The following is a 57,671-nucleotide window of genomic DNA, read 5'->3' on the forward strand; positions in this document are numbered from 1 at the left end:
ATAATAATGGCAAAATTATAATCAAACAACTGATAATCATACTTACTAAACATTTGACAAAACAAATGGTATAAAGATGATAATTTAAAGTCAGAAGATAATGATCGGTCTTTAGTTGTTTTTCATATATTAACACATTTAAACTGATGATGATAATAAAAGGAACGATCAGATATTTGATCAAATGATTATAAACATCATAAATAAACAAAGCACCATTATGATCATCAGGATCTAATTGATATTTTAAATGATAATTACGATAATCGATATTGGTTTGATAATCATAATCAAGATCACTAGGACATCCTTGATTTAAAAGATCAATTTGGTTATATGCCTGATATATTTCAACATAATTATCACTATTAACAATATCTAAATACAAATTTTTAGCTTCCTGTGATAATTGTTGCTCATAAACAACTTGTAAGGCTAATTGTTGCTGCTTTATTACATAATTACGGGGTGATAGATAATCAACAATCAATGCCACCATTAAAATTATCATCATTATGATTAACATCACTAGATAAAGATAATTTTCTTTAGTTTTTATTAATTCAAATTTAATCAATTCTTTCATATTTTAAAATACCGCCATCGACCAACAATCACCGAAACTATTATCAATAATAAACAATATGATCCATAACCAAACCAGCCATCCCCATAAGTAACAAGTGCATGACCATTATCAAAAACCAATGGAATAATATGACTATAAAATAAATAATCCAACTGATAAAAATAAACCACTGGAACTAAAGCAATAACAAAACTAATAGTAACTGAAATCCATCTATCTTTAAATAAGCTTACTAGCAATAGTGAAATCAATGTATATACTCCAATATTTAACATGGTCCCTAAAGTAACTAAAATCAAATACTGCCAAAAACTAATCAAGATATGAGGCTGTTCAAAAATAAAGAGATGATTAGTCACGATTGGATAATTTAAATCACCATTACCACCTAAATAAAGACCAATAATAAAACTGAAAATAACGATCAAAAAAATAATAAAATTATTTGCTGCAAATGAAGCTATTACTTTACCAGCTATTATTTGCTTTTTTTCATATGGCAAAGTCATTAAATAATTGTAAGTTGCCGGTTTGATATGCAAGATTGAATTACTAACTAATAGTGTTATTATTGGTAAGATAAACACTAAAACCTTAGAAAACGTCAGATAACAGCTGCTAACACTATTGACACTACTTAAATAATCATAAGTATAATCTACCATATTCAATGTTTTTATCTGATGATCTAAAAGATATTGATTAAAATCAATTTGATTTAAAACATACTGTTTAGTTTCGATAATAAGATTAGACTGATAGTAATATCTATCTAAACTTAATTTATTCATTAAATACTCATCACTATCGTCATTATCAATTGCTTCAGCAATATTCATACTTATTTGCTTAACCAACTCATCACTTTGAGGATAGTTTCGATAAAAATCACTAACTATCTTCCTGGTAACCAAATCAGTTTGATAATAGATATTATTTATCATAAAAAAATTAACGAAACATCCAAACAAAATCAAACCGATAATAATTCGTCTTTGCTGGTAAATAAAAAATCTAATCAATCTTAACATCATTTATCACCTGATTGTATATTTCTTCTAGATTTAGATTATGATCATTTAAAAACTCACCAACGATTTTACCCTCTTTAATCAATAAAAAACGATCTGCCAAAGTCTCTAATTCCTTTAATAAATGGCTGGAAATCAAAATTGCTCGCCCCTGCTTTTTTTCAAATAAAAGTTGTTTTCTAAACTTCATGACATGATCAAAATCTAATCCATTAGTAGGTTCATCAAGTAAATATAATAATGGTTGATTCATAAAACAAATAGCCAATGCTAATTCTTGTTTCATCCCAATAGATAAATGAGAAATTTTACTAGTAAGATCATAATCAAGATAATCATAAGCAATTTTATAACTATTTTGGTCCAAAGAACGTAGTCGGGCATTTATTTCGATCATTTTAGAAGCAGTAAATTTAGGATAAAGCGAAGGACCCTCAATCAACACGCTCATGTTGGCTAAACATTCTTTTCGATTATTTGTTATATCTAGGTTACAGACAGCTATATTACCACTATCAATTGAAACTAGCTGACAAATTGATTTCATCAAAGTACTTTTACCACTACCATTAGGACCTAACAGACCGACTATTTCATGATCATTTATCGTAAAGCTTATATTATTTAAAACCGATTTATTATGATAACTTTTTGATAAGTTATTAACTTTTAGTATCTCCATAATTATCCCTCGTATCATATTCAATTTTATAGATTTTAATTATTTTTAATCATTATTTCATAAAGAGGAAATCGATAATAAAATCTATTAATTTAATGTATATTTATATACATACCTTCTTCTAATATATCCTTTTAGAGTATCTTCTAAAGTACTTACAACGCTTTCTTCTATTGTGTAACTATAGGTTCTATTAAAAGTAATCGTTTTATAAACAAAATTTTCATCATAAAGTTTTACATAGGGACTTTTATTATAAACTGTTTCATAACTGCTGATAACTTGTTCAATATATCCTTTAGGTTCAATTACAATATCAGATTTAGCGTATATTTTTGATGTTGGCAAAATAGTACAAACTAAGTATTATTAAAACTAAAGCAAACTTTTTTCATTTTTAATTTCACCTTTTAAACTACTGAAATTATCGTTTCCCCTTTTACGTTTCCCCTTTTAATTTTTAAATAAATACTAGCAGCCACCCTTTATTTCTAAAACAATTATAACAAATGTACTTTATTTTGTAAAGTACATTAAAAACTTGTATTATGTAGCTGTTTTTGTTATGATGTCTTAGAGGTGATTACATGAAAGAAGATCAATATACTGATTTAAATACTATCGAAAGTTATATTGAAGATGCAAATTATAGTATTAGAAAAAAACCAATTACTAATATCTATCATGCAGTTATGATTTGGTCGCTATTTATCTTTATTGGACAAATTACGGATTTTTTGATTACTTTATATCGTAATCATTACTGGCTTTATCCAAGTTTAACATATACGATTATTCAAGATGGTTTATGGATCGTAATAAATATCATTGCTGCTACGAGCTATTTTATTTATCTTCGGAAAAAGGACATTTCGCTTCGAGAACGGCATTTTCTTGCTTACTGGTCGCTAATAGTAATCTTAATTGCTTTAGTTAATATTGTTCCTTTATTTATCGGTTATGTTAATCCTCAATTCATCATTGATAACTCGAGCCATATTCCCTATAATTGGCTGATTTATACATTGGGGATTTTAATTATTTGTATCTATCGTCAAAATAAATTGTTATTATTTAGTGTAATTGTTAACTTAATTTTAATTGGATTTGTAGCTGGTATTTTGATTATAACTTATCTAGGAAATTATCGTTATTTAACTACTTTTTACTTTTCAAACATTTTTGAAATAGTTTGTAGCTATTATCTTTGGGGTTTATATATCTTGGCTTTTATGATTATAATATACTGGAGTGGTAAAAATATATCAGAGTTTTAATGATATTCCTTCAATTTTTGAATCAAAGTTAAGAATCCAGCTTTTATCCTACTTACATGTTGCTCCATTTACTTTTTCTAAACTGAAAAAAATGTGTAATTATTCTGATGGAAAAATAGTTGGTCAACTAAACGTCTTAATTAAAGAAGGATATATAACGCAAAAGAAAGAAATAGTCAATAATAAACCTCAAAGTACCTACACCATCAGTGAATTTGGCAATCAACAATTTATTGATTATATTGAATTTATAAAAAAATTAAAGTAGAATCCTTTAAAGCATTAAAAACAGCAACTTAAAAACAAGAGATTTCAAAATGATCATAAATAGATCATTATAGAAATCTCTTTTTAATCGATAATCAAAACATCAGATTTTTATTACGTTTACTCTACTAAATAATCATCTAATTTAAAAATAAAGAAAGACCTTGAATAAAGGTCTATTCTTTAGTCGAATCACGTTTAATAAACATATGTTGAACCGCAATTTCTTTAGATTCAATTTTTTCATCTTGTAGAAATTTTGTAAGTAAGCGAACTGCAAGCGCTCCCATGTCGTAGACAGGAACATTTAATGACGATAATGTTGGTTTACACATGATAGAATAACTAGTATTCAACATCCCAACAACTTCCATTTCATCAGGGATCTTAATTCCATTTTCTTGAGCAGCATTAATTACTGCTACCCCATCTTTATCATAACCACAGAAAACCAGATCATGTTTATGGGTTTTAAAATATTCGATAAAATTTGGATAAGTGTTTTCATAATGACTTGAACTAGTCAAAATTTGATCTGTAGTAAATTCTTTATTGTATTTTTTATATGTTTCCTTGATTCCTTCAATAATCTCATCACTTTTAATTAAGTTTTGTTTTGGCAAAATATAAATGATGTCATCCTTTCCGGCAGCTAGATACCGATCAACAATTTCTTCGGCTGCCTTTTTAACATCAATATAAATAGATCCGATATTTTTACCAGATATTTTTTTACCAATAACTACAATCGGTAAACCATATTTTTTTATCGATTCAATTGTTTCATCTAGGTTATCATTATTAAAAAGAACCACACCATCTACTCGAGATTTTACTAATCTTTCCGTTACATCAGCAACAGTATTTTCATCACCGATATCATCAGTAGTATACATATTAATATTGTAATCTAGATGTCGTCCGGTATCACCTATTCCACCAATCATATCTTTAACATGCGCAAATAATGATTGTGGAAAAACAATTGCAATTGTGGTTGTTTTGCTTGTTGCCAGTCCTCTAGCAATATCATTAGGTTTGAAATCCAAGCGTTCAATTACATCCAAGACTTTTTGTTTTGTTTTTTCTCGAACAACATTAGATCCATTAATTACCCGAGAAACGGTTGCAAGAGAAACACCAGCTTCTCTTGCAACATCGTAAATCGTTACTTTTTTCATTAGTCTTTTAAATCTTCAATGATAACATCGATTTCATCTTCAATGTCATCCATCGCTTCATCAAATTCATCTAATACATCAACATCTTCGTCTTGAATCTTCGTCTTGATTTCTTTTAATTTAGTGGTTACATCATTACCTACTTTAGCAACAGATTCTTTTAAATTTGCATATTCTTCACTAGATTTAACTGAAGCAGCTAATTCTTCTAATTTATTTTTTACTTCATTAACTTTATTTCCAGCATTTTGTTTAAATTCATCTGCATCAAATTCATCAATAGCTAATTTGATATCATCAATAGTTTTATTAATTAAAGCCTGAATATCTTCTTTAGTGACATTTTGAGCTTTATCATAAATATCTTTAGATTTTTCTTTAATATCCTTTCTTAACTCACTACCTTTTTTTGGAGCAACTAACATCCCAATTACAGCTCCAATACCAATTCCTGCAACTAATTTTCCTAATTTCATTTTTTAAATCACCTTTCTAAAATAATTTTCTAAAGAATCTAATAATCATGCCTAATGGACTAAATTTTGGACGCTCTGGATCAAAGAAACTAGCAATAGTTTCTACCGGTACATTTAATAAATCAAGCTTATAATTAATGTCATCCATAACTTTTTCAGCTTTATTTATCGTACTTTGAGCCATTTCAACTGTATCACCAACCTGCTTAACAGTTGTCGCAGAACGCAATAATAAAATACCAAGCGTAACTAATGCAAATGCCCCGGCTAAAATCAAAACACAATAACATATATCGATTGCAGTCATAGCATTACCTCAACTTTCTACCACCAATTATACCACAATTCTATATACTTACATAGATTTTTTTATGGTAATAACTTTTTCTTCTAATTTATAAATATCCTTACTAGACATGAATAAGAACACAACATCATCATATTGTGCTAAATCTTTTGCTGCAGCTTCATCTTCACCAATAACTTTTGCTCTTGGTAAATTTTTGGCAATGTCATAGATATCAATATCGATACCTTCTTCCTTAACAGCATTTTCTGGGAATGGACAAAAATAAGGATAATCGGCTAAATCCATTGCCTGAGCAAATTCTACAGCAAAACGAGCACCACGAGAATAACGATCAGGTTTAAAAACTGCTACGATCTTTTTACCGGGATAACGTATACGAGTAGCTTCGATAACATATTTAATTGCGGTTGGATGATGTGCATAATCATCAACATAAATATTATTACCAACTTCAGTTACCGTATAACGTCTTTTAGTTCCTTCAAAAGTTGCCAGTTTTTCTTGCATAAATTCACTCGTCATTCCTTCTAGATACCCTAGGGTAATAATTCCAAGTGAATTATATAACATATGCATACCATAGTATGGTAAATTAAAATGACCGAATAATTCTTGATGAATATAAACATCAAATGATAAACCGTCATGATTTTCGATTACATTTACTGCTCTAACATCATTATTGTCATTTAACCCAAATCTCATAACTCTTTTTTTAAAATTAATTTTCTTAATATTTGGATCATCACCCCAGACAATCACAGTATCTTTTACCTGATTAGCGAATTTTTCAAATGATTCAATATAACGTTCCAAATTTCCAAAATAATCAACATGATCTAATTCAATATTGTTGATAATTGCATATTCAGGATAATAATGTAAAAAATGATCTTGGAATTCACAAGATTCGGCAATAAAATATTTACTGTCTTTAGTAGCATAGCCAGTTCCATCACCAATTAAACATGTTGTTTTAGCAAAATCCTTAAATAGATGATAAGCCATTCCTGTAGTTGTCGTTTTTCCATGAGTACCAGCAATACTAATAGAAATAAAGTTCTCCATGAATTTTCCTAAAAATTCAAAATAACGATAACATGTTACGTTAGGATTAGCCAATGCAGCTTTAACTTCAACATTATCTTCACCAAAAGCGTTACCAATAATAACGGTATAACCATCTTTAATATTATTAGCATCAAATGAGTAAATTGGAATATTTCGTTTCTTCAATTCATCTTCAATAAAAATATATTTGTCAATATCACTACCACAAACGTCATTTCCTAATTCGTGTAGAATTTCAGCTAAAGGAGCCATCCCTGATCCTTTAATCCCTATAAAATAATACATATATTGTCACCTCACCACTTCATTTTAGCATAATTTAGATTAAAAGTATTGTTTGTAATTAAATTTTAATACTTTTTATGATATTAAAATGATTAAAAGCAATATGCTTTTAATCATTAATAACTACTAGATCCTTAGAGTAACTATTTAAAACTTTACAACCATCCTTGGTAACCAAAACCAAATCTTCGATTCTTACTCCAAATTTACCTGGAAGATAAACTCCTGGTTCAATTGAAAAAGTCATTCCTTCTTTAACTTCTAAATCAAAATTGACTGAGACATCACCATATTCATGAACATCTTTACCAATAAAATGACCTAATCGATGGTTAAATTCTTTGCCATAACCGGCAGCTGTGATAATATCACGAGCTGTTTTATCAATATCGCATAATCTAACCCCTGGTTTGATTATCGCTTCGGCTGCTTCATTAGCTTGACGTACTAAATTATAAACTTTTTTAGCTTCATCACTGACTTCCTGATAAAAAACAGTACGAGTCATATCAGAGCAATATCCTTGATAACGACATCCCATATCGATGATAACACTATCACCTGGTTTTAAAGAACTGTCATCATTTTCATGATGAGGATTAGCTCCATTGGCTCCAAAAGCAACAATAGCATCAAAACTATTTCCTTCCCCACCAAATTGTTTATAAATTTCTTCTAAATGATCAGCAATTTGTTTTTCGGTCAGACCAGTACCAACTAGTTTAATAACTTCATTCATTGCTAAATCGTTGATTTTACTAGCTTCGATCATTAATTTTTGTTCAGTTTCATCTTTGACCATTCGAACATAATCGACACATTTAGAACCATTAACGAATTTTACTACTGGTAATTTGTCCATCAAACTTAATAAGAAATTAGCGCTCCAATGTTTATCAACCCCGACTTTTTTAGCATCACTAATATATTTAGCCAAAAGCTCGGTTGCATCATCAGTGTCGCTATGCCAAGTGATATCAATTCCTAAATCATCAGCAACGAAAAATAATTTATTGAAAAAAAGCTGATGGTTACCTTGACTAGATAAAACTAAAACATACATTCTTTCACCAGGATGATTAACATAATCAATTAAATAATCGATTGAAGAAGGTTCACTGATAATCAAATAGTCTAAACCTTCTTTTTGCATATTAGCGACAACATTAGCAATTCTTTGCTTATTCATCTTTAATTACCTCGATTCCTAATTCTTCTAACTGTTCATTATCAACTTTGCTTGGTGCTTTCGACATTGGACATACTGCACTAGCATTTTTAGGGAAAGCAATTACTTCACGAATATTTTCACTACCAGTTAAGATCATTGCTAGTCGATCCAATCCTAGGGCAAAACCACCATGAGGAGGCGTACCATATTGGAAAGCTTCAACAAACCAACCAAATTGACTGTCGATTCTTTCTTGGGTAAATCCTAAAGCTTTAAAGGCACGTTCTTGTAAATCTTGTTCATAGATTCTTTGAGAACCACCACCTAATTCAAACCCATTTAAAACAATATCATAAGCATCAGCTAAACAATGAGCTGGATCAGTATCGATTTTATCAATATCACTTTCTTTTGGTCTAGTAAATGGATGATGAACGGCATAATAACGATTAGTTTCTTCATCAAATTCAAACATTGGGAAATCAACGACCCATAAATAAGCAAATTCATTAGGATCATATAATTTCAATTCTTTTCCTAAATGATTACGTAAAGCAGCTAAAGAACTACAAACAACGTCATATTTAGCATCACTGACAAATAATAATAAATCGTCATTTTCAGCCTGCATTTTTTCTATTAAACGACTCATTTGTTCTTCATTAAAGAATTTAGCAATTGGTCCTTCAGCTTTATCATTTTTAATCTTTAACCAGGCCAATCCTTTTGCCTGATATGTTTTAACAATATCCGTTAATTTATCAATTGCTTTACGTGAAAAGTTATTTGCCTGACCTTTAACATTAATCCCTTTAACATGACCATTAGCTTCTAAAGCATTTTTAAAAACCATAAAATCAACATCTTTAACTGTTTCATTTAAATTAACTAATTCCAAACCAAATCGAATATCTGGTTTATCAATTCCATAGGTTTCCATTGCCTCATGCCAAGTCATTCGTGGAAGTGGTAATGTTAAATCGATATTTTTAACATCTTTCATTACTTTAGCTATCATCTGTTCCCCTAAAGTAATAATTTCATCAGTAGTCATAAAACTCATTTCTACGTCAACTTGCGTAAATTCAGGCTGACGGTCTAATCGTAAATCTTCATCTCTAAAACAGCGAGCAATTTGATAATATCTTTCAAAACCAGCAACCATCAATAATTGTTTAAATAATTGTGGTGATTGTGGCAAAGCATAGAAAGATCCATTATGAACTCTTGATGGTACTAAAAAATCTCTTGCTCCTTCAGGAGTCGAACGATTCAAATATGGTGTTTCAATATCAATAAAATCATGACTATCTAAAAAATTACGAATACTTTGAGTGATTTTATGACGTGTCATAATTTTTTGCTGCATAACTGGTCTTCTTAAATCTAAATAACGGTATTGCATTCTAGCATCGTCACTGGCATCAGTTTCATCAGTTGTATAAATTGGAGTAACCTTTGCTGTATTAATGATATCAATATGAGTAACTTCAATTTCAATTTCACCAGTAGGAAGATTAGGATTTTTAGAACTTCTTTCAATAACCTTACCTACAACATGTAAAACATATTCATTTTTGATTTCACGAGAAAGTTCTTCCATACTTTCGTTTAATACAATTTGAGTAATTCCATAACGATCACGTAAATCAATAAAAACTAAGGCTCCTAAGTTTCTTTTCTTAGCTACCCAACCTTTTAATTCAACTGTTTTTCCAACATCACTAATTCTTAATTCACCATTATTGTGAGTTCTATTCATGACTATGTCCCTCCATATGTTCTTCAATATATGCAACAATATTTTCAATTGGTACTACATCCTGTGTTTTTGAATGAGTACATTTAATATTTACAACTTCTTGTTCAACTTCTTTATCACCAATGATCATTGCAAAATGGCTATTTAAACGATCGACGGTTTTAAATTGAGCCTTCAATGACCGATCTTGATAATCCATGTCAACACTAAAACCATTAGCTCTTAACATTGTAGTAATTTGCATGGCTAATTCTTTAGCTGCCACTCCTAGTGGCATAACATAGACATCTAGACCATCATCTTCTTGTAATTGATCATCCATAGCAATTAATAGTCTTTCCATTCCAAAAGCAAATCCAACACCTGGTGCTTCAGGTCCACCCAATTCTTGAACCAAACCATTATAGCGGCCACCACCACCAACAGTTGAACCAGCTCCTAAACGAGGATCATCAGAAATAACTTCAAAAACAGTATGACAATAATAATCTAGACCTCTAACTAAATTTGGATCAACAACATATTCAATTTCTAATTCATCTAATAAATTACAAACTGTTTCAAAATGAGCTTTAGCTTTATCACTTAGAAAATCAATTGTTTTAGGGGCAGATGCCATTGCCGGATGTTCATGATCGACTTTACAATCTAAAATTCTTAATGGGTTAGCTTCATAACGATTTCTACAATCACTACATAAATCATTTAAATATGGTTTGAAATGAGCTTTCAAAGCTTCACGATAAGCATCATGACTTTCATTATCACCCAATGTATTAATATGCAGTTTTACTCCTTTTAATCCTAATGCTTTAACTAAAGTAACTGCCATTGTCATACACTCAACATCTAAATATGGCGATTCATAACCTATCATTTCCACCCCAAATTGATGGAATTGCCGTTGCCGACCATTTTGCGGTCTTTCATAACGAAACATTGGTCCAATATAATATAATTTACTTATTTTATCAGGATTAGCATACATTTTATGTTCCACATATGCTCGAGCCACTCCAGCTGTTCCTTCAGGACGTAAGGTAATTGAACGTCCTTTTTTATCAGCAAAAGTATACATTTCTTTAGTAACAATATCAGTGGTATCACCAACTGAACGACAGAATAAATCAGTATGTTCAAAAATTGGTGTTCTTACTTCTTTAACATTATAATTAGCACAAATTGTTCTAATCAATTGTTCTAATGTTTGCCACTTTAAACTATCCTGTGGCAAAATATCTACTGTACCTCTCGGTGCTTTATAATTCATCTTCTTTCCTCCTTAAAAATAAAAAACGTCCTTAAAATAAGGACGTCATTATCAACGCGGTACCACCTTAATTCGTGTAACAAACACGCACTCTAGTCTTAACGCAACTAACGTTTACTCCTACTACCTTTCAAAGTAACTCCTCCCAAGTGTCCCATAATCTTCTTTTAAATACTTTCACCAGCCGTATTTTCTCTAAATAAAAGAAGTGATTATTTAATCTTGTTCTTTGGATTAAAATGATTATATATAAATTTTTTATAAAATGCAACACCAACTAGTGAATAACTCGCTTAATTTCATAAATTCCCTGAATTCGATCAATATTATCAATCGCCTGTTGTAATCTAGGGGCATCTTCAACTGAAATCGTCAGCCGAATTACCGCCTTCATATCCACAATACTAGCATTTATTTTTAATATATTAATTTTCATTTGTCCTAATGCCGTCACGACATCATTTAACAAATTAGGTCGATCTAAGCCAGTAATTTCCAAATCAGCCTGGAACCTCATCGTTGTTATTGAAGCAAAATCCCAATAAACATCAATCAATCTGGCTTTGATTCCTGGCTGTTGAATATTTGGACAATCTTTTCGATGCACTTTAATTCCCTGTCCTTGAGAAACAAAGCCAATAATATCATCTCCAGGAATCGGATTACAGCATTTAGATAACTGAATCTTTAAACCATCGACTCCTTTAACTACAACACCAGAACTGCTATGCGATGATTGCATTCTTTCGTTGACTTGATTGTTTCGTTGCAGCATTTTAGAAATACTGTCAAAAAATCCGGATTTTTTAGGAACTACTCGATCTAAAACATTCATGACTGGTAAACTTTTTTTACCAATAAAATATAAAATATCATCAAAATTACGAGCGCCAAATGATCCTAAGAATGTCTTATAAGTTTCACTATCTAGATATTTCTTTTCATCTAGACCCCGTTTTTTAATTTCATCACGAAGTATCTTACGACCATCTTCAATAACATCTTTTTTAGTTTCAGCTTCTCTTTTAGCAATAAATTGTCTGATTTTATTGCGGGCACCAGCTGTCCGCACAAATTTCAACCAGTCTTCGCTAGGACCTGGTGATTGTTTATTAGTTTTAATTTCAACCACATCACCAGTTTTTAATTTGGTATCAATTGGAACCATCACATTATTTACTAAAGCCCCAACTGCTTTATGACCGACCTCCGTATGAATTCGATAAGCAAAATCGATTGGTGTTGCTCCATTTGGCAATTCAACGATCTTACCTTGTGGGGTCAAAACATAAACATTAGCTTCAAAAATATCATGCTTTAATGAATCATAGTATTCTTTAGCATCACCATCTTTAATATCGTCACTCAATGAAATAAATTCACGAAGCCATTGTAACTTCTCTCCAATTTCCTGTTGTTCCTTTTTAGAAGAATAACCCCGTCCTTCTTTATAACGCCAGTGAGCAGCAACTCCCAATTCAGCTAATTCATCCATTTCTTCAGTTCTGATCTGGATTTCAAATGTATTACCATCTTCACCAATAACTGAAGTGTGCAATGATTGATACATATTAGGTTTTGGCATAGCAATATAATCTTTAAACCGGCCAGGAATTGGACGATATTGATCATGGATCAATCCTAAAATACTATAGCAATCCATCTTATCTTTCGTAATGATTCTTAAAGCATATAAATCATATAATTCATCAAATCTTTTTTTCTTGACAAACATCTTTTTATAAATACTATAGATTGATTTTACCCGTCCTAAGATTCGATACTGATAATTATTCTCTTTCAAGATTTTTTCAACCGAAGCCATCATTTTAGCAACTGATTCTTTTCGTTCTTCCTGTTTACTAGCTAACAATTTGGAAATTTCATCATAAGCAATGGGATCTAAATAATATAAGCTTAAATCCTCAAGTTCAGTTTTAATATCATTGATCCCAAGACGATGAGCAATCGGTGTATAAACCTCTAATGTCTCACGTGAGATTTTCTTTTGTTTTGTTGGGGACATATACTGTAAAGTCCGCATGTTATGCAAACGATCAGCAAATTTAATTAAAATAACCCGAATATCTTTAGCCATGGCAATGTAAATCTTACGATGATTTTCAGCATAGACATCAGCCTCATCTTTAAATGGCATCTTACCAATTTTAGTAACCCCTTCTACTAAACTGGTAATTTCTTCTCCAAAAAGAGATACCATTTCGTCATGTCCGACACCACAATCTTCCATGACATCATGCAGTAGACCGGCAGCAATCGTCATTGGTCCCGTTTGTAATGTTGCAAGAATATAAGCCACCCAGATCAAATGATTAGTGTACGGTTCACCACTTTTACGTTTTTGATCTGCATGTTTTTCCATAATATAATCATAAGCCCGATTGATTAGATCGATGTCTTCCTGTTTAGTAATATACGTTTTACATACCTCAAATACATCATCAATAGTTACAGTGTCCCCAGCACCTTTATATTCTGCCATTTAATTCACCCCCTATTATTAAAAAAGAGAGTATCTCTCTTTTTAATACTTCAACATTGATAAAACATTATAACCTTCTAACTTTTTACGACCTTCTAATGCTTCCAATTCAATTAAAAAGCCGATTCCAACTACCTTTCCTTGTAGCCTTTCAATTAGTTTGATAGTAGCCTCAACCGTTCCACCAGTTGCCAGTAAATCATCAATAATGATAACATTTTGTCCTGGTTTGATACTATCGGCATGAATGAATACTTCATTTGTTCCATATTCTAAATCATATTCTTCACTGATAGTTTCTCGTGGTAATTTACCGGGTTTTCTAACCGGTACAAAACCAGCATTTAGACTATATGCAACGGGGCAGCCAAATAAAAATCCCCGTGCTTCAGGACCAGCAACTATATCAACATTTAAGTCCTTAGCCCAGACTACAAAACGATCAATTGCTTCTTTATAAGCATCTTTATCTTGCAATAAAGGTGTAACATCACGAAATAAAACACCTGGTTCTGGAAAGTCCTGAATATCAGCAATGTATTTTGATAAATCCATTTTCATTCCTCCATAATTATCTTTTATGATATATCAATTATATCACTTTTACTTGACAATGAAAACATTTATGTTCTATCGCCGGTTTGTTATAATTTAAAGAAATGATATCTAAAAATATTTTTATTTAAAAAAGATATCTACGATCACTGATCATAGATATCTTCAATAATGAAATTAACTGATTCAACTTGATTAAAAACATTAATACTAAATTTGCCAACAGCTCTGATTGTTGTAACATCTTTGAGTTTATCATATAATTCACCACGATTAAAAAACAAAGCCTGACCGCGTGTTCCTGGCAAATCCAAATCAAATCTTATATGTTTTCCATTAGATAATGGAATAACTCTTCTAACTGGTAAATTGGCAACAAAGAAAGACATTTCTTCATTTTCCTTACCTAATGGTTCTAATAATTGTAATTGTTTAACACTATTAAGATTTATTTCCTTACTAGTTACCGCTAATGCAACCTTTGGTGGTTCCTGGTAATTTTCTAGTAAAGTTTGTAAGTAGTCATCAAGCATCTTTTTTAATATTTCAAGATTATCAGGTACAACACTAAAACCTCCAGCCATTTCATGACCACCATAGTTTTCTAAAGTACCGGAAACTTGTTCAAAAATTTGATTTAAAGGAGCTCCGGCAATTCCACGAGCACTTCCTTTATATAATTTTTTTTCATCATCATAAGTCATTACAAAACTAGGTCGATTAAATTGATGCGTATATTTTCCAGCCACCAGACCAATCAACCCCTCATGAATATTATTTTGATAACTAAATAAATAAGGAGCACTTTCATCATAATTATCTAACACCTGTTTATATTGTTGGGTGGTCAGATTTTGCCGTTTAGTATTAATAATTTCAGCTTTTTGACTTAATAGTGTCAAAAACTCGATCGGAGCGTCCTGACGAAAATATTTTACCAAATGATTAGGGCTAACTATTTCACTTAATCGTCCAAATGAATTAATCTTTGGAGCAATCACATAACTAATTTTAGTAACATCATAAGTCGGATTATTTCCTAATAATAATTCTAATTGAGGATATTTATTTTGTTTCATAAACAATAAAGCTCGTTTTACTAAAGCTCGGTTTTCATCTAATAGTGGCATCATATCAGAGATAGTTGTAATAGCAGCTAAACAAAATAAATATTGATCATGTTTGTTTAACAAAGCACTAGCAAGTTTATAGGCAACAAATCCGCCTGATATTTCTTTAAAAGGATAATCAGGTGAAATTTTAGTATGAATAATTGAAAAAGCATCCGGCAATTCTTCATCATAGTCATGATGATCAGTAACAATTACATCCACACCTAATTCATTAGCCCGCTCGATTGCTTCATATGCCTTAATTCCATTATCAACAGTAATTATCAAACTATAGCCTCGGCTAGCAATTTGTTCAACTCGATTGGTATTCAAACCATAACCATCACTGTGGCGATTTGGAATATGGAAACCAACTTCGATTCCCAATTGTCTAAAAGCATCAACTAAAATAGCGGTAGCTAAAATTCCATCGCAATCATAATCACCATAAATACAGATTTTTTCTTTATTTTCAATTGCCTCATTAATTCTTTCAAGTGTTATTTCCGCTTCAGAAAACAAAGAAAAATCATGATAAATTAACCGATTAGATAACATTTTTTCCACATCTTGATGCGAATATTGCTTATAAGCAAATATTTTAGCTAACAAAGAATTTATTTGATATTCCTGCATATAAATAGTGTAGTCCAAATCATCAATTATTTGCCAATTCATAGAAACTCCTTTCAAAAAAAATAGTTGCCTGGCAACTATTTGGAAATAAAATCAGAAAAATCATTTATTGTCAAATGAGATGCTTCTTTAACTACTTGTAAACTTAAATAGTCAAATAGCTCTGAGATGTTTAAATTCATAATATCATCAATAATTTCACACATTGGAACTGAATCACGTTGTTTCCATTTACATTCAAACAGATATTCTTTGATCTGTTTTTCTGAAATGTTATGAACATCATGTTGTTTGAGTTCCCGGGCTTTTAATTTAATTAAAAAATTCAGGTCTTTTTTATTGAATTTAAAATCTTTACCCATTTTCATTATCAGCCCTCCCGTTTTTAAAAGTCACTCGTATATTATATGACAAATTTCAACTAAAAGGAAGTGCTTTATGAAAAGAAAACTAATAAATTCTTTTATTATTCTTTCAGCCAGCTCTGCAATCGCCAAAATCTTTAGTATTGCCAATCGTATGATTCTAGCCCGTCAGCTAAGTAATGAAGCTATGGCTCTTTATTTTTTAGTAATGCCCACCGTTTCTTTATGCATTACATTAGGACAGCTAGGAATCCCTTCTGCTGTTTTTCGTTTAATTGCTAATCCGAAATATAATAATAAAAAAATCATCATTTCAGCTTTGACAATTAGTCTTTTTGCCTGTTTGATCGTAATGAGCACGCTATTGTTTTCTAGTCGATTTATCAGTCATAGCTTACTAAAAAATGATGAAGCGTTTTATCCGCTGTTATCTTTAATTCTATTTATTCCTTTGGTTGGTATTAGTGGCATTATTAAAAATTATTTTTTAGCCAAACAAAACGTTTTTTTAGTTGCTAAAGCCGGATTTATTGAAGAGGCCAGTCGCTTAACTTTTAGTTTTTTGATGATTAATTATTTTTCCTCATTGACCGATACTTATTTAGTCACTATTGCCATGCTTTCAATGTCGATTGGTGAAATGGCTTCAATTATGTATTTATTAACGCGAATCAATAAACGTCAAATATTAACTTTATCTAAAGATGAAATTTATCAACATCTCCAGATCAGGGATATGTTAGATATTGCTATGCCTTTAACTGGTTCAAGATTATATCAGTGTTTAATTAGTTTTTTAGAACCCATTGTATTAGTTTATGTTCTTACCAAAGTGGGATTAGACCAGGCAACTATTCATAATCAATATGCGATTATCAGTGGCTATGTTATTTCTCTTTTAGTTACGCCTACTTTTTTTAATAATGTTATTTATCGATTGATCTTGCCAATTATTACTAATGATGTTGTTTATCATCATATTAAAGCTGCCCGTTATCATTTATTAATGGCTTCAATTGGCAGTGTTTTAATTAGTGTTCCTTTTACATTAATGTTTTATTTTTTTCCAGAAGTTTGTTTACAATTTTTATATAATACTAGCGAGGGTGCTAACTATCTACAATATATGGCTATTCCTTTTACAATTTATTATTTAGGAACCCCTCTTAGTGCACTATTACAAGCATTGAATAAAAATAAAATAATGTTTATTATTAGTATCGTTCAATGTTCTATCGAATTAATCTTAGTTGTTTTTCTAAGTCCTTATTTAAACGCTTTTAGCATTGCCGTCAGTACGCTGATTGGAATTATTTTTTCAATTGTTGCTTCAATGATAGTCTGCTTCAAATACTTATTTATCACTAATAAATAATGCATATATTTGGCAAGATTAGGAAATCTTGGTATAATTTAAACGTTAGTCGAGGTGAGAAAATGAATAATGATGAACTATTAAAAGAACTGGAAGAATATTTTAACCAGCATAATCAAAATATTCCCGATTCCTTTAAACAATTAATTAATGAAGGAATTAATACTTACAAACAAGATGGTACTAAATTAAATCTGGTTGCCAAACCAAAATATTCAAACTTTGGAAACTTTTTAGGATATGATATTAATTTAGCTGTAATCAATAATTTTATAACTGATTTAAAGCCTGATGAATTTATTTTAGCAGAAATTTATGACTGGCAGTCTTTCTTTGACCAGCCAGCTAAATTGATTAGTGAATTGGTTACAAAATACTACCCTGATCAAGATAATAACCAAATGCAGACTATTACCGATCAATTAGTTGAATGGGCGCAAAATAAAAATTATTATGATGAATATGCCTACACTTTAATGTGTAAACGAATCAATGATAACTTAGATTTTCGTTTAGCTCGCAATTTTGAACGAAGTGATGAAATTAATTCATTGAAATTACGCTATAATAATCAAGTAGTGATGAATTTTGGCGTTTATTTTGATCTAGAATAATAAAAGCACTCAACCGAGTGCTTTTTCTTGTTGGTGAAGCCAATTTGAAAATAATTGTAAACCAGCTTTTATATCTTCAGTTTTATTAGCAAAGCCAAAACGTAGATGATATTCCTGATCAAAACAAGCACCAGGTACAAAAAAAACACCGGTATCTTGCTGTAATTTAACACATAATTCTTTTGATTTTATTGGTAAATGATAATGTAAAAAAGCTATCGTTCCCGCTTCAGGAATTACACAATCAACTAATGGTTCCTTTTTTAACCATTCAATTAAAATTTGTCGATTAGCACTAATCATTGCATTGCTGCGTTTAATGATCTGGTCATAGTTTTTTAATACAATAGAACCAAGATAATCGCTTATATAACCAGTCGAAATAATATGATAATCGCGACGATCATTGATTAAATCTATAATTTTCTTATCTGCTTTGATCCATCCTAATCGCAAACCAGCAAATGAAGTTACTTTAGAAAGTGAAGCAGTACTAATTCCTAGTGAATATAAATCACTGATTGATACTTCATCATGCCCTAAGCCCTGATAAACTTCATCACAAAAAATATAAATATTTTGTTTTTTGGCTATGGCTATTAATTTTTCTAAAAATTCTTTCGAATATTTAGTACTGGTTGGATTATTCGGATTTACTAAACAGATCATTTTAGTATTTTCATTAATTGCCTGTTTAAATTCCTCTAAATCAGGCAACCAACTATTTTCTTCTTTTAAAGGAATCAAAGTTGTGCTAACGCCTAAAGATTCGGGAAAGGAATAAAATTGCTGATAGGTTGGAACAACTGTAATTAAATGATCACCTGGTTTCAATAAACTAATTGAAACCAATTCATTGGCATTGATACAACCTTGTGCAATTGCAATATTATCTTCATTTCCAGTTTGGTATAACTTGCAAATCTGTTTTTTTAATTCTAAACTTCCCGTTATCGGTCCATAATCTAGTTTAGTTGTTAAAAGATTGTGCATTACTTCTTCTTGATTTCCATTTATTTCTAATAAATCCGCAATGCTCATTGATGCCACACAGGTTTCAGCTAGATTATAACGATATTCTTTTTCATGTTCTGTCATCCACAATTCAACATCAAATAAATCAATCTTCACTAGTACATCACCTTACCTAAAAAGTCAATTGCTCGCTTAGTTTTTGGATGAGCAAAGAACTCTTTAGATGGAGCCTCTTCTATAATTTTACCTTCTTCTAAAAATACTACTCGATCCCCTACATTTCTAGCAAAGCCCATCTCATGAGTTACAACGACCATCGTCATTCCTTCTTGAGCTAGTTCTTGCATTACTTCTAAAACCTCAATAACCATTTCTGGATCTAAGGCACTAGTAGGTTCATCAAATAACATTACTTCAGGATTCATACATAATGACCGAGCAATGGCAACTCTTTGTTTTTGACCACCAGATAATTTATTAGGGTATTCATCTTGTTTATCTAATAAACCAACTCGATCTAAGTATTTTTGCGCAATTTCGATTGCTTCTTTTTCATCGCGTTTTAAAACATTAGTTTGAGCCATCGTTAAGTTTTCTAATACAGTTTTATGTGGAAACAAATTAAAATGTTGAAAAACAAAGCCCATTTTTCTTAGTAATTGATTATAATTAGGATTTGATTCAGTATATTCTTGACCATCAATATAAATTTTTCCTAATTCTGGTTTTTCAAGTCCGATGATACATCTTAGTACCGTACTTTTTCCAGAACCAGAAGGACCAATTAAAGAAACAATTTCTCCCTTTTTGATTTCCAATGATACGTCATCAACAGCAACCAAATCATTAAATTTTTTAGTTATATGTTCTACTTTAATCACTGACAGCCAACTTCCTTTCTACATAACGTCCTAAATATGAAATACTAATAGTCATTACTAAATACATTACCGCTGCTAAACAGTATGGTGACATCGCATCAAAATATTGTGTTCCTAAAACCTGAGCTGAACGTAATAATTCTACAGCACCAATACAGCTGATTAATGATGAATCTTTAATTAAAGTAATAAATTCAGAAATCATTGGTGGTACAATTCTTTTAAAAGCTTGTGGTAAAATAACTAACTGCATTGTTTGTCTTTTAGTAAACCCTAGTGTTTGACAAGCTTCCCATTGACCTTTATCAACACCGTTGATTCCACTTCTAATTAATTCGGTTGAATAAGCACCACTATTAATACTCATGGCAATAACCCCAATAACATAAGTATTAATTCTTAAAACATCACCTGTAAAAGCCGTGTAAATTGATGGAACCACTGAAAATAATAACAAAATCTGTAATAACATCGGCGTTCCTCGAATAATTTCAACATAAACATTACCAATAATTCTTAAAATACGATATTTTGACCGTTTGGCAGTAGCGCCTAAAATACCAAATATAATTCCGATAAAAAGGGACAGGGCCGCTATAATTAGCGAAACCACTGCTCCTTGTAATAAATAGATTAAATTTTCTGGGGTAAATACTTTTTCAAATGCAACAAACATTATTGTCTCCCCTTATTAATTAATTTTCTAATGGCAATAAACCATATTCATCGCATAATTGAGTATAATCATCAGAAGCTAAGAATTTTGCAATACATTTATTAACCTTTTCAATTAAATCAGTATTTCCTTGTTTAGCAATGATATAGTTTTCTTCATCCATTAATGATTGATCAATGTAAACAAAGTTACCACTATCAACATAATTTTTAGCTACAGCTAAATCAACGATAACAGCATCATATTGATGAGCTGCTAAGCCAGTAAACATATCTTGTACATCAGTCATACTAACAACAGTAGCCCCTTCAATTTGATTAGCGGCAATTTCACCAGTTGCTCCAGATTGAGCCGCAACAGTTTTTCCAACTAAATCATCAACTGTAGTGATTGTTGTATCGCTAGGCATAACGGCAACTTGAGCAGTAGCTGTATATGGATCAGACCATTCTACCTGGCGTTCTTCACTATAGGTAAAACCAGAGATACCTAAATCAATTTGATCACCTTGTAATTGAGTAACAATGTTATCAAAATCCATTTGTTTAAATTCTAAGTTATAAGTAACTCCTTCATCTTCAGTTAAATATTGTTCAAATAATTCAACCATATCAGCATCAAAACCAACAATATTATTATTGGTATCTAATGATTCATATGGTGGATAATCAGGTGAAATCCCGATTGTTAAAGTAACCGAATCATCTGATGAATCATCAGAACTTCCGCCACAACCGACCATGGTAAAAGCTACAGCGACAATTAATAAAGTTTTTAATAATTTTTTCATTTTCTTTTCCTCCCTAAAAATTAAAAACGTCTCTTAGCCTATAGCCAAGAGACGAATAATTCAATTCCGCGGTACCACTCTTTTTGATATATAACTATATCCACTCAAGTCTTTAAAGCAGACATACTGACTATCCTACTCTAGTTCAAATAGTCCCCTCAAAAGTGCGGTTCATCTAATCAATTTACTAACCTTCCACCAACGTTAGCTCGCTATAATAATTAATTAAACTACTCTCTTTGTCACCGGGTTTTAAATATATTATCATTATAAAAAAATATTTTCCATTGTCAATACTTTTTTATGATTTACCATTGAGAAAATTATCTTTAATACTAGTAATTTGTTCACTTAACATTCTAAGTGGCTCATTATAAGTTTCTAATTCTTCAATTACCTCATCTAACATCTGGTTAGTATTTTCAATCATCCTACTTTTATTTTTAATAAATTTATTGTCCTTTCTTTTTTGTTCCTCGCTCTTTAAAAGAAAGTAACAACCTAATATTAATAAAACAAAAATTCCCAAGATCATTAAAATCCATTTTATCAATTCCATACCATCACCTTCTATTTATAGTATAGCATATTTTAATCAATCCAACCAAAATGTTTACAAGCAAAAGCAATTCCATCATCCTGATTAGATTTAGTTATAAATGTAGCAACTTCTTTAACTTCATCAATTGCATTACCCATAGCAATTGAAATTGGTGCCTGCTTCATCATGGAAATATCATTTATGCCATCGCCAAATACAACTATGTCATCTGGATTACCGTTATTGATGGCTACCATTTTTAAAATACCCCGATATTTTTCAATTGGTTCAACAATTAACTGATCACCATGATAGCGCATATATCCTAATTTATGAATACTTTTTAACTTGGCTTCATCTTCTTTAGTTGCCATGATAAAGATCTTAAAAATTTTAGTGACCTGATGAAAATCAAGACTTTCATCGATAACTAATTCACCAGGAACATGATATTTAGCCATCAAATCATTGCAGCTATATAAATTAGGATTATCACCTAAAGATACAGCAAATGGAAAATTGTTTTCCAGACACTCATCTATAATTTCTAAACATATATCACGATTTAGTGGCTCAATTCCCAGTAGTTTCCCGTTAAGTACTAAACCATTACCACCATCGCAAACTAAATTATCAATTTTAGATGTTTTACTAAATTCCATTGCCATCCAGTGAGCTCTTCCAGTTGCAATAGCGACAAAATGACCATTGGCCCTTAATTTATCTAACGTTTCATATGTTGATGGTAGAATAATACCACCAGGATTAGCGTTAGTTAATGTGCCATCAATATCAAAGAAAAAAAATTTACCCATAAATACCACCTCTACATAATTATACGGATTTTCATTAAATAAAAAAGCAAAAAATTTACTTATAACACTATAATTTTAAATTAAACAAAAATAATCCCCATCAAGAGGATCATTTATTGAACTGCATTTGATAAAAGCTGGCATATTGGCCGTTTTTAGCTAATAATTCTTCATGAGTGCCTTCTTCTTCAATTCCATTAGGTGAAAGAACACAAATTCTTTTAGCGTTTTTAATCGTTGATAAACGATGAGCAATGACCAAGGTCGTTCGATTTTTAGCTAGTAATTCCAGTGATTGTTGAACTATATATTCACTTTCATTATCTAAGGCACTGGTTGCTTCATCAAAAATTAAAATTGGCGGATTTTTTAAGAAAACCCGTGCAATACTTAATCGCTGTTTTTGACCGCCTGAAAGTTTGACACCACGTTGACCACAATCAGTATCATAGCCATCAGGTAAACTCATGATAAATTCATGAGCATTAGCTTTTTTAGCGGCTTCAATAACTTCTTCATCGCTGGCATCATTACGTCCATAGCGAATATTATCCATGATCGTTCCAGCGAATAAATAAACATCTTGTTGTACTATCCCGATATTATCACGAAGAGAGCTTAATTTAATCTTCTTAATATCCTGACCATCTACCAAGATTCTACCAGCAGTTACTTCATAAAATCGCGGTAATAAAGAACAAATAGTCGTTTTACCAGCTCCAGAAGAACCAACTAGAGCAATATATTCACCGGGGTCAATCGTTAGATTAATATCTTTTAAAACATAGTCACTTTTTTCATTATAACGAAAATCAACATGTTGATATTCAATTTTTCCTTGAACATCAGTTAAGATCTTAGCATCTTTACTGTCAGTAATATCAGGCTCTATTTCCATGATTTCCATAAAACGTTCAAATCCAGTAATTCCATCCTGGAACTGTTCAGTAAAATTAATTAGTTTTTTAACGGGCTCGATCAAATTATTAACATACAATAAAAAAGCAATTAAATCTGGTGTTGTCAATGTCTCACCAGCAATAAATAATGAACCAAAGAAAACAGCAACTACTGTAATCAAACTAGTAAAAGCAGTTAAACCAGCATGAAATTTTCCCATATAGAAATAACTATTGCGTTTGCTGTCGACATATCGAGTATTTTCATGATGAAATTTGTTTATTTCATAGTCTTCATTACTAAAACTTTTAACTACCCTTATCCCTGATAAATTATCTTCAACTCGAGCATTAATATCGCCTACTCGTTGTTTATTTTTTTTATAAGCTTTCTTCATTTTACGATTATAATAGACTATAAATATTCCCATTACTGGAATAAATAAGAAAATAATTATCGTCAATTTTAAATTAATTGTCGCTAAAATGATAAAAGCACCAATAAATTTAATTAAAGAAATTACGATATCTTCAGGACCGTGATGATACAGCTCAGTTAATGAAAACAAATCATTCGTTAATCTAGACATTAACTGTCCCGTTTTTTGCTCATCATAAAAACTAAATGAAAGTTTTTGATAATGCTGAAACAGCTCATTTCGTAAATCACGTTCCATATAGGTTCCCATTACATGCCCTTGATAAGCAATAAAATAGTTACATAAGTACTCCAAAATTACTAAGACAACCATAAATATACCTAATTGATAGATAATTGAGATTTCAAAATCAGTTTCTAAAATCGTTCCAGTAATATATCTAGTAATCATCGGAAAAACTAAGCTAATACCAGCAGCTACCATTGCACAAAACATATCAGCTAGAAATAACTTCCAATAAGGTCGATAATATGATAAAAACTTTTTTACTCGCTTTGACATTTTTTCACCCTCCCTTTTTAAAATGATAGAGATATCATATCATAATTTGACTTAATGTGTAAATTGTTAAGATTATGTAAAATTTAGTAATGGTTAATTTACAAATTTCTAAGGTTTATATATGATAATTTTATAGGAGTGAGAAAATATGACATTAGCAAACATCAACTGGCCGACAATATTAGCTGGCTTAGGTCTGTTCTTATTTGGAATCAAATATATGGGAGACGGTTTGAAAAGCTATTCGGGTGATAAATTAAAACGTATAATTGAAAAATGTACATCTTCCCATCTTAAAGGAATTTTAATCGGTGCTTTCATTACCTGTTTGATCCAATCAAGTTCCGGAACTACTGCTCTTGCAATTGGACTGATTCGTTCCGGCTTAATGACATTTAATCAATCAATGGGAATAATTATGGGAGCCAATATTGGAACCGTTATTACTTCTGTTTTTGTTGGATTAAATATCTCTCAATATTCTGTTTATTTCATCATTTTTGGAGCTATTTTCTTATTATTTTCTAAAAATAAAAAAACAAATTATCTAGGACAAGTTATTTTAGGATTTGGTTGTCTTTTCTATGGTTTAGATGTAATGAGTGAAAATTTATCTAATATTGCTCAAGTTCCAGAATTTATTCAAATCGCTAATTATTTATCACAGAATCCTCTTTTAGCTTTAATTGGTGGTGTAGTTTTAACAGCAACCATTCAATCTTCATCAGCGATGATTGCTATCGTTCAACAGATGTACGCTATTAAAGCAATCAATATATCAGTTGCTTTACCATTTTTATTTGGAAGTAATATCGGGACTACCATTACTGCTATTCTAGCATCAATTGGTGGCACGATTGATGCTAAACGAGCTGCTTTTTTCCATGTTTTATTTAACATAACTGGTGCCATAATCTTTATGTTTTTACTAACCCCATTTACTTATTTTATTGAACAGTTAGCTATTAGCTTTAATATTTCTGCTTCATTACAGCTTTCAATCGCTCATTTATTATTTAACATTATTACTACAGTTATTGTTTATCCATTAATTCCCGTTGTATTTAAATTAGTAAATAAACTGATTACTAGTAAAAAACCAGCTCTTCAAATAAATTTAAGCGAATTAGATAGTAATGTCGTAAATCTATTTCCTAGTCATGCTTTAGCTATATCAAAAAATAAAACAATTGAAATGGCCAATATTACATTAGAAACAATTAAAAGTATTAAAAGTTATTTTCAATCAAAAAATATGGAAATCAAAGAAAATGTTTATGAATTAGAAGAAATGATCAATACTTTCGATCAAAAAATTACTGACTATTTAATCCTGATCAATCATGAAACATTAAACGATCAAGAAAGTAACGAATACATAATCAATATGAAAACTGTCAAAGACTTTGAAAGAATTGGTGATTTATGCATCAATATTCTCAAATACTTTGAAGCTATTTATGATGAAAAAGAAGATTTTTCGCATGAAGCAAGAATTGATCTTGAAACAATGATCAATTTAGATATTGATATGTTAGAACATGCCATTTTTGCTTATCAGCAAGCAGACTATGATACTATCAACTATGTTAATGAAAAAGAAACAACATTAGATTATTTTAATAAAAAAGCTAAATTGCGTCATATCAAACGGGTTGGTAGTGGTCATGAATCCAGCCCACTGGTCAATTCTACTTATGTCGATATTTTAGCTAATTTAGAAAGAATCGGTGATCACTGTCAGAATATTGCTCAGGCCAATTATTTAGATGACCTGGCTTAAACAATAATTTTTATCTTTATAATTAATTCAATAAATGGTATTCTATTAGTATAAATTTTTAAGGAGTTATGAAATGAAATTATTGTTAACGAATTATGATCCCAGTGAATATAAAGTATTTGAACAACGTTTAAATGAACTTTCAAGCAAGGGATATAACAGCGATAATATTGATCGATTTACTTTTTTTAAACAAGATAACCAGCATTACTATTATCAAACCGACATCTTTGTTCCCGATAAAAGCAAACAGGAAAATAATCATGCTTTACGTAATAAGTGGTTAATGGGCTATATGGATCGTGGATTTGAATACATTGGTAAATCAGGAAAAATCTATGTTTTCCGAAGTGAAAAAAAGATTAAATATCAAGGAACTAGTAAATATTTATTAGGATTATACTTTAAAAGAAATCGAACCTGGGCAAATGTCATATGGCTTTTTATCGCTATTGTATTAACGTATTTTTTAGTACCTAATGTTTTTATTAATTTAGATCCAAATGAATTTATTTCTAATGGTTCTACGATTTTACACTTTGCCCCATTATTACTATGTATTAGTTTATTATGTCGTTTCTTTTACCACAATCTTGAAACTGAAAAGATCAAAAATCAGCTGACTAAAAATAAAAGTTATTCTAGTCGTCTAAATAAAAATAATATTTTTATTGTTAATAACTGGTTATTTATTATTGCCCTTATTTTGATCATTGCTGGTTTTGGTCTGGACTATTTTGAACGAAAAAATATTCCAGTTAGCGATGATGTAATTTCACTTGAAACTTTGGGATATTCCGGTAATCAGGAAGAATATGATAGTTGTGTTATCAGCCATAGCTTTTTAATTGAAGAATCACTTGGCTATGTTGAAAGTAACGGTGAACAATTTATTAGAGTTAATTACTATACTTACAGCTCTAATGATAAAGCTAAAAATGGTTTAGAGCATTATCTTCAAGCTAATAATTATGATAAGTCTAAAGCTATTAATAGTGATAATAATGTTAGTGGTTATCTATTCAACAACAGCACCGACGAAAATTATAATTGCATCGGCTTTGTCAAAGATAAACAGCTGATCATTATTCAATCAAATATAGATTTACAAGCAAACAATTTATATCAACAAATTTGTTTAAACGCATAAAAACAAGGCGATTGCCTTGTTTTTATAATTTAGTCAATAATTTAACGATTTCATCGATTTTTTGATCAGCATCATGTTCATTGATAGCATTTTTTACACAATGATTCAAATGATTAGATAAGACTTCATTATTAGCATTTTTGATTAAAGATTGAATTGCTAATAATTGATTAGCAATATCAATACAATAACGATCTTCTTCAATCATCTTGATGACTGCATCAATTTGACCACGCGCTGTTTTCAAACGTAAAATTACTTTTTCATTAGACATTTTTAATTCCTACCACTTTATAACCGGCTTTTTCTACAGCACTTGTTAAAACAGCATCTTCTTGAATAGTTTCAACTGTTGCCATGTTATTTTCTAAGTCAACAACAGCAGTAGTTTCTGGTAATCCATTTAAGGCATCAGAAACATGTTTTTGACAATGTTGGCACATCATTCCTTCAATTTTAATTTCTTTTTTCATCTTTACATTCTCCTTTAAATAATATGGTTTAAATCTTTTTAATCTTAGGGCATTACTTACAACACAGACTGATGATAGCGACATACATAAAGATCCAAACATCGCATCAAGTCGAATTCCAAAAGCATGATAGAAAATCCCTGCAGCAATTGGGATTCCAATTACATTATAAATAAAGGCCCAGAATAAGTTTTCTTTAATATTTCTAATTGTTCGTTTTGATAATTCGATTGATGATACAATATCACGAAGATCATCTTTCATTAAAATAACATCCGCTGCATCAATAGCAATATCATTACCTTTACCAATAGCTACTCCAACATCACTACGAACCAAAGCTGGAGCATCATTGATTCCATCCCCTACCATTAAAACATGATTTCCTTCATCTTGCAATTTTTTGATCACATTTTCTTTATCTTCGGGTAAAACTTCAGCAATAACTTGATCTAATCCCAGCTTTTGATTAATCGCATTTGCTGTAGCTTTTAAATCACCTGTCAACATCACAGTTTTAATTTTCATTTCCTTTAAACGTTTAATAGCTTGACGACTTGTGTCTTTAATGTCATCGAAAATGCTTACTAAACCAACTAACTGATTACCTCGAGCCAAAAAGACCAGCGTTTTTCCTTGGTTTAAATACTCATCGATATATTTTGAATAATGACTGAAATCTAAATTAGCTTCATTGATCATTCTTAAATTACCAACAATATAATCCTGACCGTCAATATTTCCTTGAATTCCTAAACCACTTAACGATTTAAATTCAGTTGTCTCTTTCAATTCCAATTGCATTTCAGTTGCTTTTTGGATAAAAGCATCAGCTAAAATATGACTTGAACCTTTTTCTAAAGAAGCAATTATTTTAATTACTTCCTGATCACTTAAACAATCACTATAAATATCACTTACTTGAACTAATCCTTTAGTTAATGTACCAGTTTTATCAAATACAACAACATCAACGCTATTTTCATTTTCTAATACTTCAGCACTTTTAATCAAAATTCCATTATTAGCTCCAACCCCTGTTGCAACCATGATAGCCACCGGTGTCGCCAAGCCTAGTGCACAAGGACAAGAAATAACTAATACGGCAATAGCGCTGGTTATAGCAAAATTCATTCCCATACCAGCTAATAACCAACCAACAAAAGTAATTACTGAAATTAAAATAACTCCAGGAACAAAGTATTTAACAACTTTATCGATCATTCTCGTCATTGGTGCTTTTGAGCTAGAAGCTTCTTCAACTAGCTCGATGATTTTGGCTAAAGTACTATCTTCTACTGTTTTAGTAACCTTATAAACAAATGAACCCTGCAGGTTATTTGTCCCACCAATTACTAAACTGTCAACCTCTTTTTCTACCGGCAAGCTTTCACCAGTAATCATTGATTCATCAATCGAACTAAATCCCTGAATAATTTTTCCATCAACTGGTACTGTTTCATTAGCTTTAACCAAAACCTGATCATCAATCTGCAATTCAGATATTTTAACGACCTCTTCTTGACCATCAACGATTCTAGTAGCAACATCAGGTGCCAGCTCTAATAATTTACTGATAGCATCAGTTGTTTTCTTTTTAGATTTAGCTTCCAAATATTTTCCAAAACTTATTAGAGTGACGATCATCCCCGCTGATTCAAAATAAACATTATGAACCAAATGCATTGCATCTAAATGTCCTGTCAATGATAAGACTAATGAATAAACACTATATACAATTGATGCTCCAGCACCTAAAGCAATCAATGAATCCATAGTAGGATCTAAATGAAATAAATTTTTAAATCCATTAATATAATAATTACGTTTAATAATAACAATCGGGATTAAAAATAGTACCTGTAATGCAATGTTTACATAAGGATTTTCTTTAACTATAGATGGAATAGGATAATTAAACATTGATGACATTGAAACATACATCAATAAAGCCAAGGCGATAAAACAATAAATGAGCTGCTTTTTTAAAGCACCTAAATCATCATTATCAATCAAAGTTTCATCAAAGCTACTGGCCTGATATCCTCCATCATTGACTGCCTTAATGATCATAGCATCATTTACTTTATTTTCATCAAATTCAACTGTCATTGAGTTAGTCAATAAGCTTACTTCGACTTTATCAACTCCTGGCAATTTCGCCACACTATTATAAACATGATTTTCACAAGCTGAACAAGTCATCCCTTTTACACTATATTTTTGTTTCATATTGCCTCCTTAACCCCTCCTAGGGGGGTATGGTTTTAGTATAACCATAATTATCTATTTTTACAAGTAATATGCTCATTTAAACAAAAAACTATTGCCAGTAAGCAATAGTTAATAAAATTTGGTAATATCAGTAACTGTTTTTCTTTTAGGTTTTTCTGGTTTAATATCTGGATAGCCAACAGCAATAACTGAAACAATAATTTCATTTTCATCGATATCTAATAACTTTCGGATTTTATCAGCATCACGAATTCCCATGACCAACGTTCCTAGTCCTAACTCTGTTGCCTTTAATAACAAATTCTCATTAGCAAGACCTAAATCATAAATCCCCCAGCCATTTTCTAATTCATTATTAGCAGCGCCATCGCGATTATAACCTGAACGATTTTTTATAAAACTAGTAATGATCAATACTGGAGCATCCAGACTATTTTGGTAATTAAACTCTGGTAAACACTCTTGTTTAACTTTAGTTAGCAAATCAGCTGACATTACTACATGGTATCTGGCAGTTTGGCTGTTTTTCCATGATGGAGCCAAAATGGCTGCATCAATAATAGTAGTTATCATTTCTTTGGAAACTTCTTGCTTTTTATATTTACGAATACTTCTTCTTTGGTTAATTACATCCATACATCTATCTCCTTAATCATTTATTTGATTTCCTTTGACTTCTATTATACCAGATTTCAGCAATACAATAAACTTATCTGTTAACTGAGAATCAAATTGTAAACCACGATTTCGTTTTAATTCTTTAATAGCATATTCTAGCAAGTGAGCTTCTTTATAACTGCTTTTTAAAGCTATCAGATCAAAAAAATCATTCTACCACCAACAGGAATATTTCCACCAGCGATGCAATATGAATAGCTACGACCATCATAGCATTCATGATGAGTCAATACTATCAAAATAACATAATCAAGTGATGACAAATGTCGAATTATATTTACTGAAGCTGCAACTGCGATTGTATTATTTTAAATTCTTCTTCATTTAACTTAATTGTCTTTTTCAAAATGGATAAAAGTATAATGACCTTTTACATCAATTGCTGCAGTTAAAGCATAAATTATTGGTGAATATTAATTTTAATATTTTTTACCTAATAGTGACTTTGATCACTAAACAATTTACTCTTCCATTAAACAATTTTGAATTTGAACAAGCTCATCGATAAATAAATCTAAAAAGCTAGAATATTGAGTTCATACTTTTTTACCTCATAGTTTCATCTTTTCTTCTAGTCTCATAAGTGCACCTTTTTAATGTTTGATGCATTTTTTAGCTTTTAAATTGATCATAGTCACTAAAACTTCTGTAGAAAGATTATGCGATTTTCATTATTACATAACCTATATTCAATTCATTAAAAAAACATCCAAAGTACCCCAAAATATTGACGTAAAACCTATATTCCCTCTTTAACACAATTTTGATACAGTGTAAGATCTTTATAAGCTGGATTAAAATCTAAAGCAAAAATAATGGATAGATCAAATAAATTATCATACTTATTTAATTAATTTAATGTGTTACATTGCGATTAACTAAAAAATCTTAACAACTTAAAGTTGTTAAGATTTTTTGATTATTTATTTAATTCAATCATCAAATCACAAATTTTATTAGAAAATTCAACTGGATTGTCAATTGAGAAACCTTCAATTAATAAAGCTTGATCATAAAGGATACTAGCATAATCTTTAATTTTATCAGGATTATTTTCATAAACTTTCTTCATAGCATTGAAAATATCATGATTTGGATTGATTTCCAAAATTCTTCCAGCTTTAACCCCAGGATTATCTGGCATTTGATTTAAGACTTTTTCCATCTCAAAAGATACACCTTCACTAGATACTAAGCAAACTGGATGTGTCTTTAATCTAGCTGATACTTTAACATCAACAACTTGATCACCTAAAGCATCTTTAATTGCGGAAAGCATGTCTTTATTTTCTTCACTAGTTTTTTCTAATTCTTTCTTTTCTTCTTCACTGTCAATGTCTAAATCACCTTGAGCAACACTCTTGAATGGTTTTTCTTTATAATCACGCATCATTTGGATACAGAATTCATCAACATTATCAGTTAAATATAGAACATCATAACCTTTATCTTTAACTACTTCAACTTGTGGTAATGTAGCAATCTTGTCTAATGTTTCACCGCTGGCATAATAGATATCTTTTTGACCTTCAGGCATACTTTCTACATATTCAGTTAAAGTAATATATTTTTCTTGTTTACTTGAATAATACAACAATAAATCTTGTAATTTTTCTTTTAACATTCCATAGCTATTATAGATACCAAATTTTAACTGTAAACCAAAATTATCAAAGAATTCTAGATATTTATCCCGATCATTTTTCAACATTTTTTCTAATTCTGATTGAATTTTCTTTTCAATTTTATCAGCGATTACTTTTAATTGACGATCGTGTTGTAACATTTCACGAGAAATGTTTAATGATAAGTCTTCAGAATCAACTAATCCCTTAACAAATCTAAAATGTTCAGGTACTAATTCACTTGCTTTATCCATGATGAAAACACCACGAGAATATAATTGAAGACCTTTTTCATAATCATTTGAATAATAATTCATTGGTGGTTTTGATGGAATAAACAATAACGCATCATATGAAACAGTTCCTTCAACACGAGAATGAATCACTTTTAATGGATTATTAAAATCATTGAATTTATCTTTATAAAATTCATTATATTCTTCATCAGTAATTTCATTTTTATTTCGTTTCCATAATGGAACCATTGAATTCAATGTTTTATTTTCTACAACATCTTCATATTCATCACTATCTTCTTTTTTCTTTGATGTTGTTACATCCATAGTGATTGGATAATGAACATAATCAGAATATTTTTTAACCAAATGTTCAATTTCATATTGGTCTAAATAAGTATCATAGTTATCATCATCAGTATTATCTTTTAAATATAATTTAATGGTAGTACCATAATCACTAACATCAGTTTCAAAAATTTCATAGCCATCTGTTACTTCAGAAACCCAAGTATATCCTTGGTCAGTACCATATTTTTTAGAAATTACTTCAACTTTTTTAGCTACCATGAAAGCTGCATAGAAACCAACACCAAATTGACCAATGATATCAATATCATCACTATCAATTTCATTTTTAAAATCAAAAGAACCACTATTGGCAATTGTTCCTAAATGAGTTTCTAATTCTTCTTTATCCATCCCAATTCCATGGTCTTTAACAGTCAATACCCGATTTTCTTTATCAATCGCTAATTCGATTTTCAAATCATCACGATTAATTGAAGAAATATTTTCAGTAAGAGCCTTATAATATAACTTATCACTTGCATCACTTGCATTAGAAATCAACTCTCTTAAAAAGATTTCTTTATGGGTATAAATTGAATTAATCATTAAATCTAATAAACGTTTAGATTCAGCTTTAAATTGTTTTTTCTCTGCCATTTTTACATCTCCATTCTTTAGCACTCACTATCCATTTGTGCTAAAACTATTCTAATACATCTGTTTAGCACTGTCAAGTAAAAAGTGCTAAATCATTAAACGTTAGCACTTAAATTAATCCCAGTTTCAAAAATTCATCATAAACACCATCTTGTTCAACACTTAAACAAATTGCATCAGCAATTTTCTTTAATTCTACACTACCATTTTCCATAACAATGCCCAAGGCGACTGTATCAATCATTTCATAATCGTTCATACTATCACCAAAAGCAATCGTATCTTGCATATCCATATTTAAATACTTTACAACATATCTGATCCCAGTACCTTTATTATCAGTTTTTGAAATAATTTCGCCATTTAAATTTTCATTACCGAGATCATGTAAAATAAAATTAACATCATTTTCTAACTCGCTTTTAGCAGTTAATAGATCTGCTTTCTTTTGAGCAACAAAAGAAATTTTATGAACACCTAATCCATCATATTCATTTAAATCTAAAGCATTAAATTTTTCATTATGTTCTGCAATTAAACGTTCCATTTCGGAATTAGTAACTTCTTTGTTATCAAGTGAAGCAAATAATTTAATCATATCTTCAGACATGTATGTAACATTAGTACATTCATAATTAAAAAGAATGTGATTTTGATTAAATACCTGAGTAACTTTATTTACTAGCTTTTCACTAAAAAAGCTTTGATGAATTACTTTTCCTGCTACCTCAACATAACTGCCAGCACTAGCTATAATCCCATCAAAAGTAACTTGATTTAATTCATCACGAGTTGCTGCTTTATTTCTTCCAGTACAAATAAAAACCTTATGCCCATTTTTTCTTGCTTTAGTAATTGCTTCTTTAACTTTAGTTGATATTGATTGATGGTGCGCTACAATAGTTCCATCAATATCTAAAAAAATTGCCTTGCTATTCATACTATTCCCCCATATATCATCTTTTTTATATACTCTTAAAAACGTGGAAAGCTATAACTTTCCACGCATTTGATATAATCGCTTTTTACGTTGTTTAAAACAAACATACGTGCAGCCGCTACAATGACCACCACAGCTAGTTTTTTCATTAATATGATTTGAATAAATTTTTTTTAAAGCAATAATAACCGCTGCAAAAATAATAATTATAATTATGATATTTGCTAAATTATTAATTATCCAGTCCATTACTATCACCCCTCAATAATAGTAATATAGCACAAGATAGTTTTATTAGTCAATCAGTTAACCATTATTAGCCAGGACTACCTGATAACCAGCATTCTCGATAGCTTGATAAATAACTTGCATATCTATTGGTCGATCATATAAAATAGTTGCTTCTTCATGAGCTAAATCAACTTTAGCACTAGCTCCTTCGATTGAATTGATTGCATTAGTTACATTATTAACACAGTGTTGACAATGCATACCACTAATTTTAACCGTTATCTTACCAATAACTGGTGATGAAAGTTTCTTTTCTTTACTAATTGTTGAATCATGTCCACCACCACAACAAGGACTCTCTCCTTTAAAATGTTTTAAAGTACCCTTGATTGCAAAAATGATAATAACAACAACTATGATTAAGATTATTGCATCAACCATTTTGATCCCTTCTTTCCTGAAATTTTAAATCACGTCGTTTATTTATTATTTTTTTAATTTTTAAACACCCTAAATAAATACACATACCAATAATATAAACAAGAATCACCAAGGCAAACATTATAAACATTGACTCTGTTGATTGGCCCATTGCTTAGATCTCCTTTCCCTTATTTTTATCAGCAAAATACTGTTCTTTTAAATTTTCAAAATTATTGCAACCACTACAACCAGCACAGATACCATTACAACCATCCGCACCAGCACTTTTTTTCTTTTTATATTGCTGGTAAATTATATAAATACAATAAGCAAATATTAAAGTTAAAAAAATAATATCTACCATAATTTTAACCTCCCTTTAACAAAAACTGGATACCATGGGTATCCAGTTTTATTGACTAAGAATTAACCTGTACTGAACGTCTTGAATAGACTTTTTGATTTTTATAAGGATCAGGTCTAAATAATAAGAATAGTATAACTAATGCTACAACAAATGCAATTGCTGTCCAGATTCCAAATGTACCATACATGATGAATGATCCAATCTGATAGATACATAAACATACCAGATATGCAAAGACATTTTGGAAAATAATTGCAAACCAGAACCATTTTCTAGATTGCATCTGTTGTGCCATTGTTGCAATCGCTGCTAAACATGGAGAATCTAATAAGTTAAAGACTAAGAATGAAAATGCAGCTAAACCAGTTGGGAACCAAGCAGCTACCCCTTGAGCAACATTAACAGCATCTTCAACATCACCACTAACATTAGCTAAGACACCCATTGTTGAAACGATAGCCTCTTTTGCAGAAAATCCTGAAAGTGCAGCTGCAACTGCCTGCCAATTTCCAAATCCTAATGGAGCAAAAATTGGAGCAACGAATCCACCAATAACCGCTAACAGACTATCACTACTATTTTCAACCATTCCAAAACTTCCATCAACAAATCCATAAGCTCCTAAGAACCACATTACAACACAAGCTAAGAATAAGATTGTTCCAGCTTTAACGATAAATCCTTTTAATCTTTCCCATACATGTAATAAAACAGTTTTGACTGAAGGAATATGATATTGTGGTAATTCCATAACGAAAGGAGCTGGTTTACCAGAAAATGGTTTCGTTTTCTTTAAAATAATTGCTGCAACTAATACTGCCACAATACCCATGAAATACATTAATGGCGCAATAATTGAACTTTCTGTATAACCGGCAACTTCACCAGCGATAACACCACCCATTAAGGCAATAACTGGAAGTTTAGCACCACAAGGAATAAAAGTCGCTGTCATGATTGTTAAACGACGATCATTATCTTGTTCAATCGTTTTAGAAGCCATGATACCAGGAATTCCACAACCTGAAGAAATTAATAATGGAATAAAGCTTTTTCCTGATAGTCCAAAATGTCTAAATACTCTATCCATTACGAAAGCTATACGCACCATATAACCACAATCTTCTAAGATTGATAAAAACAAGAATAAAATTGCCATCTGTGGTACAAAGCCAAGAACTGCTCCTAGACCACCAATAATTCCATCTACAACTAATCCTTGAACTAGATCACCAGCACCAATATTTCCTAAGAAACCGCCAACAAAATCTTGAATGGCGACTACAAAAACATCATTAGTCCAATCAGTTACATAAGTACCAATTGTAGTAACTGAAATATAATAAACAACGAACATTACAGCAATAAAAATTGGAATCCCCAATATACGGTTAGTGACAATTTTATCGATTTTATCAGAAATCGTTAATTTTTCGCCACCTTTTTTTACTGTTGTTGAAATAATTTTTTGAATAAATTTATAACGTTCATCAGTAACAATACTTTCCATATCGTCATCTTGTTTATTTTCAAGTGCCTGACGTAAATTATCAATTGTTTCTTTTTCACTATGAGAAACTGATAAACTTTCAATTACTTTACTATCATTTTCTAGTAATTTAATTGCATACCAGCGTTTTTTATCTTCACTGATAGATGTTGGTAAATTCTTTTCCACTTCAGCAATAGCCTTTTCTAAATCTTTAGAAAAGATATCTTTAGGTAAAGCTACTTCTTTTTTATTAGCAACTTTAACAGCTTCATCAATTAAAGCATCTAGACCAGTTTGCTTTAATGCTGATGTTTCAATAATTGGACAATTTAATAACATTGAAAGTCTTTTGATATCAATTTTGATATTTCTTTTTTCTAACAAATCAGCCATATTTAAAGCAATTACTACTGGTACCCCAGTTTCAATTAGCTGTGTAGTTAAATATAAGTTTCTTTCAATATTTGTCGCATCAACTAAATCAATAATAACATCAGGATTTTCTTTTAAAATATAATCACGACTGACTACCTCTTCTAACGTATATGGTGAAAGAGAATATATCCCAGGCAAATCAGTAATAACGATGTCTTCGTTTTTTCTCTTTCCTTTTAAACGCCCCTCTTTTTTCTCAACTGTAACCCCTGGCCAGTTACCAACATACTGATTAGCCCCAGTTAGAGCATTAAACATCGTTGTTTTACCACAGTTTGGGTTACCAGCAAGAGCAATCTTAATACTCATCTTTTGTCAAACCTCCTATTATTTAACTTGCACACATTGCGCATCATTTTTTCTAACAGATAATTCATAACCTCTGACAGCGATTTCCACTGGATCTCCTAAAGGAGCTACTTTTCTAATGTAAAGCTCAGTTCCTTTAGTAATTCCCATATCCATGATTCTACGTTTATATGCACTATCCCCTTCGATTTTAGTTACCGTAACGGTACTACCAACTTTAGCTTCGCTTAAGTTCATTAAAACCTCTCCTTTCTATCAAAAAAATCCTTTTACGGTTATACCATAATATGTCTTGCCATGTCTTCATTAATTGCAATTCGAGAGTCTTTGATGTTGACAATGACATTACCACCAATCATTGATAAAACAGTAATCTCACTTCCAGCTACAAAACCTAGATTTTCTAAAAATCGTCTTGTTTCTTCATTTCCGCCAACTTTACGAATTGTATTAATTTCTCCAGCATTTACCATTGTTAAAGGCATCATCCTCACTTCCTCACTCTTTTCTGTTAGCCTAATCTAACTAATCATATGTTATACCCTTCTAACTTAAATGTCAATAGTTCAATCAAAAAAAGTTAAATCAATCTAACTGAATCATCAAAAAAAACTAGAAGGTTAAATTTACCTTCTAGTCTAGATCTTCACCATTAGATTCAAATACTTTCTTGATCCACTTAAATGATTTTTTAGGAATACGTTTTAAATCCCGTAAATCCTTGTTAGTTCGATTAACATAAACAAATCCATAACGTTTATCCATATTACACATACTAGCTAAAATATCAATTGGTCCCCAAGTGATATAACCTAAACACTTGACACCTTCTTCAAACATCGCATTTTCCATTTCTTTGATATGATCACGATGATAGTTGATTCGATAATCATCTTCAATCGTTTTACCAGCTGCTAACATTTCATCTACTTCTTCTTGAGTTAAATCTTCACGCCATCCAATACCATTTTCAAGAATGAAAACTGGCAAACCGCTACGATTATACAAATCATTCATGGTCCATCTTAAACCAATTGGATCAATTTCCCATCCCCATTCATTAGCTTCACAGTGAGGATTTTTAACTACATGTTCTCCCACTACTTCATGATAAGGACGTTGATAATCAAATTCACCTTCAGTTACTGTATTAGAACGATAATAGCTAAAAGCAATATAATCAACAGTATATTTTAATAATTCTTCATCTTCTTCTTCAAATTTTGGCATCCAACCACGATTTTCTAAGTAAGCTACCATGTAATCAGGATATTTTCCTTTTGAAAAAACATCTACATGGAAACCATTCATATATTGATAAGCCTGCCAAGCAAATAAATTATTTTTTGGAGTATTAGTATAAGGATAAATGTTAGTCACTGCGGCCATTCCACAGAATTTAGCATCTGGCTGCATTTGTCTTAAAGCTCGAACAGCTTTACAATGAGCAATAAAAACATTATGATTTACTTGATATAAATGTTTAGCTGGATCAACCCCTTCTGGAATTTCTTCAGCATTAGAAACTCTTAACATCATACCATGTAAATTTTGCTCATTAAAACTCATCCAATGTTTAACTCGATCACCAAAACGTTCAATACAAACTTTTGCATATCTTTCAAAACAATCAACAACATAACGTGAAGCAAAACCATTATATTCTTTTACTAAATGATATGGCATATCGAAATGAACTAATGTAATCATTGGCTCAATTCCAGCAGCTAATAATTTATCAATTAATTGATTATAAAAAGCTACTCCTTCTTCATTTACTGGTTCATCTAAAGTACCATTAGGAATAATTCTTGACCAGCAAATTGAAAAACGGTAAAAATTAAATCCCATTTCTTTCATTAAAGCAATATCTTCATCATAACGATGGTATGCATCAATAGCCACATTCCAATCTGAAAATTCTGGATTCATTGGTCTAACATCATAAACACATAATCCTTTTCCACCTTCATTTCGAGCACCTTCTGTTTGAAAAGAAGAAACAGAACCACCCCAATAAAAATCTTTTGGCATTTTCTTTTCCATTAAAACTTCCTCCTTAATGTCTAAAATTATTGTATATAAAAATAAAAAAAGAGTAAATATCAAACCTCCAAATTATAATCGTGTTTCAAAAATAGTTAAAAATTCATCAGAATAATGAAACAAAGTTTCATTTTTAAAAATAAATAGAAGCTATAAAATAGCTTCTATAATTATTCAAATTCGTTAGTTCTAGCTACTTCCTTAATCCAGTTAGCTGATTTCTTTAATTTACGTTTATATCCGTCATCTAAACATACTCGAATAAAACCATAACGATTTTTAAATGCATTGCACCAAGACCAGTTGTCAATTACACCCCAATAGTGATAACCTAGACAATTAGCTCCATCTTCGATTGCTTTGGCAATCCATTCTAAATGATCACGAACAAATTCAATTCGATAATCATCTTGAACTACCCCATTTTCATCCATATATTTTTCTTCACCTTCAACACCCATACCATTTTCTGAAATAAAAAATGGTAAATCTGGACATTCTTTTTTGATTTTCATGCCAAAATCATAAATTCCTTTAGGATAAATTTCCCAACCCCGATGAACGTTCATCTTTCTTTCAGGCCAAATATATGGTTTGGCAATGCATGGCAAGCCATTTTCATCAAATTTGGAATCTGGAGCTTGAACTCTAGTTGGTTGATAATAATTAAAACCAAGCCAATCCACTTTCCCTTGCGCTAAAATAATCTCATCACCAGGACGACGATTGATTTTAACATTCCAATCATTTTCAACAGTCTCTAGAACGTCTGCTGGTAAATGCCCATGAGCAACTACATCTAACCACCAGCGATTATGCAACCCATCAGTCATTCTAACTGCATCTAGATCTTCCGGTGTTGGATTTTCTTTAGTATAAGGTGGTGCAAAACAGTTGATCATCCCTATTTTAGCATCATCAAGCAATTTTCCTTCAGCTTTTAACTCTCTAAAATTCATTACTGCTAAACAGTGAGCTAAAGTTATATTATATTGAACATTAATTGACTGTTTAAAATCTTTTAAATATGGATACCAGACTCCATGTAAAAACTGCTGTTCTGGTTCCACTATTGGTTCATTAAAAGTAAACCAATACTTAATTTTATCTCCAAATTCTTCCATCGCTTTTTTAACAAAATTAGCATAAGCTTCAACAACTTCACGATTTTGCCAGCCTCCACGTTTTACCAAGTATTCTGGCATATCAAAATGATACATATTCATGAAAATTTCCAGACCATTTTCATGAGCACAATCAATCAACTGATGATACCATTTAGCCCCTTCAGGATTAATATTTCCATCCTGGTCTAATAGTCTTGTCCATTGCATTGAAGTTCTAAATGATTTGAAATTTAAACTTTTTAATAATTTAATATCCTCTTCATATTTATGATACATATCATTTCCAACATAAGAGCCAACATTATTGTAAAATGCATTAATTTCCTGGTCAGAATACATATCCCAGTATGAACGTAATCTTCCTCCTACGTTATAACTTCCTTCAGTTTGTGGTCCTGACATGGCAGCACCAAAGAAAAAATCTTGTGGCAATTTAATTGTCATTATTCTCTATTCCTCCTATTTGTAACAGTGACATTATATAAGAAATTAACACTTCTGCAAGTACCATTTCTCCATTTTCAATTTGATTTCAAAATAAATCAAAAAATAGTTACTTTTATGAAACAAAGTTTCATGATAAAATATTAATGGTGATAAAAATGAGTATAATGACCCAATTAGAATTTGAATTAAATTTTTCAAACTCCGAGAAAAACATTGCCAGATATATTTTAAATCATGGTGAAACTGTCTTAAACTTATCAATTAAACAATTAGCTAAAAACACATATACATCTCCAGCCACCATTGTTCGCTTGTGCCATAAATTAGGTCTTGAAGGATATCAGGATTTTAAAATTAAATATTCTGCCGAATTGCAATATGATAATAAAAATCTAATTGATGTTAATTTTCCTTTTTCAAAAGATGATTCAACCTGGCAAATAGTTAATAAAATCGCTCAACTACATCAAGAAGCTTTACAAGATACATTAAATTTAATTGATATTGATAACTTAGACCAAATTGTTGCCTTGGTTGATCAAGCCAAAAAAATATATTTATTTGGTTTTGGAAATTCCTTATTGGTTGGTCTCGATTTTCAACATAAAATGATGCGAATCAATAAATTAGTTGAAATCCGTCCTAATTCAGGTGAACAGGGATTTTTATCTTACACTTGTACAACAGAAGATATCGCTATTATTATTTCTTATTCTGGTGAAACCAATGAACTGATTGATATTGCCAAATCACTAAAAAGAAGACATATCAAAGTTGTTGCCATTACATCAATAGGTGACAATCGTTTATCAAAATATAGCGACTATTTAATTAACACTGGTTCTAGGGAAAAGATTTTTTCTAAAATTGCGCCCTATGCTTCTAAAACCTCAATTTCATATATTCTAGATCTAATTTTTTCATGTCTGTTTAAATTAAATTATGATCAAAATATTGAAGAAAAACTCAATAACGATAAAATGTTTGATCATCGACATCCTTTTAAAAGTCCTATTAATGAATAAAACCAGCAACTGCTGGTTTTATTGACAAACAATTTGACCATCAATAATTTTCAATTGCACATCAAATTTTTGTGCTAGAGAAACTAAGCGCGTCATTACGATAATACAGCGTCCTTGATGCGCTAAATTAATTAATAATTCAACTAAATCATTGGCTTCCTTTTGATTTAAACCTTCAATTATTTCATCAGTCACGATTATTTCTACTTGACGAACTAAAGCGCAAGCTAAAACAACCAACTGATATTGATATTTAGTTAGCTTAGTGACATCTTTAAAACAATCTTCTTTGTTAAGGCCTAAATCCATTAGCGTTTTTAAGCAATAATCCTTTTTATTCCTTTTTTTCAAATTCGCAATTGTAAGACTATTTAGAACATTTTCATATGCATTTAAATAATGAATTAGATTATTATCTTTAAAAATCAAAGCTAGATCTTGTTGGCGATAATTAGTTAAACCAATTTGTTTAAGCTCTTTACCTTTATAAACAATCGTACCACTTTGAGGCTTTTTAAAACCACCAGTTAAAACTAATAACATCGATTTTATATCAAAATTTTGTTCGACAAGACCATAAATCTTACCATTTTCAAATGAATAACTGGCATCGTTTAAAATCAGTTTTTTTTCTTTATTATTTAAATAAGATATATTTTTAAGCTCTAATCCACATTCCATTTTATCACCCACTTAAATCAACATTTTTTCATAAGCGAAAGTCATTAAAAAAATACCAAAAACCAACATTGCAACTATAACTATTATTAAAATAACTAAGATAACTTCTACTAAACTTTGTCCATCTAACGATATGTTTATCTCATTAATAGTTGCTTGATCATAATCAGCAATAATATAAGTTGAACTATTCAATGACTGTCTGCTATCTTCAATTACATCTGGCAGATTCATCAATGCTATATCATTATCTTGAATATTTAGGGAGGAACCAATTGCTTGTGCTAATACATTGCCACTAAATAAAGAAACAGTTAGGGCAATAGAACTAATCAAAAGCAATTCAATTGATTGAATCATTAGTAACCTGATTTTACTAACTCCTAAAGAAAAATATATTTTAAGTTTATATGCATTCTTTTTTATCAAACATACTATTACTAGACTAATGACAATCATATTGATAATAATCATAGCAATCAAAACACTATTAATTAAATGCCCCAAATTTTTTAAATTATTTAAATTACTTTGATACATTTGACTATAAACAGTTAACGTATTGGTATCATTATCAGTTGTTTGATTAATCAAATTGATAAAATTTTTAATATGACTAGCACTATCAAGATAAAAAATAGCTGAGGTCAAATTAGAATTATTATTAGTTAATAATTGACCGGTATTTAAATCCGTATAAATTAAGTTATTATTGTCATTACCTTGATAAATACCGACAATCATTAAATCAGCAGTAAAAGTGTTACCAGAAATATTTGTGTAAACTGTTAAAGTATCATCAATCGTTAAATTATTACAATCAGCAAAATCATCATCAACCATACAATATCCCTTGCCATTATCATCACTAGTTAACAAACGACCTGATAGTAAAGTGTTATTACCATCATTAAAATCTTGTAATACACTCATATCTAAATTTGCATCAATCGTAACACTTTTTTGCGCTGAAAGAAGCTGATCACAACTGGCAACAGTTGCAATATTATAATTATATTTATCAACATAATCAAGGTTCTTAAATGAATCCATCATATCAATAGTAATATTTAAAGAGGTATCATTAAATTTTGAAATTGCACTTGTAATTACAACATTATTTTTATATGTTGTATTAATTTTAGCTAACATATCTTGCCAGCCATTAAGCAATGAAAAACCAGCAATGATTAAATTACAAATGATCAACATCGTAACAAACAAAATAATTGTTTTACTAAGATTTTTTCGAAGATTTAAAAAAATACTATTAATCATTATCATTGCCTCCTCTTTATCAATTATCAATATAATTAACAATATCAAAAATATAATCATATAAATATGTAAAAAAAAGGAAACTACTTGACTTCTATCACAAATAATTTCCACAATTCCAAAATTTCTGATAATAAAAAAGTAACGGATAACACCGTTACTATTCATCACCAAAGCAAATTCCAATTGCTTTAGCTGCTTTTACTAATTCACCATTAGGATCAACATGTTTTTGTTTACCAAATTTAGCATCTCCAATAACTTCTTCTAAAGAAGTATATGTCATATCTTCACCTTTTAAAGTTACAACATTACCAAATTTACCTTCACTAATTAATTCTAGTGCTTTGATTCCAAAACGGATTGACAAAATTCTATCATAAGCTTGAATATCACCACCACGAATAATATGTCCTGGATTTACAGAACGTACTTCGTGATTTTTAATAGCTTTTTCCAAATCATCAGCAACTTTAGCTGCCAAACCAGAATAACGTACTGGATCAGGACTGTCTTCAACAATCTTACCAATCACTTTAGTACCATCGGCATATTTAGCACCTTCAGCTACGGCAATCACCGTATATGGATAACCTTCAGCATCACGTTTTTCAACATGTTTTACAATATTTTCAATTGTAAAAGGAATTTCAGGAATCAAGATACATGATGCATTACCAGCCATACCAGCATATAATGCAATCCATCCGGCATCACGACCCATTAATTCACAACAGATTACCCGATGATGTGATTTAGCAGTAGTATTTAATCGATCAATAAATTCAGTTCCAACCGAAAGAGCGCTGATAAATCCATAAGTTAAATCAGTAGCTGGTAAATCATTATCCATTGTTTTAGGTATTCCAATTACGTTAACCCCTTTACGCGCAAAGTCACGAGCACTAGTTAAAGTACCATCGCCACCTAAAACTACTAAAACATCTACTCCAGCTTTCTTTAGATTTTCAACACCAACATCTGAAACATCTTTTCGAACCTTACCACCATGTCCATCATCAACTAAATAATCAAAAAGATTATCTTTATTAGAACTATAAAGAATAGTTCCACCTTCTTTGTAGATATTTTCTACTTTGTCTACAGTTAATTCTATGTAATCATTGTTATAAAGACCACGATAACCAAAAACATAACCAATAACTTCATAGCCATATTTAGTAATAGCTGCTTTGGTTACGGCTCTAATAACAGCATTTAAACCTGGACAATCGCCACCTCCAGATAATAATGCAATTCTTTTAACATTTGCCATATACATCCCTCCATAAACTACATTATATGATGTTTTTTATCAAAAGACAATAAAAATGTTAACGTTTACAAAAATAATTTTACCAATTTTTTTGTAGATAATCATTGATTAATTTAACTGGCAAGCCGATGACTGTTTCAATATCTCCATCAATTTTCAAAACCAGATCTTTGCCATATCCTTGAATAGCATATGCCCCGGCTTTACCTTGCCATTCATTTAGATTCAGATATGATTCAATTTGTTTTGTTGATAAAGATTTAAAAGTAACCTTGGTGGCATCATGAAATACTATTATTTTCCCATCATCAATTATGGCCACTGCTGTATAGACAGTTTGTGTTTGATTTGACAAAAATTGCAACATTTCCTTAGCTTCCGTCCTATTTTTAGGTTTCCCCAACATCTTATCATTTAAACAAACCATTGTATCGGCTCCAATAATCAAATCATGAGGATATTTACTGGCAATAACTTGAGCTTTTTGATATGCAAGTTTTTCTAAACGTAAAGGAAGTGCTAGATTTAAATCTAACACTTCATCAATTTCTTGAAAATCAACTATAAAATCATAATGATGTTTTTTCAACAATTCTTGGCGCCGAGGCGAAGAACTGGCTAATATTATTTTTTTCATAGTTTTAATTTTCACTCTTTACTTCTTTTTTTAATGGTTTTGGTAACAAAGCTTTTCTTGAAACATTAACTTTACCTTTATCATCAACTTTAGTAACCTTAACTTTAACAATATCACCTAATTTGATAACATCGCTCATCTTTTTAGTTCGTTCATAAGCATAATCAGAGATATGTAAGAAACCATCAGTTCCATCAAATAAATTAATAAAAGCATAATTATCTTCAACTCGCACTACTTTACCATCATAAACTTCTCCAACTTCAGCTTTCTTAACAATTTTTTCGATTAATTTAACTGCTGTATCAATTGCCGCTTGATCATGATGATAAATTACCACAGAACCATCTTGTTCAATATCAATTTTAACTCCATCAGCTTGATCAATGATTTCATTAATAGTTTTACCACCTTGACCAATAACTGATTTGATTTGATCAGGATCAATTTTAATTAATTTTACTTTTGGAGCATATGGTGATAATTCAGCACGTGGTTCACTAATTGTTGCCATCATATTAGCCATAATTTCTTTACGTGCTTCTTTAGCTTGGGCTAAAGCTTCTTGTAAGATTTCTTTAGTAATACCATCAATCTTAATATCCATTTGTAAAGCACAAATACCTTTACTTGTACCAGCTACTTTAAAGTCCATATCACCTAAGTGATCTTCCATTCCCTGAATATCAGTTAAGATAGTATAATCGTCTCCTTTTTTCACTAATCCCATAGCTACCCCAGCCACAGGCGCTTTAATTGGAACTCCAGCTGCCATTAATGACATTGAAGCAGCACAAATTGAAGCTTGAGAAGAAGAACCGTTTGATTCTAATACTTCAGAAACGACCCTAATAGTATATGGGAATTCATCTTCATCAGGAATAACTTGAGCTAAGGCTCTTTCACCTAAGGCCCCGTGACCGATTTCACGACGTCCCGGTGCCCCCATTCGTCCGGTTTCTCCAACAGAATATGGAGGGAAATTATAATGATGCATAAAACGTTTTTGATCTTCAAGACCTAATCCATCAATTTTTTGATGTTCTCCAATAGCTCCTAAAGTAGTTACTGATAAAACCTGTGTTTCACCACGAGTAAATAAAGCTGAACCGTGAACACGAGGCAATAAATCTACTTGAGAATCCAATGGACGAATCTCATCTAATTTACGACCATCTGGACGAATTTTATCTTCAGTGATCAATCGACGAACTTCATCTTTTTCTAAATCATGTAAAATAATACCAACTTGTTTTAACACACTGGCTTTAGTTTCATCACTATCATATTCTTTATTTTCATATTCTTCAGTTACTGTAGCTACTAATTCATCAATTGCAGCATATCTTTCCAACTTTCCTGGAATTGAAACAGCAGCAACCATTTCATCTTTTGCCCGTTCGCTAACTTCGGCAACTAAGTTTTCATCAAGTTCAAATAATGGTACTTCGATTTTTTCTTTACCGCAAGCTTCAATAACTTTTTCCTGGAAAGCAATTAATTCTTTGATTTTTTCATGACCAAACAATAATGCTTCTAGCATTACGTCTTCACTAACTTCCTTAGCATCTGCTTCAACCATGTTAATGGCATCTTTAGTACCAGCAACTTCCAAGTTTATTAATGATCTTTCTAATTGTTCTGGTGACCCATTAACAATAAATTCACCATCTACTAAACCAACGTTGACTCCGGCAATTGGCCCATTGAATGGAATATCTGAAATACATAATGCCAGTGAAGCTCCTAGCATTGCTGTCATTTCTGGTGTAGCATCTTGATCTACTGATAAAACAGTATTGACACTTTGCACTTCATTTCTAAATCCATCAGCAAATAATGGACGAATTGGACGGTCAATCATTCTGGCCGTTAGTGTCCCATGTTCGCTAGGACGTCCCTCACGTTTTAAAAATCCTCCTGGAATTTTTCCAACTGAATATAATTTTTCTTCATATGTAACTGTTAACGGAAAAAAATCTACATCTTTAGGTTCTTTTCCCGCAACTACTGTCGATAAAATAACTGTATCATTATATCTTACTAATACAGCTCCATTAGCTTGTTTAGCTAATTCTCCCACTTCCACACTTAGATTTCTACCATAGAAATCCATACTAAACACTTGTTTATTCATTTTTTCACCTCATCTATTATCTTAGCCATTATAACATATAAATTTACTTTTCAAAACAATTTATTACCTTAACTACTGCAAAAGCGATTAAAAAGATGTTATAATATATATCAGAGGTGAGTTTATGAATGAAAATGAATTAAAAAGTTTAGAAGTATACAATGAAAAGTTTAAGGAGGATCCTACTTCTTTTAATGATTTCCAGGCCAACGATTATATTAAACTGCTTAAAAAAAGTGATAATAACGAAGATGCTATCGAAGTCGGTAAAACTTTCATGTCCCAATGTCCTAACCTAAAAGGATATCTAAATCAATATGGTTATGCTTTATATAACAAGTATATTAATATTGATGATGCTAAAATTCAAGAAAATGAAAATTTATTTTTCAGTGTTTTAGATGATATTTTAGCAGTATGTAAACAAGAACGCTATTCCCCTATGGAACCAGCAGTTAACCGGGCAATTAAATATTTGCAACGTGTTAAACCAAATGATCCTAATAAATTAATTGAAGTCCTTAATTTATTAGATCCAAATTTATTAGATGATACTCCATTTACTAATCCTGAAGGTAAAGAGTTTGAATCAAAAAAAGAACGTTATTACCGTTTGAAAGTAAAAGCTTTATATGAAGCAAAACGTTCTAAAGAATGTGTAGAAACTGCCAATATTGCTTTAACATTACCAATTAAATGGCATTTCAATACATTACAATGGATCAATTATCAAAGAGCTTGTTCTTTAGTAGAACTTGAACGATATGATGAAGCGAAAAAGATTTTCTTGCAATTACATAATCATATCCGTAGCATTGATTTCTATGAAGTTATTTATAAAACTTTATCTAAAACTGGTAATATCAAAGAAGCTAATGCGTATTTACTTTATGAATTCTTTGAAAACGGTTATTCAATCGATCATCTAGGAATCTATCAACGTTTATTAGAAGCAACTTTACGAACTGAAGATCCAATGCTGATTGAAATTGTCGATATTTTCTTAACAAAACTTTGTCAGGAAAATAATCGTGACTATACTCCTCAAGGTGACTATGGTGATAAATACAATGATCAAACATCAGAATATTTATACGATGAAGTCTATGAAAAAGTAATGAATAATCTTGATAAATATGTCGAAAGAGTTGAAGGAACTGTTGTTCATTATAATAAGGATAGAGGTATTGGTACTATCTCTCGTTATGACAATGACGGTATTTTCTTTAGACAAGCTGACTATGTTTATGATGAAGATGTTCAAAGACGTGATAAAGTTGAATACACACCACTAGAAACATTTGATCGTAAGAAAAATGTTGTTACTAGTAAAGCAATCCTAATTATCACTACTGAAGAATATATTAATTTTGGATATTAAAAAACTAGATATTAAAAGAAGCTATTGGTTTTTACCGATAGCTTCTTTTATTTAGATTTTTCTCGATTATTGAGATATTCCTGCATTGCTTTGATGCTTTCATTAGAAATAACATGTTCAATTAAACAAGCATCCTTATCAGCAATTTCTTCATCAATATTTAATACTTCAATAAAAAGTTTTTTGATTGTTTGATGTTTATTGCAAATAAACTCAGCCAGTTCTAATCCCTTGGGTGTTAATTTTATATCCGCATATTTTTCATAATCAACATACCCATCTTTAGATAAAACAACAACCGCATTATTGACACTTGGTTTTGATACTCCTAATCTTTTAGCAATATCACTCACACGAGCTTTTTTCCCGTCTAATGAAAGTTCATAAATTAGTTCTAAATAATTTTGCATAGCAATTGTCATTTCTTCCATTCTAATAACCACTCCTATTTACAAAATATTAACAAAGCCTATCTAAATAATAACACAACTCCTTATTTTTCTCAATAATTCGCCTAGAGGCAGTTTGATATTTGACATATAAATATAATTGAGGTGAAATAATGAATTATCTTCTATCATTGAGTCCAATAATGATTGTTTTTATGGTCGCTACTTTTAACTGGTTAATGACATTTTTAGGCAGTTCTTTAGTATATTTTGTTAAAAGTACTAATAAAAAATTAGTTTGCATGGCTTTAGGCAGCTCGGCTGGCATCATGATTGCCGCTTCATTTTTTTCACTGCTTTTACCAGCCAAAGAACAATTAGAAACAAGCGGCAAGCTTTCCTTGATCATGATTCCTCTAGGTTTTATTTGTGGAGCTTTTTTATTAATGATCATTGATCGATTACTTCCCCATGAACATTTAATGACGCACCAGCAAGAAGGATTGCATCCAAAACGGTATTCAAAAAATAAGTTGCTATTACTGGCGATGACATTGCACAATATTCCTGAAGGGTTAGCTGTCGGAGTTGCTTTTGCCAGTGCTACTAATGGTAATTATTTAACAGCCTTAACTTTAGCGATTGGGATTGGAATTCAAAACTTTCCTGAAGGAACGGCTATTTCTTTACCGATGTTTCAAAATGGTAAAAGTCGTTTTCAAGCGATGATGTACGGCCAGTTTTCAGCTTTAGTTGAAATTCCTGCAGCTTTATGTGGTTTTATTTTTGCCAGTTTAGCTAATAATATGCTTCCTTTTATTTTATGTTTTGCTGCCGGTGCAATGTTTTTTGTCTGTATTGAAGAGTTAATTCCTGAAGCTAATGCGACCGAAGGGATTGATTTAGGGACAATTAGTTTTATGATTGGTTTTGTTATTATGATGAGTTTAGATATTTTGTTATCTTAGATAGCTAATTAATAAAAATTTTTTCATATTGACAAAAACCTTTCAATATCGTATGATTTCTTTAACAATTTATTAAACAAAGACGATGAAGTGAACTAGTAAATATGGCTTAGATATCAGAGATATTGTGGTTGGTGCAAACAATACGTTAAGCTGTATCGAATTCATCATGGAGTCGGATTACTGATATGTAGGTAATCCCCGGTAGCTGGCCGTTATCACATGCAAGTCTAAAGACTTAATGAGGCTGTTAATGTGAATTAATAGCAAATTGGGGTGGTACCGCGGCTCTGTCGTCCTCTGATGAGGACTTTTTTTGTTTAAAAAATTGAAAGAAACGGAGGGAATGTTTTATGAAAAAATTATTAAGTGGTTTGTTGGCACTTGCTATGTGTGCTGGGCTTACTGGCTGTGGCACTGGAAGTAGTGATAGCAGCAGTGGTGAAGTTAAAGATCTTGCTGATGTTAAAATTGGAGTTATCCAATTAATGCAACACGATGCCTTAGATGCTTCTTATGAAGGCTTCAAAGATGTTTTAGTTGAAGCTGGTGTTGATGAAGATAACATTGATTACCAAGTTGCTGGTGATGCTTCAAACTGTGCAACGATTGCTGATAAATTAGTTAATGATGGCAATGATTTAATTTATGCAATCGCTACTCCAGCTTTACAATCAGCTGCAGCAGCTACTACAACAATTCCAATTGTTGGATGTGCTATTACTGATTATGAAAGTACTGATTTAGTTCAAAGTAATGATGAACCAGGTGGTAATGTTACTGGAGCCAGTGATTTAACACCTATCGATGATCAATTTGATTTATTAACTGAATTATTACCTGATGCCAAAAAAGTAGCTATCATGTATTGTGGTAGTGAAGACAATTCAATCTTCCAAGGTCAAATTGCTCAAGAAGCGGCTGAAGATCATGGATTAGAATATGAAGTCTATACTGTTACTGATTCTAACGATATTCAATCTGTGGCTAGTCAAATTGTCAGTGATGGAAATGATGTAGTCTATATCCCAACTGATAATTTATTAGCTACCTATATGTCTAGTGTTGAAGCAGTTACTTCTCCAGCCAAAATTCCTTGTATTGTTGGTGAAGAAGGTATGGTTAATAATGGTGGTTTTGCTACTTATGGTATTAACTATGAAAATTTAGGACGGGAAGCTGGTAAACAGGCACTAGCTATTTTAAAAGGTGAAAAAACAGCTGCTAATACTCCAATCGTTCAATTAGCTGCTGAAGATTGCACAATGGTTATTAACTTAAAAGTTGCTCAAAGCTGTGGTATCACGGTTAATAAAGATGACTATCCTGATGCAACTTTTATTGAAGAATAGGAGTTAAAAAATGGGTTTATTTTATACATTTTTAGGTGCTGTTGATTTAGGCTTGATTTGGGGATTTCTAGCATTAGGAGTTTATATTACCTTTAGATTACTAGATATTGCCGATTTAACAGTTGATGGTAGTTTTACTACCGGTGGTGCCGTTTGTGCTATTTGTGTATTAAACGGAATTCATCCCCTATTAGCGCTATTGATTTCTATTTTGGCTGGTTTTGCAGCCGGAGCAATTACTGGTATCTTGCATACCAAATGTAAAATACCGGCGATCTTAGCTGGAATCTTGACTCAAATTGGTCTATATTCAATCAACTTAAGAATTATGGGTGGTCGTGCCAATTTACCATTGACTACGGCAAATACCTTATTTAATAATTTATCAGTCAGTTTAGATATCAGTAGATATTATATTGCTTTAATTATTGCTTTAATTATCGTCATTATCTTTATCGCTATATTATACTGGTTTTTTGGAACTGAACTAGGTTCTGCTATTCGAGCTACTGGAAACAATGAACAAATGGCTCGCTCACTTGGAATTAACACTGATACGATGAAATTACTAGGTCTAACGATCAGCAATGGTTTAGTAGGATTATCTGGAGCATTGAATGCTCTTTATGGTCAAGCTACTGATGTTAGAGTAGGAACTGGGGCAATCGTTATTGCTTTAGCATCAATCGTTATTGGGGAAGTAGTTATTTCAAGTAAAAAAGGAAATTTTGCTTTAACTTTAACATCAATCGTTATTGGTTCTATTATTTATCGAATCGTCGTTGCCGTTGTTTTACAAATGGGATTAAATACCGATGATTTGAAATTATTAACTGCTATTTTAGTTGGTATTGCTTTAACTATTCCAATTATGTTGAATAAACGAAAACAAGTTTCAATGTATAAAAAATTAACCGGAAAGGAAAATGATCAACATGCTAAAACTATCTAACGTATGTAAAACATTTAACCTTGGCACAGTTAACGAAAAAAAAGTTTTACACAATATCAACTTAGAACTAAAAGAAGGCGATTTCGTTACAATTATTGGAGGTAATGGAGCGGGAAAATCAACTCTTTTAAATATGATTTCAGGAATCTATCCATTAGATTGTGGAATTATTACTCTAGATGGTGAAGATATTTCTTTGTTACCAGAACATCAACGAGCTAAAAAAATTGGACGCTTATTTCAAGACCCGATGTTGGGTACGGCTGGAAATATGCAAATTATTGAAAATCTGGCATTAGCAAAGCGTCGTGGTAAAAAACGTGGTTTAAGCTGGGGAGTCAGTAAAGAAGAGAAAAAAACTTATTATGAATTAGTTAAATCATTAAATTTAGGTCTAGAAGATCGTCTGACAACAAAAATGGGCTTATTATCAGGGGGACAACGCCAGGCAATCACTTTATTGATGGCAACTTTACAAAAACCAAAATTATTACTACTTGATGAACATACTGCAGCACTTGATCCAGCTACTTCAGCCAAAGTCTTAAATCTGACTAATAAAATTGTAACTGAGCAAAACTTAACTGCGATGATGGTAACTCATAATATGAAAGATGCAATTAATGTTGGTAATCGCTTGATCATGATGTATAATGGTCAAATAATTTATGATGTTAGCGGTGACGAAAAGAAAAAACTTACTGTTGAAGACTTGTTGAAAAAATTTGAACAAGCCAGCGGTGAAGAATTTGCCAATGACCGGATGTTATTAGGATAGAACTGTAGCAACAGTTCTATTTTTTTATTACAAATAGCTTACCCTTTTCGGGAATGCAACAAAACACATCTTCTATATGTTTTATTCCTTGTTTTTGTAATTCTTTTTTTAACCAGTTTAAATCACGATTAAGCAGTTTTAAATTATCATAATCGACCACCCCATCACAAATAATCGCTTCTGGCAGCTCAACATCACACTGATCTTTTTGAACTACTGATAGTGAGCCATTAGTTTCTAATAAGGCAAATTCGACTTTAGAAATACTATCAACATTATTAACTCGTAAATGATGCGTTAAATCACTTAAAGTATAACGTTGCTGACGCATCTTTTCTTGATTTAATTTTCCCTTAAAAATAATATAGGTTGGTTTCCCTTCAAACAAATCACGTAACTTATTAGATTTCATCGTTATAATAGAAACAATTCGATCAACCACAATTAAAGTAACTGTGGCCACCACCCCGTGAAAAAAAGTAAAGTCTTCTTGATCCAATGAATTAATCATGATTTCCGCAATGATTAAAAACACCACAAAATCAAAAACATTTAACTGACTAAACTCCTTTTTACCAAAGAAACGTAATAAAACCGTTAAATATACATAAATTCCCAAACTGATTAAAATCACTTCTAATATACTCATATTTTATCAATCCTTCAATATAATATAATAAGTCAACAAAAGGAGGAAAATATGAAATCATATTTAAAAATATATATGAAATTCATTTTATTTATTTTAATTAGCTTCATCCTTATCTCTTTTATTATTGCTGGTATTCTTAGTTTTATACCGGTACCAAATATCATTTATCATTTCATCGTTAATCTTCTAGCTGGAATAATCATGATTATCTGGGGATTTATGATTGTTAAAACATTTAAACAAAAAGCATTATGGCATAGTTTATTATGTGCTTTAATCTTTGCTTTGATTGCTTTATTATTGAATATTGATAACATTAATCTAATTAATATCTTGTCTCGCCCTTTTATCTTAATTGCAACTGTACTGATTTTATCATTTTATCGTCGTAAATTAGAGACAAAATAAAAAAGTCGACTCATCGACTTTTTATTAGTTTTTAAATTCAATATTAAGAATTTTTACATCATATGGTTCTGCAACCCCTACAGTTACGATCTCATTGATACCATGTCCTAAGACAGCTTTGGCTAATGGTGATTCATTAGAGATTTTTCCATTTAATGGGTCAGTTTCAGTATAACCAACGATTTTATAACTTTCTGGTTCAGCATCTTTTTCAGATAAATCTAAAATTGTAACAGTAGTTCCTGGTTTAACTATTTGTAAATCCATCTGATCTTCAGAAATGATTTCAGCATGCTGTAACATGTAATCAATTTCTTTGATACGAGCTTCCAAATGAGCTTGTCTTTCTCTGGCTGCATCATAATCAGCGTTTTCAGACAAGTCCCCTTGTGATCTTGCTAATTGTAATTCTTCAATAACTTTTGGTCTTTCAACGTTGATCAAGTTATTTTTTTCTTGTTCTAATTTTTCAACACCGCTTTGGGTCAACAAAACTTTTTCGTGTTCCATATTTTTTCACCTCGCAAGCAATAATATAGCATAAATACAATCAAATATCTAGTCCCATTAGCTGATGATAGAAGAAATTTTAGTTATCAATAAGTCAATAGCCACTTCATTACTGCCACCTTCAGGTATAATTATGTGTGCATATTTTTTGGACGGTTCGACAAACTGTTCATGCATTGGTCTAACTGTTGACAAATATTGGTGACAGATAGATTCAAGACTACGACCTCTTTCTTGCATATCACGTTTTAGCCGTCTTATAAAGCGAATATCCGCATCAGTATCGACATAAACTAAGATATCGCAACGTTCACGAATACGGCTGTCATATAATACAAATAATCCTTCAATTATAAAAACATCACGGGGATTAATTATTTCTACTTCTTCAATCCGATTATGAATAGTAAAATCATAAATAGGTTTTTTTATTGTTTGGTTGTTTTTTAACATATCTAACTGTTCAACTAGTAAATCCATATCAAAAGCTAAAGGATGATCATAATTAGTCTGTTTTCGTTTTTCCATTGATAAATGTGATTGATCTTTATAATAATCATCTAAACGAATAATTTTAGTAGAATGACTTGATTTAAAATATTCATATAATTTATTAGCAATCGAACTTTTACCAGAAGCACTTCCTCCGGCAATCGCTATGATAATAGGTTTTTTCATTAAATCACCTTTCTTCCCATATCATCTATCTCTAATTTAACTGAAACAGGAAGCTTTAATATTTCCATTGGATGATTAGCTATTTCAACAGATTCATTATCTTCATTAATAATTTTAGTTACTGGAACAATAATATTTTCATGTTTAGGGCTAAAGAACTCAATTTGATCACCGACTTTAAAATAATTACGTTGTTCAATAATGACCATCTGATTTTCTTGATCATAACCAATAACTCGAGCACAAAATTCTTGAGTTGGATGTTCATCACGCTGATTATATATTTGCTTACTATTATCAGCCTGATCATCAAAAAAGCCGGTACATAAAGCCCGATTGGCAGCTTTTAGTAATTCTTGGTAGTACCGATCAGATAATTTAAAATTATCTGGATCTTGACAATAATCATCAATCAATTTACGATACGTTGAAACTACGGTTGCAATATAATGTAACGATTTCATTCTCCCTTCAATTTTAAATGAATTAACTCCTAATTCAATTAATTCCGGGATATGATTAATTAAAGCCAAGTCTTTACTAGACATACTAAAAGGAATAATGCCATTGCTAT

At 30.8% G+C, this 57,671-nt stretch carries 59 protein-coding genes and 3 other annotated features (1 of these 62 running past the window's edge); of the genes, 13 read left to right on the plus strand and 46 right to left on the minus strand.

Annotated elements, in window-relative coordinates; translation table 11 throughout:
- From Q0K54_RS06845 to Q0K54_RS06860, 4 genes are all read right to left on the minus strand, one after another.
- The coding region (locus Q0K54_RS06845) for a hypothetical protein (RefSeq protein ID WP_294579468.1) at window positions 1-586 on the minus strand (586 nt) is incomplete at its 3' end.
- Window positions 583-1,620: an ABC transporter permease gene (locus Q0K54_RS06850; protein ID WP_294579471.1), complete on the minus strand. Its 1,038-nt coding sequence runs from the start codon at window positions 1,618-1,620 to the stop codon at window positions 583-585. The genes Q0K54_RS06850 and Q0K54_RS06845, both read right to left, overlap by 4 nt.
- Complete coding sequence (locus Q0K54_RS06855) at window positions 1,604-2,302, minus strand: ABC transporter ATP-binding protein (protein ID WP_294579473.1); 699 nt, start codon at window positions 2,300-2,302, stop codon at window positions 1,604-1,606. Before Q0K54_RS06855 ends, Q0K54_RS06850 begins: the two co-directional genes overlap by 17 nt.
- Window positions 2,303-2,389: 87 nt before the next feature.
- A complete protein-coding gene (locus tag Q0K54_RS06860) occupies window positions 2,390-2,650 on the minus strand; it encodes a hypothetical protein (RefSeq protein ID WP_294579476.1) in 261 nt (86 codons plus the stop codon).
- Between the two features lie 239 nt (window positions 2,651-2,889).
- On the opposite strand from Q0K54_RS06860, the gene Q0K54_RS06865 reads away from it, so the two are divergent.
- Window positions 2,890-3,579, plus strand: a complete 690-nt coding sequence (locus Q0K54_RS06865) for a hypothetical protein (RefSeq protein WP_294579479.1) — start codon at window positions 2,890-2,892, stop codon at window positions 3,577-3,579.
- Window positions 3,554-3,847: a transcriptional regulator gene (locus Q0K54_RS06870; RefSeq protein ID WP_294579482.1), complete on the plus strand. Its 294-nt coding sequence runs from the start codon at window positions 3,554-3,556 to the stop codon at window positions 3,845-3,847. The genes Q0K54_RS06865 and Q0K54_RS06870 overlap by 26 nt, the downstream gene beginning before the upstream one ends.
- Window positions 3,848-4,022: 175 nt before the next feature.
- Here Q0K54_RS06870 and Q0K54_RS06875 read toward each other — a convergent pair whose 3' ends face one another.
- From Q0K54_RS06875 to Q0K54_RS06925, 11 genes are all read right to left on the minus strand, one after another.
- Window positions 4,023-5,027, minus strand: a complete 1,005-nt coding sequence (locus Q0K54_RS06875) for a LacI family DNA-binding transcriptional regulator (RefSeq protein WP_294579485.1) — start codon at window positions 5,025-5,027, stop codon at window positions 4,023-4,025.
- Window positions 5,027-5,503: a YtxH domain-containing protein gene (locus Q0K54_RS06880; protein WP_294579488.1), complete on the minus strand. Its 477-nt coding sequence runs from the start codon at window positions 5,501-5,503 to the stop codon at window positions 5,027-5,029. Before Q0K54_RS06880 ends, Q0K54_RS06875 begins: the two co-directional genes overlap by 1 nt.
- A gap of 16 nt (window positions 5,504-5,519) precedes the next feature.
- Complete coding sequence (locus Q0K54_RS06885) at window positions 5,520-5,810, minus strand: DUF948 domain-containing protein (RefSeq protein ID WP_294579492.1); 291 nt, start codon at window positions 5,808-5,810, stop codon at window positions 5,520-5,522.
- A gap of 48 nt (window positions 5,811-5,858) precedes the next feature.
- Window positions 5,859-7,169, minus strand: a complete 1,311-nt coding sequence (murC, locus tag Q0K54_RS06890) for a UDP-N-acetylmuramate--L-alanine ligase (protein ID WP_294579495.1) — start codon at window positions 7,167-7,169, stop codon at window positions 5,859-5,861.
- Window positions 7,170-7,278: 109 nt separating this feature from the next.
- A complete protein-coding gene (locus Q0K54_RS06895) occupies window positions 7,279-8,358 on the minus strand; it encodes a Xaa-Pro peptidase family protein (protein WP_294579498.1) in 1,080 nt (359 codons plus the stop codon).
- A complete protein-coding gene (aspS, locus tag Q0K54_RS06900; RefSeq protein WP_294579501.1) occupies window positions 8,351-10,102 on the minus strand; it encodes an aspartate--tRNA ligase in 1,752 nt (583 codons plus the stop codon). Before aspS ends, Q0K54_RS06895 begins: the two co-directional genes overlap by 8 nt.
- Window positions 10,095-11,372: a histidine--tRNA ligase gene (gene hisS, locus Q0K54_RS06905; protein WP_294579503.1), complete on the minus strand. Its 1,278-nt coding sequence runs from the start codon at window positions 11,370-11,372 to the stop codon at window positions 10,095-10,097. Before hisS ends, aspS begins: the two co-directional genes overlap by 8 nt.
- 35 nt (window positions 11,373-11,407) lie before the next feature.
- Window positions 11,408-11,611, minus strand: a binding site (T-box leader).
- Window positions 11,612-11,649: 38 nt separating this feature from the next.
- Window positions 11,650-13,875, minus strand: coding sequence for a bifunctional (p)ppGpp synthetase/guanosine-3',5'-bis(diphosphate) 3'-pyrophosphohydrolase (locus tag Q0K54_RS06910; protein WP_294579504.1), 2,226 nt, complete (start codon window positions 13,873-13,875; stop codon window positions 11,650-11,652).
- A gap of 42 nt (window positions 13,876-13,917) precedes the next feature.
- Window positions 13,918-14,430, minus strand: a complete 513-nt coding sequence (locus Q0K54_RS06915) for an adenine phosphoribosyltransferase (RefSeq protein ID WP_294579505.1) — start codon at window positions 14,428-14,430, stop codon at window positions 13,918-13,920.
- Window positions 14,431-14,576: 146 nt separating this feature from the next.
- The gene (recJ, locus tag Q0K54_RS06920) at window positions 14,577-16,220 is read right to left on the minus strand and encodes a single-stranded-DNA-specific exonuclease RecJ (RefSeq protein WP_294579507.1); all 1,644 of its coding nucleotides are present in this window, start codon (window positions 16,218-16,220) and stop codon (window positions 14,577-14,579) included.
- Window positions 16,221-16,255: 35 nt separating this feature from the next.
- On the minus strand, window positions 16,256-16,546 hold the full coding sequence (locus Q0K54_RS06925) for a post-transcriptional regulator (protein WP_294579510.1): 291 nt from the start codon (window positions 16,544-16,546) through the stop codon (window positions 16,256-16,258).
- A 70-nt stretch (window positions 16,547-16,616) separates the two neighbouring features.
- Here Q0K54_RS06925 and Q0K54_RS06930 point away from each other — a divergent pair, with 70 nt between their 5' ends.
- Window positions 16,617-17,918: an oligosaccharide flippase family protein gene (locus Q0K54_RS06930; protein ID WP_294579513.1), complete on the plus strand. Its 1,302-nt coding sequence runs from the start codon at window positions 16,617-16,619 to the stop codon at window positions 17,916-17,918.
- A gap of 62 nt (window positions 17,919-17,980) precedes the next feature.
- Complete coding sequence (locus tag Q0K54_RS06935; RefSeq protein WP_294579516.1) at window positions 17,981-18,532, plus strand: hypothetical protein; 552 nt, start codon at window positions 17,981-17,983, stop codon at window positions 18,530-18,532.
- 9 nt (window positions 18,533-18,541) lie between these two features.
- Here the strand turns inward: Q0K54_RS06935 and Q0K54_RS06940 are convergent, their stop codons facing one another.
- The 7 genes from Q0K54_RS06940 to Q0K54_RS06970 form a co-directional block, all read right to left on the minus strand.
- Entirely contained in the window at window positions 18,542-19,663 is a 1,122-nt protein-coding gene (locus Q0K54_RS06940; protein WP_294579518.1) for an aminotransferase class I/II-fold pyridoxal phosphate-dependent enzyme, read from the minus strand.
- Window positions 19,663-20,388 (minus strand): amino acid ABC transporter ATP-binding protein, encoded by a 726-nt coding sequence (locus tag Q0K54_RS06945; protein ID WP_294579520.1) that lies wholly within the window; start codon window positions 20,386-20,388, stop codon window positions 19,663-19,665. The genes Q0K54_RS06940 and Q0K54_RS06945 overlap by 1 nt, the downstream gene beginning before the upstream one ends.
- Window positions 20,381-21,064: an amino acid ABC transporter permease gene (locus Q0K54_RS06950; protein WP_294579522.1), complete on the minus strand. Its 684-nt coding sequence runs from the start codon at window positions 21,062-21,064 to the stop codon at window positions 20,381-20,383. Before Q0K54_RS06950 ends, Q0K54_RS06945 begins: the two co-directional genes overlap by 8 nt.
- Window positions 21,065-21,083: 19 nt before the next feature.
- Entirely contained in the window at window positions 21,084-21,854 is a 771-nt protein-coding gene (locus tag Q0K54_RS06955) for a transporter substrate-binding domain-containing protein (protein WP_294579524.1), read from the minus strand.
- Between the two features lie 44 nt (window positions 21,855-21,898).
- Window positions 21,899-22,109: a binding site (T-box leader), on the minus strand.
- A gap of 46 nt (window positions 22,110-22,155) precedes the next feature.
- Window positions 22,156-22,413 carry a hypothetical protein gene (locus Q0K54_RS06960; protein WP_294579525.1) on the minus strand — a complete coding sequence of 86 codons (258 nt, stop codon included), beginning with the start codon at window positions 22,411-22,413 and terminating at the stop codon, window positions 22,156-22,158.
- A gap of 32 nt (window positions 22,414-22,445) precedes the next feature.
- Complete coding sequence (locus Q0K54_RS06965) at window positions 22,446-23,210, minus strand: HAD hydrolase family protein (protein ID WP_294579527.1); 765 nt, start codon at window positions 23,208-23,210, stop codon at window positions 22,446-22,448.
- A gap of 109 nt (window positions 23,211-23,319) precedes the next feature.
- Window positions 23,320-25,050, minus strand: coding sequence for an ABC transporter ATP-binding protein (locus Q0K54_RS06970; RefSeq protein WP_294579529.1), 1,731 nt, complete (start codon window positions 25,048-25,050; stop codon window positions 23,320-23,322).
- Between the two features lie 148 nt (window positions 25,051-25,198).
- Between Q0K54_RS06970 and Q0K54_RS06975 the strand changes: the two genes are divergently transcribed.
- Together Q0K54_RS06975 and Q0K54_RS06980 are read left to right on the plus strand one after the other, a co-directional pair.
- Window positions 25,199-26,833, plus strand: a complete 1,635-nt coding sequence (locus Q0K54_RS06975) for a Na/Pi cotransporter family protein (RefSeq protein ID WP_294579532.1) — start codon at window positions 25,199-25,201, stop codon at window positions 26,831-26,833.
- Window positions 26,834-26,906: 73 nt separating this feature from the next.
- Window positions 26,907-27,983 carry a DUF2812 domain-containing protein gene (locus Q0K54_RS06980; protein ID WP_294579537.1) on the plus strand — a complete coding sequence of 359 codons (1,077 nt, stop codon included), beginning with the start codon at window positions 26,907-26,909 and terminating at the stop codon, window positions 27,981-27,983.
- Window positions 27,984-28,005: 22 nt separating this feature from the next.
- Here Q0K54_RS06980 and Q0K54_RS06985 read toward each other — a convergent pair whose 3' ends face one another.
- The 14 genes from Q0K54_RS06985 to Q0K54_RS07055 all read right to left on the minus strand — a co-directional run bounded on the left by Q0K54_RS06985 (window position 28,006) and on the right by Q0K54_RS07055 (window position 41,992).
- Window positions 28,006-28,257 carry a metal-sensing transcriptional repressor gene (locus tag Q0K54_RS06985; protein ID WP_294579540.1) on the minus strand — a complete coding sequence of 84 codons (252 nt, stop codon included), beginning with the start codon at window positions 28,255-28,257 and terminating at the stop codon, window positions 28,006-28,008.
- Window positions 28,250-30,688: a heavy metal translocating P-type ATPase gene (locus tag Q0K54_RS06990; protein WP_294579543.1), complete on the minus strand. Its 2,439-nt coding sequence runs from the start codon at window positions 30,686-30,688 to the stop codon at window positions 28,250-28,252. The genes Q0K54_RS06985 and Q0K54_RS06990 overlap by 8 nt, the downstream gene beginning before the upstream one ends.
- A gap of 111 nt (window positions 30,689-30,799) precedes the next feature.
- Complete coding sequence (locus Q0K54_RS06995; RefSeq protein WP_294579545.1) at window positions 30,800-31,327, minus strand: nitroreductase; 528 nt, start codon at window positions 31,325-31,327, stop codon at window positions 30,800-30,802.
- A gap of 961 nt (window positions 31,328-32,288) precedes the next feature.
- Window positions 32,289-34,178: a molecular chaperone HtpG gene (gene htpG, locus Q0K54_RS07005; protein ID WP_294579548.1), complete on the minus strand. Its 1,890-nt coding sequence runs from the start codon at window positions 34,176-34,178 to the stop codon at window positions 32,289-32,291.
- Between the two features lie 109 nt (window positions 34,179-34,287).
- Entirely contained in the window at window positions 34,288-35,118 is an 831-nt protein-coding gene (locus Q0K54_RS07010; RefSeq protein WP_294579550.1) for an HAD family hydrolase, read from the minus strand.
- Between the two features lie 51 nt (window positions 35,119-35,169).
- Window positions 35,170-35,367 (minus strand): FeoB-associated Cys-rich membrane protein, encoded by a 198-nt coding sequence (locus Q0K54_RS07015; RefSeq protein WP_294579553.1) that lies wholly within the window; start codon window positions 35,365-35,367, stop codon window positions 35,170-35,172.
- A 57-nt stretch (window positions 35,368-35,424) separates the two neighbouring features.
- Complete coding sequence (locus Q0K54_RS07020) at window positions 35,425-35,790, minus strand: heavy-metal-associated domain-containing protein (RefSeq protein ID WP_294579555.1); 366 nt, start codon at window positions 35,788-35,790, stop codon at window positions 35,425-35,427.
- Window positions 35,783-35,941: a hypothetical protein gene (locus Q0K54_RS07025; RefSeq protein ID WP_294579557.1), complete on the minus strand. Its 159-nt coding sequence runs from the start codon at window positions 35,939-35,941 to the stop codon at window positions 35,783-35,785. The genes Q0K54_RS07020 and Q0K54_RS07025 overlap by 8 nt, the downstream gene beginning before the upstream one ends.
- A gap of 3 nt (window positions 35,942-35,944) precedes the next feature.
- Window positions 35,945-36,136, minus strand: coding sequence for a FeoB-associated Cys-rich membrane protein (locus Q0K54_RS07030; RefSeq protein ID WP_294579559.1), 192 nt, complete (start codon window positions 36,134-36,136; stop codon window positions 35,945-35,947).
- A gap of 55 nt (window positions 36,137-36,191) precedes the next feature.
- Complete coding sequence (gene feoB, locus Q0K54_RS07035; RefSeq protein WP_294579561.1) at window positions 36,192-38,375, minus strand: ferrous iron transport protein B; 2,184 nt, start codon at window positions 38,373-38,375, stop codon at window positions 36,192-36,194.
- Between the two features lie 18 nt (window positions 38,376-38,393).
- Window positions 38,394-38,612: a ferrous iron transport protein A gene (locus Q0K54_RS07040; RefSeq protein WP_294579563.1), complete on the minus strand. Its 219-nt coding sequence runs from the start codon at window positions 38,610-38,612 to the stop codon at window positions 38,394-38,396.
- A 38-nt stretch (window positions 38,613-38,650) separates the two neighbouring features.
- Window positions 38,651-38,863 carry a FeoA family protein gene (locus Q0K54_RS07045; protein WP_294579565.1) on the minus strand — a complete coding sequence of 71 codons (213 nt, stop codon included), beginning with the start codon at window positions 38,861-38,863 and terminating at the stop codon, window positions 38,651-38,653.
- Window positions 38,864-39,008: 145 nt separating this feature from the next.
- Window positions 39,009-40,421, minus strand: a complete 1,413-nt coding sequence (locus Q0K54_RS07050) for a glycoside hydrolase family 1 protein (RefSeq protein ID WP_294579567.1) — start codon at window positions 40,419-40,421, stop codon at window positions 39,009-39,011.
- A gap of 170 nt (window positions 40,422-40,591) precedes the next feature.
- On the minus strand, window positions 40,592-41,992 hold the full coding sequence (locus tag Q0K54_RS07055; protein WP_294579571.1) for a glycoside hydrolase family 1 protein: 1,401 nt from the start codon (window positions 41,990-41,992) through the stop codon (window positions 40,592-40,594).
- 158 nt (window positions 41,993-42,150) lie between these two features.
- On the opposite strand from Q0K54_RS07055, the gene Q0K54_RS07060 reads away from it, so the two are divergent.
- Window positions 42,151-43,020: a MurR/RpiR family transcriptional regulator gene (locus tag Q0K54_RS07060; RefSeq protein WP_294579573.1), complete on the plus strand. Its 870-nt coding sequence runs from the start codon at window positions 42,151-42,153 to the stop codon at window positions 43,018-43,020.
- Window positions 43,021-43,038: 18 nt separating this feature from the next.
- On the opposite strand, the gene Q0K54_RS07065 is transcribed toward Q0K54_RS07060, so the two are convergent.
- From Q0K54_RS07065 to pnp, 5 genes are all read right to left on the minus strand, one after another.
- The gene (locus tag Q0K54_RS07065; protein WP_294579576.1) at window positions 43,039-43,701 is read right to left on the minus strand and encodes an ATP-binding cassette domain-containing protein; all 663 of its coding nucleotides are present in this window, start codon (window positions 43,699-43,701) and stop codon (window positions 43,039-43,041) included.
- A 12-nt stretch (window positions 43,702-43,713) separates the two neighbouring features.
- Window positions 43,714-44,979, minus strand: coding sequence for an FtsX-like permease family protein (locus Q0K54_RS07070; protein ID WP_294579579.1), 1,266 nt, complete (start codon window positions 44,977-44,979; stop codon window positions 43,714-43,716).
- 160 nt (window positions 44,980-45,139) lie between these two features.
- Window positions 45,140-46,255: a 6-phosphofructokinase gene (locus Q0K54_RS07075; RefSeq protein WP_294579582.1), complete on the minus strand. Its 1,116-nt coding sequence runs from the start codon at window positions 46,253-46,255 to the stop codon at window positions 45,140-45,142.
- A gap of 79 nt (window positions 46,256-46,334) precedes the next feature.
- Entirely contained in the window at window positions 46,335-46,892 is a 558-nt protein-coding gene (locus Q0K54_RS07080; protein WP_294579584.1) for a nucleoside triphosphate pyrophosphatase, read from the minus strand.
- Window positions 46,893-46,896: 4 nt separating this feature from the next.
- Window positions 46,897-49,029 (minus strand): polyribonucleotide nucleotidyltransferase, encoded by a 2,133-nt coding sequence (gene pnp, locus Q0K54_RS07085; protein WP_294579587.1) that lies wholly within the window; start codon window positions 49,027-49,029, stop codon window positions 46,897-46,899.
- 124 nt (window positions 49,030-49,153) lie between these two features.
- On the opposite strand from pnp, the gene Q0K54_RS07090 reads away from it, so the two are divergent.
- Window positions 49,154-50,410, plus strand: coding sequence for a hypothetical protein (locus Q0K54_RS07090; RefSeq protein WP_294579589.1), 1,257 nt, complete (start codon window positions 49,154-49,156; stop codon window positions 50,408-50,410).
- Between the two features lie 47 nt (window positions 50,411-50,457).
- Here the strand turns inward: Q0K54_RS07090 and Q0K54_RS07095 are convergent, their stop codons facing one another.
- On the minus strand, window positions 50,458-50,841 hold the full coding sequence (locus Q0K54_RS07095) for a metal-dependent transcriptional regulator (protein ID WP_294579592.1): 384 nt from the start codon (window positions 50,839-50,841) through the stop codon (window positions 50,458-50,460).
- Window positions 50,842-50,972: 131 nt separating this feature from the next.
- Between Q0K54_RS07095 and Q0K54_RS07100 the strand changes: the two genes are divergently transcribed.
- From Q0K54_RS07100 to Q0K54_RS07115, 4 genes are all read left to right on the plus strand, one after another.
- Complete coding sequence (locus Q0K54_RS07100) at window positions 50,973-51,767, plus strand: ZIP family metal transporter (RefSeq protein ID WP_294579595.1); 795 nt, start codon at window positions 50,973-50,975, stop codon at window positions 51,765-51,767.
- Between the two features lie 76 nt (window positions 51,768-51,843).
- Window positions 51,844-52,071, plus strand: a binding site (T-box leader).
- Between the two features lie 49 nt (window positions 52,072-52,120).
- Window positions 52,121-53,119 carry an ABC transporter substrate-binding protein gene (locus tag Q0K54_RS07105; protein WP_294579599.1) on the plus strand — a complete coding sequence of 333 codons (999 nt, stop codon included), beginning with the start codon at window positions 52,121-52,123 and terminating at the stop codon, window positions 53,117-53,119.
- A 10-nt stretch (window positions 53,120-53,129) separates the two neighbouring features.
- On the plus strand, window positions 53,130-54,071 hold the full coding sequence (locus tag Q0K54_RS07110; RefSeq protein ID WP_294579604.1) for an ABC transporter permease: 942 nt from the start codon (window positions 53,130-53,132) through the stop codon (window positions 54,069-54,071).
- Window positions 54,055-54,849, plus strand: a complete 795-nt coding sequence (locus Q0K54_RS07115; RefSeq protein ID WP_294579605.1) for an ABC transporter ATP-binding protein — start codon at window positions 54,055-54,057, stop codon at window positions 54,847-54,849. Before Q0K54_RS07110 ends, Q0K54_RS07115 begins: the two co-directional genes overlap by 17 nt.
- Before the next feature lie 16 nt (window positions 54,850-54,865).
- Here Q0K54_RS07115 and Q0K54_RS07120 read toward each other — a convergent pair whose 3' ends face one another.
- Entirely contained in the window at window positions 54,866-55,498 is a 633-nt protein-coding gene (locus Q0K54_RS07120; protein ID WP_294579606.1) for a DUF421 domain-containing protein, read from the minus strand.
- A gap of 51 nt (window positions 55,499-55,549) precedes the next feature.
- Here Q0K54_RS07120 and Q0K54_RS07125 point away from each other — a divergent pair, with 51 nt between their 5' ends.
- A complete protein-coding gene (locus tag Q0K54_RS07125; protein ID WP_294579607.1) occupies window positions 55,550-55,909 on the plus strand; it encodes a DUF3792 domain-containing protein in 360 nt (119 codons plus the stop codon).
- A 24-nt stretch (window positions 55,910-55,933) separates the two neighbouring features.
- Here the strand turns inward: Q0K54_RS07125 and greA are convergent, their stop codons facing one another.
- The 3 genes in view from greA to Q0K54_RS07140 are tightly spaced (at most 57 nt apart) and all read right to left on the minus strand, a layout consistent with a single transcriptional unit that may run on beyond the window.
- A complete protein-coding gene (gene greA / locus Q0K54_RS07130; protein WP_294579610.1) occupies window positions 55,934-56,419 on the minus strand; it encodes a transcription elongation factor GreA in 486 nt (161 codons plus the stop codon).
- A 57-nt stretch (window positions 56,420-56,476) separates the two neighbouring features.
- Window positions 56,477-57,097: a uridine kinase gene (udk, locus tag Q0K54_RS07135; protein WP_294579612.1), complete on the minus strand. Its 621-nt coding sequence runs from the start codon at window positions 57,095-57,097 to the stop codon at window positions 56,477-56,479.
- A protein-coding gene (locus tag Q0K54_RS07140; RefSeq protein WP_294579614.1) for a U32 family peptidase crosses the window boundary here: on the minus strand, window positions 57,097-57,671 show its 3' end. 670 nt of this gene lie beyond the right edge of the window; only the last 575 of its 1,245 coding nucleotides appear in the window; its start codon lies off the right edge, out of view — the gene reads right to left on this strand; the stop codon is at window positions 57,097-57,099. The genes udk and Q0K54_RS07140 overlap by 1 nt, the downstream gene beginning before the upstream one ends.

This window comes from uncultured Thomasclavelia sp., from assembly GCF_944324745.1.
Classification (GTDB): domain Bacteria; phylum Bacillota_I; class Bacilli_A; order Erysipelotrichales; family Coprobacillaceae; genus Thomasclavelia.

Bases quoted from the DNA above. Each gene is read 5' to 3' on its own strand.
- Q0K54_RS06965 (WP_294579527.1), bottom strand. From the start codon at position 23,210: ATGGGTAAATTTTTTTTCTTTGATATTGATGGCACATTAACTAACGCT.
- Q0K54_RS06990 (WP_294579543.1), bottom strand. From the start codon at position 30,688: ATGAAACAAAAATATAGTGTAAAAGGGATGACTTGTTCAGCTTGTGAA.
- Q0K54_RS07020 (WP_294579555.1), bottom strand. From the start codon at position 35,790: ATGGTTGATGCAATAATCTTAATCATAGTTGTTGTTATTATCATTTTT.
- Q0K54_RS06880 (WP_294579488.1), bottom strand. From the start codon at position 5,503: ATGAAATTAGGAAAATTAGTTGCAGGAATTGGTATTGGAGCTGTAATT.
- Q0K54_RS07080 (WP_294579584.1), bottom strand. From the start codon at position 46,892: ATGAAAAAAATAATATTAGCCAGTTCTTCGCCTCGGCGCCAAGAATTG.
- Q0K54_RS06970 (WP_294579529.1), bottom strand. From the start codon at position 25,050: ATGTCAAAGCGAGTAAAAAAGTTTTTATCATATTATCGACCTTATTGG.
- Q0K54_RS07010 (WP_294579550.1), bottom strand. From the start codon at position 35,118: ATGAATAGCAAGGCAATTTTTTTAGATATTGATGGAACTATTGTAGCG.
- Q0K54_RS07075 (WP_294579582.1), bottom strand. From the start codon at position 46,255: ATGGCAAATGTTAAAAGAATTGCATTATTATCTGGAGGTGGCGATTGT.
- Q0K54_RS07110 (WP_294579604.1), top strand. From the start codon at position 53,130: ATGGGTTTATTTTATACATTTTTAGGTGCTGTTGATTTAGGCTTGATT.
- Q0K54_RS07030 (WP_294579559.1), bottom strand. From the start codon at position 36,136: ATGGTAGATATTATTTTTTTAACTTTAATATTTGCTTATTGTATTTAT.
- recJ (WP_294579507.1), bottom strand. From the start codon at position 16,220: ATGAATTGGCAAATAATTGATGATTTGGACTACACTATTTATATGCAG.
- Q0K54_RS06980 (WP_294579537.1), top strand. From the start codon at position 26,907: ATGAAATTATTGTTAACGAATTATGATCCCAGTGAATATAAAGTATTT.
- Q0K54_RS06910 (WP_294579504.1), bottom strand. From the start codon at position 13,875: ATGGCAGAATATAAAGGTGCTGGGGACACTGTAACTATTGATGATGTA.
- Q0K54_RS07095 (WP_294579592.1), bottom strand. From the start codon at position 50,841: ATGGAAGAAATGACAATTGCTATGCAAAATTATTTAGAACTAATTTAT.
- Q0K54_RS06975 (WP_294579532.1), top strand. From the start codon at position 25,199: ATGACATTAGCAAACATCAACTGGCCGACAATATTAGCTGGCTTAGGT.
- Q0K54_RS07045 (WP_294579565.1), bottom strand. From the start codon at position 38,863: ATGATGCCTTTAACAATGGTAAATGCTGGAGAAATTAATACAATTCGT.
- Q0K54_RS07120 (WP_294579606.1), bottom strand. From the start codon at position 55,498: ATGAGTATATTAGAAGTGATTTTAATCAGTTTGGGAATTTATGTATAT.
- feoB (WP_294579561.1), bottom strand. From the start codon at position 38,375: ATGAGTATTAAGATTGCTCTTGCTGGTAACCCAAACTGTGGTAAAACA.
- Q0K54_RS06950 (WP_294579522.1), bottom strand. From the start codon at position 21,064: ATGTTTGTTGCATTTGAAAAAGTATTTACCCCAGAAAATTTAATCTAT.
- Q0K54_RS06895 (WP_294579498.1), bottom strand. From the start codon at position 8,358: ATGAATAAGCAAAGAATTGCTAATGTTGTCGCTAATATGCAAAAAGAA.
- pnp (WP_294579587.1), bottom strand. From the start codon at position 49,029: ATGAATAAACAAGTGTTTAGTATGGATTTCTATGGTAGAAATCTAAGT.
- Q0K54_RS06875 (WP_294579485.1), bottom strand. From the start codon at position 5,027: ATGAAAAAAGTAACGATTTACGATGTTGCAAGAGAAGCTGGTGTTTCT.
- Q0K54_RS07025 (WP_294579557.1), bottom strand. From the start codon at position 35,941: ATGGGCCAATCAACAGAGTCAATGTTTATAATGTTTGCCTTGGTGATT.
- hisS (WP_294579503.1), bottom strand. From the start codon at position 11,372: ATGAATTATAAAGCACCGAGAGGTACAGTAGATATTTTGCCACAGGAT.
- Q0K54_RS07100 (WP_294579595.1), top strand. From the start codon at position 50,973: ATGAATTATCTTCTATCATTGAGTCCAATAATGATTGTTTTTATGGTC.
- Q0K54_RS07125 (WP_294579607.1), top strand. From the start codon at position 55,550: ATGAAATCATATTTAAAAATATATATGAAATTCATTTTATTTATTTTA.
- Q0K54_RS06915 (WP_294579505.1), bottom strand. From the start codon at position 14,430: ATGGATTTATCAAAATACATTGCTGATATTCAGGACTTTCCAGAACCA.
- Q0K54_RS06850 (WP_294579471.1), bottom strand. From the start codon at position 1,620: ATGTTAAGATTGATTAGATTTTTTATTTACCAGCAAAGACGAATTATT.
- Q0K54_RS07015 (WP_294579553.1), bottom strand. From the start codon at position 35,367: ATGGACTGGATAATTAATAATTTAGCAAATATCATAATTATAATTATT.
- Q0K54_RS07115 (WP_294579605.1), top strand. From the start codon at position 54,055: ATGCTAAAACTATCTAACGTATGTAAAACATTTAACCTTGGCACAGTT.
- Q0K54_RS06930 (WP_294579513.1), top strand. From the start codon at position 16,617: ATGAAAAGAAAACTAATAAATTCTTTTATTATTCTTTCAGCCAGCTCT.
- Q0K54_RS07050 (WP_294579567.1), bottom strand. From the start codon at position 40,421: ATGGAAAAGAAAATGCCAAAAGATTTTTATTGGGGTGGTTCTGTTTCT.
- Q0K54_RS07065 (WP_294579576.1), bottom strand. From the start codon at position 43,701: ATGGAATGTGGATTAGAGCTTAAAAATATATCTTATTTAAATAATAAA.
- Q0K54_RS07090 (WP_294579589.1), top strand. From the start codon at position 49,154: ATGAATGAAAATGAATTAAAAAGTTTAGAAGTATACAATGAAAAGTTT.
- Q0K54_RS06855 (WP_294579473.1), bottom strand. From the start codon at position 2,302: ATGGAGATACTAAAAGTTAATAACTTATCAAAAAGTTATCATAATAAA.
- Q0K54_RS06865 (WP_294579479.1), top strand. From the start codon at position 2,890: ATGAAAGAAGATCAATATACTGATTTAAATACTATCGAAAGTTATATT.
- Q0K54_RS06985 (WP_294579540.1), bottom strand. From the start codon at position 28,257: ATGTCTAATGAAAAAGTAATTTTACGTTTGAAAACAGCGCGTGGTCAA.
- Q0K54_RS06960 (WP_294579525.1), bottom strand. From the start codon at position 22,413: ATGGAATTGATAAAATGGATTTTAATGATCTTGGGAATTTTTGTTTTA.
- Q0K54_RS06955 (WP_294579524.1), bottom strand. From the start codon at position 21,854: ATGAAAAAATTATTAAAAACTTTATTAATTGTCGCTGTAGCTTTTACC.
- Q0K54_RS07070 (WP_294579579.1), bottom strand. From the start codon at position 44,979: ATGATTAATAGTATTTTTTTAAATCTTCGAAAAAATCTTAGTAAAACA.
- aspS (WP_294579501.1), bottom strand. From the start codon at position 10,102: ATGAATAGAACTCACAATAATGGTGAATTAAGAATTAGTGATGTTGGA.
- Q0K54_RS07105 (WP_294579599.1), top strand. From the start codon at position 52,121: ATGAAAAAATTATTAAGTGGTTTGTTGGCACTTGCTATGTGTGCTGGG.
- Q0K54_RS06925 (WP_294579510.1), bottom strand. From the start codon at position 16,546: ATGAAAATGGGTAAAGATTTTAAATTCAATAAAAAAGACCTGAATTTT.
- Q0K54_RS06995 (WP_294579545.1), bottom strand. From the start codon at position 31,327: ATGGATGTAATTAACCAAAGAAGAAGTATTCGTAAATATAAAAAGCAA.
- greA (WP_294579610.1), bottom strand. From the start codon at position 56,419: ATGGAACACGAAAAAGTTTTGTTGACCCAAAGCGGTGTTGAAAAATTA.
- Q0K54_RS07040 (WP_294579563.1), bottom strand. From the start codon at position 38,612: ATGAACTTAAGCGAAGCTAAAGTTGGTAGTACCGTTACGGTAACTAAA.
- Q0K54_RS06885 (WP_294579492.1), bottom strand. From the start codon at position 5,810: ATGACTGCAATCGATATATGTTATTGTGTTTTGATTTTAGCCGGGGCA.
- Q0K54_RS07060 (WP_294579573.1), top strand. From the start codon at position 42,151: ATGAGTATAATGACCCAATTAGAATTTGAATTAAATTTTTCAAACTCC.
- Q0K54_RS06935 (WP_294579516.1), top strand. From the start codon at position 17,981: ATGAATAATGATGAACTATTAAAAGAACTGGAAGAATATTTTAACCAG.
- Q0K54_RS07055 (WP_294579571.1), bottom strand. From the start codon at position 41,992: ATGACAATTAAATTGCCACAAGATTTTTTCTTTGGTGCTGCCATGTCA.
- htpG (WP_294579548.1), bottom strand. From the start codon at position 34,178: ATGGCAGAGAAAAAACAATTTAAAGCTGAATCTAAACGTTTATTAGAT.
- udk (WP_294579612.1), bottom strand. From the start codon at position 57,097: ATGAAAAAACCTATTATCATAGCGATTGCCGGAGGAAGTGCTTCTGGT.
- murC (WP_294579495.1), bottom strand. From the start codon at position 7,169: ATGTATTATTTTATAGGGATTAAAGGATCAGGGATGGCTCCTTTAGCT.